Raw genomic sequence first — 57,671 nt, 5'->3', positions numbered from 1 at the left:
AACAGGGATTAAAAGAAAAAAAGCTACCCATTATGGATAGCTTTTCAAGTCATTTTGATTGTATGAGCAAGCTCCAACAATTCTTTGGCATGTTTTTTCGTTAAATCGGTAATCTCCACTCCAGATATCATCCTGCCGATTTCCTTGATTTTCGATTCATCATCCAATGAAGTGACCGTTGTCTTTGTTCTGCCGCCGGTAATTTTTTTTCGAATATAAAGATGTGTATCCGCCATCGCAGCAACTTGAGGCAAATGGGAAATACATAAAACTTGAGAATGGACGGCGACTTGATGAATTTTTTCAGCGATTGCCTGTGCCACCCTGCCGCTTACGCCGGTATCCACTTCGTCAAAAATGATCGATGTGACTCCTTGATGCTTGGAAAAAATCGTCTTCATCGCAAGCATCATCCTTGACAGTTCCCCACCTGATGCCACTTTGGATAGCGGCTTCAGCGGTTCTCCCGGATTGGTGGAAATGTAAAATTCCAATGAGTCCTGTCCTTCTTTTTTAAAGCGATTGGCATGTGGAGTTGCCTCACTGAACCTAACTTCAAAAACAGTTTTGTCCATATACAATTGTTTCAACTCTTTATGGATGCTATTTTGCAGTTTTTTGGCCCATTTTCTCCTTAAATCGCTCAGTTCATTCGCCTCAAGCGCCAAATCCTTTTCCAACGAAATTAATTTTTGCTGAAGCTGCTGTACATGATTATCACGGTTTGTAATGGTATCAATCTCTTCTTCAATTTTGGAACTGTACTCGAGTATTTCTTCAATCGTACTGCCATATTTCCTTTTTAATTGATTGATTTCATTCAATCTGGCTTCGATGTCATTCAGTCTTTCTGGATTGAATTCCAATATATCCAAATGGTTGCGGATGGTCCTTGTTGCATCTTCGAGTGCATAGAAACTGCTCGTAACCGCTTCAAGTACAGGAGAAAGGTCTGATTCCAATTCTGCTGCGGCCTCGATATGCCCCATCACCAAACTGATCCAATCCAAGCCCCGCTGCTCGCCTTGCAGAGCATTGTAGCTTGCTTGCATCGATTCAAACAACTTCTCGAAATTCATTAATTTTCGTTTTTCTTCGAATAACTCTTCATCTTCATTTAATCTTAAATCCGCATTCTGGATTTCATTCAGCTGGAACTGGATGAGATCGAGACGATGCGCCATTTGCTGTTCATTTTCACTTAGCTGCTTGATTCTTTTCGAAGTGTGGTCATACTCTGCAAAGATTTCCTGATAGCTTTGCAATGCAGGATAAATGTTCTTTTCTCCATATTGGTCCAATAAAGCCATATGAAGGGACTCATTCATTAATTCCTGATGCTCATGCTGGCCGTGTATGTCAACGATCGAAGAGCCTATCTCACGAAGCGTTGCAATTGTTACAAGCTTTCCGTTCACCCGGCAAACACTTTTTCCCGCACTGGAGATATCCCGCCTTAAAACGACCATCCCATCTTCAATGTCCATCCCAAATTCATCAGCCCGCTTATAAATTGGATGATTTGGGTCCTCAATGATAAATAAACCCTCAATTTCAGCTTTTCTCTCGCCATGTCGGACAAACTCAGAAGAACCCCTGCCTCCCACAAGCAAATGGAGTGCATCAATGATGATCGATTTTCCAGCTCCCGTTTCACCAGTAAGCACCGTCAATCCTTTTTCAAGAGAAACGGAAAGTTCATCGATAATTGCAAAATTTTTAATTGAAAGTTCCTGTAGCAATAAGAATTCGCCTCACTTTACAGCATATCTAATAATCTTTGCGAGATAATTTCTGTATCTTTTTCCGTTTTACAAATAATTAAACACGTATCATCCCCGCAAATGGTCCCGAGGATCTCCTCCCAATCCAGATTATCCAATAATGCACCAATGGCATTGGCATTGCCCGGAAGTGTCTTCATCACAAGCAAATGACCTGCCGAATCGATGGTAATGAATGCATCTGTCAAAGTTCTTTTCAGCTTTTGCAGCGGATTGAACCTCTGGTCTGCCGGCAAGCTGTATTTATAGCGCCCATCCATTAAAGGGACCTTTACCAGGTGAAGTTCTTTAATATCCCTTGAGACAGTGGCCTGGGTCACGTTAAATCCTAAATTCTTTAGATGATCCACCAAATCGTCCTGTGTCTCAATTTCATAGTGTGCAATGATTTCGCGTATTTTTATATGTCTCTGTCCTTTATTCATCATCGGTATATGCCGACCCCCAACTAACTTGTATATTTATGCTCGGATATACATACATGTTAGCTTATTTTTTTGAAAAGTACAATTTTCCACTGAAAAAGCCTGCACAATCTTGAATGGTCCCCAATGAAGGAACACATTCAAGACGCACAAGCTCATCCATCTTTTATTTATCCTTGCTTTGTAATTCCCTATGGGCCTCTTCGACCACTTCATCAAACTTATCTGGAAGGTTCTCAAGGACACCTTCAGTCGAATCGCCCCAATATAAGTGTGCTAAAAACTCAATGTTCCCATCGCCGCCTGTTATAGGCGAATAGGACAGATTTTTGATTTTGTAGCCTTCATTTTGAGCGAATGTAATGATCTTTTCAATCACTTGCTCATGGATTTTGGGATCCCTGACGATCCCTTTCTTTCCAACCTGTTCGCGTCCAGCTTCAAATTGAGGCTTGATCAAAGCGATGATGTCGCTATTTTGCACTAATAACGTTTTCAAGACAGGAAGGATCAATTTCAAGGATATAAAAGAAACATCGATGGTAGCAAAGTCGGGCATCCCTTTTTCCAGGTCTGCCGGTGTCACATATCTAAAATTGGTCCTCTCCATCACCACGACCCGTTCATCCTGTCTTAATTTCCAGGCAAGCTGGTTATAGCCCACATCAAGTGCATATGACATTTTAGCACCGTTTTGAAGTGCGCAGTCAGTAAATCCTCCTGTTGAAGATCCGATGTCAAGCATGATTTTCCCTTCAACATTCACTTGGAATTCCTTTAAAGCCTTCTCAAGTTTTAATCCACCCCTGCTGACATAAGGCATTGTACTCCCTTTAATGTTTATCGGGATATCTTCATTCACCTTTTCTCCCGGTTTATCCAACCGCAGTTCATTGCTGTAGACGATGCCCGCCATAACAGCCCGCTTTGCTTTTTCCCTTGTTTCAAAAAGCCCTCTATCTACTAATAGTACATCTATTCGTTGTTTTTTTACTTTCATCCTTAAGCCCTTTTTTGTTTTTTTGGTGTCATTGTTTGTATCTTCAAGGCTACCTGCTCAGAAGTAAGCCCGATCTCTTCCAAGAGTTTGCCAACGCTGCCGTGTTCAATAAAGCAATCAGGTATGCCCATTCTGTCAATCGCTGCATGATGATAACCATGATCATGGGCAAATTCCAGGACAGCACTTCCAAATCCCCCTTGAAGGACGGCTTCCTCAATCGTCAATATCGGCATTTCCTGAGACAATAGTTCAGTCAGCATTTTCTCATCGAGTGGTTTGATGAATCTTGCATTGATGACTTTAACCGAAATTCCGCTGCTTTCCAATTGATCGGCAGCCTCCATCGCCATAGGGATCGTCGTTCCAAACGTTAGGATCGCCGCATCCGTTCCTTTTCTCAATACTTCCCATGAACCGATCGGTATCTCTTTGAGAGACGAATCCATTGGCACGCCATAGCCATTTCCGCGTGGAAAGCGCATCGCGATTGGTCCAGCATCATATTTTATAGCGGTATTGACCATATGCTGTCCTTCATTTTCATCCTTTGGCATCATTAATACCATATTCGGCAAATGTCTTAAAAAGGCAATATCAAAAACGCCTTGATGCGTCTCTCCATCTGCCCCGACCAATCCTGCCCGGTCGATTCCGATGAACACGTTCAAATTTTGACGGCAAATATCATGGACCACTTGATCATAGGCACGTTGAAGAAAGGTGGAATAAATGGCAAGGAATGGCTTCATATCCTGAGTGGCCAATCCAGCCGCAACCGTTGCGGCGTGCTGCTCGGCTATCCCGACATCATACATCCTATCAGGAAATTCCTGAGCAAATCCTTCCAGCTTTGATCCGACCGGCATCGCAGGTGTGATCGCAACAATGCGTTCGTCGGTCCTCGCCAGCTTGCGGACCGTTTCACTTACCAATTTGCTCCAGGCAGGAGGAGCATTGACGGGCTTAATAAGGTCACCGGTATCGATTTTATAAGGCCCTGTACCATGCCAAGTGCCGACTGTATCCGACTCAGCAGGGTCAAATCCCTTCCCCTTCTTTGTTAGGACATGAAGGAGGACGGGACCTTCTGTCTTCTTCGCATATTGTATGTTCTCAAATAAATCTTCAAAATTATGCCCATCCACTGGTCCCAAGTAAGTGAACCCAAGGTCTTCAAAGAACATTCCCGAAACAAGGAAATATTTTAGGCTATCCTTGATCCGCTCCGCTGTAGTGGCAAGCTTTCCGCCGACTGCCGGGATTTTCTTCAGCAAGTACTCCAACTCATCCTTTGCCCAATGGTACTTACCTGCTGTACGAAGTTTCCCGAGCACTTTGTGCAATGCCCCTACATTCGGGGCAATCGACATTTCATTATCATTCAAGACGACGATCATATTTTTCTTCTCATCACCGATATGATTCAGTGCTTCGAGCGCCATTCCACCTGTAAGGGCCCCATCGCCGATAATTGGTAGAATATATGATTTTTCCTTTTTCAAATCCCTCGCGATTGCCATGCCCATGGCAGCAGAGAGAGATGTGGAACTATGCCCGGTCTCCCATACATCATGCTCACTCTCATTTCGTTTCGGGAACCCGCAAAGACCTTTGTATTGACGCAAGGTGTCAAATTCACCGGCGCGTCCAGTCAATATTTTATGGACATAGGACTGGTGTCCCACGTCCCAGATCATCTTGTCCTTTGGGCTGTCAAAACACTTATGTAGGGCAAGTGTAAGCTCCACCACCCCAAGGTTCGGGCCGATATGGCCGCCGGTAACGGATAGCTTTTCAATCAAGAACTGGCGAATTTCCTTGCTTAGTCCTTCCAGCTGGCTATTGGTCATGTTCTTTAAAAACCCAGGGTCTTTTATTTCTAACAGATCCATCACGGATCACTCACTTTCGTCTGTTAATAGTTGATTTCTTTTTCGACTTTTTATCTTTTATTATAGCGATATGAAATTTTTCCTCAAGAAATTGTAAAACTTTCCCGACCTGAAAAATAATATCACGAGAATAGCGAATCGCAAAGGATTTTCCAAAGGCTTTCCCGCCAACGGTCAGCGCGGCGATGAAACTTGTTAATGTAACATTGATCATATAATCGATATAAGAGCTTTGGCCAAGCTTCAGATTCACCGTGAGCTGGATGATGACAATTGTAGTGGCTGTACCACTTATAATACCCGAAACATCGCCTATTACATCATTACAAAAGCTTGCAAATCGGTCGGCATTGCGTACGATGTTGATGGAATGCTTCGCTCCATACACTTTTTTTGAGGCCATCGCATGAAAAGGGACTTCATCTGCTGCCGTTGCGGCGATCCCGATCATATCAAAGAAAATACCGATAAAGACAATGATCAAAACGACAATCAATCCAGTACCCCAGGCAACCCCATGAAGGATGCCGTTTGATGCTATTGAAAAAATAGCCGCTAACACAAAAGTGATAACGGCAATGCTGATACTCCATTTTATTGAGTTTATCATTATATCTCTCATATATTTATCAATCACCGATTTCTTGTGTCAATATGATTAAAAATGGATGGTCATATGCAGGGTTAAGATTGCGGCTTAGGTCCAGTAGGTTTTCCCAGATGCATACCGGATGTTGCCAAGCCGGCGGTTTCCCTTTAAAGGCATCTTAACTGTGTCACCAGCAGTTAGACTGGATTACCACTTAGTCCGCACTATAATCCCCTAAATATGTTCAGATAGAAACAGCCTAGGAGATTTCCTCAACAACCTTTAACCATTCCTTAGCCTCTTTTGCAAAGCCGATTTCATATGGGCGAAAAAGTACATATCAATGGCCAACTGATGTGTGCTTTGTTACCATAATCCCCTCAAACTTCACTCAAGGCAGGCTACGCTGCTAGTGATACCCTTTGACCACATCACAGGTTCATACTCCGCACTATTGCACATGCATATTGCCAGCGCTAGATACGAAGCCTCCGCAGCTTAAGGGTCATCGCCCACATGCCATTGTGGATCGCCCTTAAGCTTTACTCCCAGCTTTGACCCAAGGCTGGGCTCCCCAAGCCAAAACCAGGAACTTCATCGATGTGCCCTTTAGTGGATTTTTAGGCCCACCTTCAAGAATGGTAGGTCGACTAGAATACTGCACCATCCATCTATCATTATACTTATTATACCATAGGTTATTTCATACGCTCAAACGATAATCTGTGATTGCGTCTATTCCGACGCTGCACATCCACTGAAGCAACAATCTTTGAGAAACAACCTTTATAGAAGGATCGATCATTAATGATCCCTTTGCGCGACCAAATCGGTGATTTCCTCCAATAATCCGATATCCAATCGTGTTTGAGCCAGCATTTTCTTTGCTTCTGCCACGTGTTCTTTCAGCTTTTCCTTAGCTCCATCCATGGTCAGCAATGCAGGGTAGGTGCTCTTATGATTCGTTGTATCGCTCCCAATCGGTTTGCCGATTTTAGATACGTCTCCTTCTATGTCCAAAATGTCATCCTGTATTTGAAAAGCCAGTCCAAGATGCAGCGCAAACGCTTCAAATAATTGGAGCTCCTTGCTGCTTGCGCCTGCTATGATGGCACCAGCCACCACACTGAACATGAGCAGTTTACCCGTTTTATTTAAATGGATATACTCCAATTCCTCGAGTGTCAATGACCGATTTTCACCTTGAAGGTCTGCCGCCTGACCTCCAACCATCCCTTCTGCACCCGAACATTTGCTCAGCAGTTCTACCAGCCGGATTTTTATTTCCGGTGTATTTTCCTCATCGGCTGCAAGGATCTGAAAACTATATGTAAGCAATGCATCCCCGGCAAGAATGGCAAATGCTTCGCCGAATACTTTATGATTCGTCGGCTTCCCCCTGCGAAGGTCATCATTGTCCATGCTTGGAAGATCATCATGAATGAGGGAATATGTATGGATCATCTCCAATGCGCAGGCTGCCGCTAACCCCTTTCCGAGCTTCTCCCCATAGGCAGAGAGGGTCGCAAGCAGCAGGATGGGCCTTAGCCTTTTTCCACCCGCCTGCAGCGAATAGGTCATTGCCTCTTTCATGATTTCCGGAGCCGCCAATCCCGAGATTTTTTTGTTCATTTCTTTCTCGACCACATCTCTGTGGGCCGACATGAATTCTTTCAATGATTGCTGGAACAAAATTATTCCTCCTCTTGAAGAGAGAAATCTTTTTCTTCATCACCCGTCAAAATTTTTGTCAATTGATCTTCGACATTTTTTAATTTATCATGACACATCTTTGAAAGCTCCATGCCTTTTTGATAAATGGAGATCGCTTCCTCAAGAGGCACATCTCCTTCTTCGAGTTTTTGCACGATAGTTTCCAACTGTTCCATCGCTTGTTCAAAAGTAAGTTCAGTTTCTTTCATGTTCACTTTCCTCCTCTATATTTTCAATCGAGCAAACCAATCTTCCATCCTTCAGGTGCAGCCTGATATGGTCTCCTTCACTGACCTGTGCAGTGGATTTGATCACTTCCTGCTTTTCATTATAGGCAACGCTGTAGCCTCTCTCCATGATATTCAATGGATTCATCGCCTTCAGTGTGGAAATGCTTTGATTCAATGCTTGGACTTTCTCTTTATATATATCTTGGATGTACTTTTGCAGCCATCTATTCAAATGCTTGTATTTTTCTTTATGTTGGTCAAGTTTGCCGGATGGATGGCTCCGCTGCAGCCTCGATTCCATGTTTTTTAATTGGTCCTGAAATGAAGCAAAGAGAATGTTCTTTTCCCTGATGAGTCTTTCTGTGAGCCGATCGACTTCCTCCATCTTTTGTTCGTAAAGCTTCATAGGATTGCGGAAGGCATAGCTGCGCTGAAGATTGTCCAATTCCTTTTTCCGCGCATCCACTTGCTGCCTCATCACTCTGGCAAGCCTCATTTGCAGATTCATGACGCGTTCAATGATTTCCTCTATGTGCGGGACAGCCAATTCCGCTGCCCCGGTAGGAGTGGGAGCTCTCATATCCGCTACAAAATCAGCGATTGTAAAATCTGTTTCGTGTCCGACAGCAGAGATGACGGGAAGGGCTGATTGGTAGATCGCCCTTGCCACAGCTTCTTCATTAAATGACCAGAGCTCTTCGATTGAACCCCCGCCCCTGCCGACAATCAATACGTCCAGTCCTTCCATTTGATTGGCTTTTTCGATGGCCTCCACAATGGATGCAGCAGACTGCTGTCCTTGCACGAGTGCAGGGATGACCAGTACTTTGCCAATCGGATACCTTCGCTGAATGGTGGTAATGATATCCCGCACAGCTGCCCCAGTAGGAGAAGTTATGACGCCAATCGCTTTCGGATACATCGGAAGCTTTCTTTTCCTGGCAGCATCAAAAAGGCCTTCCTTCTCGAGCTTTGCTTTCAGCTGTTCGTAAGCCAAAAAAAGCTCCCCGATTCCATCGGGCTGCATTTCTTTGACATATAGCTGATACTGTCCACTCGACTCAAAAACAGAAACATCCCCTCTGACCAGGACATTCATGCCATTTTCAGGGGAAAACTTCATTGATCGATTTGCGGAGGAAAACATGACGGATAATATGCGAGCATTTTCATCCTTCAATGTAAAGTACATATGCCCGCTGGAATGTTGTTTAAAATTCGATATTTCCCCTTTCACATATACATCTTTCAAATAGGGATCGGCATCGAATTTTCGTTTTATGTATTTGGTTAATGCTCTTATCGTTAAATATCGATTCTCGGTCATCTATTACACCCTTCATAAAGAAATTTTGCCCGAAAAAGAAAGGATCTGTCCATAAAGAAAGTGCCGGGCGACTCCTAAACCATATTTAGTAGAATGCCATCGGCTCGCACTTCTACTATATAGAGCTTTATAGGAGAAGCCAGGCACCAGCGGAACAGCCCTAAACGCTTCTATCATGCTACCGCTTCGATGTCGTTAGACGCTTAAGCTGCAGTAATTCTTTATGAATGGACCCCGTTCTCTTATAAAGAATCCTTTATTTTGGAGAGTACTCCATTGATGAATTTACTTGACTGATCATCACCGAATGTTTTCGCTATTTCAATCGCTTCGTTGATGGCAACATTCTTTGGAAGGTCCTCCATATAGTACATTTCAAATACACCGAGTCTAAGGATATTCCGATCCACTTTCGCAAGCCGCCCAAGTTTCCATTTTTCTAAATGTTTTTGGATCGTTTGATCAATCTCGCTTTTATGTTCAATGGTCCCTGCCACCAATTTCTGAAGGTATTCGTCATTCGGTTTATCTTCCAATACATTGGAAATGGCTTCGTCCGCCTGGATATCATTCGCATCCATTTGGAACAATGCTTGAAGCGCCTTTTCACGCGCAGTACGTCTTTTCATTATTTCAATACTCCTTTTAGAATAATCTCGAGTTCATAACAAGATAATAGCATAAACATAGGAACCAACGCACGGATATTTCAATAAAAGAACTATTCTCACTTTTTGAAAAGTCTTTATTTGTAAGGACACTTTATAAAGGCAGCTGTTTTTTCTAGAGGATTTGCATGAGGAAAAGTGGGAATACCTGGATGGTCTTTCAACGCCTGTACGTCGGCTGTAACTCCTCATCGTCAACATAAAAGAAGGAGGCCATCTGCAATGGAAAGCGTAATGCCATCCTGATTCCCTTTAGCTTCCGTTTCGTTCCTGACGGGCACCAGATTTCGGTTCTGATTCCCTTTAGCTTCCGTTTCGGTTCTGACGGGCACCAGATCTCGATTCTGATTCCCTTTAGCTTCCGTTTCGTTCCTGACGGGCACCAGATTTCGGTTCTGATTCCCTTTAGCTTCGGTTTTGGTTCTGGCGGGCATCAGATTTCGATTCTGATTCCCGTTAGCTTCGGTTTCCGTTCTGACGGGCACCAGATCTCGATTCTGGTTCCCTTCAGCTTCCGTTTCGTTCCTGACGGGCACCAGATTTCGGTTCTGATTCCCTTTAGCTTCCGTTTCGTTCCTGACGGGCATCAGATTTCGGTTCTGATTCCCTTTAGCTTCCGTTTCGGTTCTGACGGGCACCAGATCTCGATTCTGGTTCCCTTCAGCTTCCGTTTCGTTCCTGACGGGCACCAGATTTCGGTTCTGATTCCCTTTAGCTTCCGTTTCGTTCCTGACGGGCATCAGATTTCGGTTCTGATTCCCTTTAGCTTCCGTTTCGGTTCTGACGGGCACCAGATCTCGATTCTGGTTCCCTTCAGCTTCCGTTTCGTTCCTGACGGGCACCAGATTTCGGTTCTGATTCCCTTTAGCTTCGGTTTTGGTTCTGGCGGGCATCAGATTTCGACTCTGATTCCCTTTAGCTTCCGTTTCGGTTCTGACGGGCACCAGATTTCGGTTCTGATTCCCTTTAGCTTCGGTTTTGGTTCTGGCGGGCATCAGATTTCGATTCTGATTCCCTTTAGCTTCGGTTTTGGTTCTGGCGGGCATCAGATTTCGGTTCTGGTTCCCTTCAGCTTTCATTTCGTTCCTGACGGGCACCAGATTTCGGTTCTGATTCCCTTTAGCTTCCGTTTCGTTCCTGGCGGGCATCAGATCTCGATTCTGGTTCCCTTCAGCTTCCGTTTCGTTCCTGACGGGCACCAGATTTCGGTTCTGATTCCCTTTAGCTTCCGTTTCGTTCCTGACGGGCATCAGATTTCGGTTCTGATTCCCTTTAGCTTCCGTTTCGGTTCTGACGGGCACCAGATTTCGGTTCTGATTCCCTTTAGCTTCGGTTTTGGTTCTGGCGGGCATCAGATTTCGATTCTGATTCCCTTTAGCTTCGGTTTTGGTTCTGGCGGGCATCAGATTTCGGTTCTGGTTCCCTTCAGCTTTCATTTCGTTCCTGACGGGCACCAGATTTCGGTTCTGATTCCCTTTAGCTTCCGTTTCGTTCCTGGCGGGCATCAGATCTCGATTCTGGTTCCCTTCAGCTTCCGTTTCGGTTCTGACGGGCATCAGATGCTCTCTTTTGCTACCGTTACGAGCCCATCTCTTCCTCAACAGGAGCCATTCACGCTCCATTGCTTTCTTTTTAATCAAACTTGACATATCAAGAGCATTAAACACCCGACAATCAATCAATTTTTCATGTCTTAGGGTACCCGTGTCCCATGCCGACTAATCGCCAATATTCTCCAGCTTCAAACTAAAAATCCCAAAGGCCAATTGGCCTTTGGGATTTTGTTTCACTTATTCTTCTGTTTCGTCATAGATTTCATGTTTTTGGTTTTCGAATTGAATTCCGACTACATGAATATTGACTTCATTCGCTTCCAGTGCAGTCATATTCATTAATGCCTGGCGAATGTTATCCTGTATTTCTTGGGCTACGTTCGGGATGGAGACTCCGAAGTTCATAAGGCAGAAGACATCAACTTTTATGCCTTCTTCCGAGAGCTCCACCTTAACGCCTTTTCCGTGGTTTTTTTTGCCTAAGCGTTCTACGACGCCAGAAGCAAAGTTGCCGCGCATTTGGGCAACTCCTTCCACTTCGGATGCAGCAATGCCTGCAATGACTTCAATGACTTCAGGTGCAATCTCGACTTTACCGAGCCCATCGTTTCCTTGATTCATTTCTAAAACATTATTCATCTGATTTTCTGACATATCCAACACCTCCAGTGAAGATTAAGTATTCATTACATCGTACTTTTCGAGGAACTTTGTATTAAAATCCCCGCCTACAAACGTTTCATGCTCCAATAACTTCAAATGGAAAGGAATCGTGGTATGGATACCTTCGATGACAAATTCGCTGAGAGCACGCCTCATTCTTTGGATGGCTTCTTCCCTAGTAGCTCCATAGGTAATGAGCTTGGCGATCATGGAATCATAATACGGCGGGATTGAATAGCCTGGATATGCTGCCGATTCCACCCTTACACCAAAGCCGCCGGGAGGGAGATACATATCGATCTTGCCCGGTGACGGCATGAAGTTCTTCTCCGGATTTTCTGCATTGATGCGGCATTCGATCGACCAGCCACTGAACGTTACCTCTTCTTGTTTCAATGACAATTTTTCACCGGAAGCCACACGGATCATTTCTTTGATCAAATCAACGCCTGTGACCATTTCTGTGACTGGATGCTCGACCTGGATGCGCGTGTTCATTTCCATGAAGTAAAACTTACGATTTACATGGTCATATATAAATTCTACCGTCCCAGCTCCGGAATAATCAACTGCTTTTGCTGCCTTGACAGCCGCTTCTCCCATCGTAGCACGCATTTCACCATCCAAAGCGGGGGACGGTGTTTCTTCCAAGAGCTTTTGAAGTCTCCGTTGGATGGAGCAATCCCTTTCACCCAAGTGGATGACATTGCCATAGTTGTCTGCCATGACTTGGATTTCTACATGTCTGAAATCCTCAATGTACTTTTCTATATACACACCAGGATTCCCAAATGCAGTCATTGCCTCCTGCTGTGTAATGTTGATTCCTTTAATTAATTCCTGTTCGGTCCTTGCCACGCGGATCCCTTTTCCACCACCGCCGGCAGTAGCTTTGATGATGACGGGATAATCCATTTCATTGGCTAATTTAATCGCATCATCAATATCTTTCACGATTCCCTTTGAACCGGGCACAATCGGGACGCCTGCCTCACGCATCGTTTCCCTTGCCACATCTTTTGTACCCATTTTGGAGATCGCTTCAGGGCTCGGGCCGACAAAAGTGATATTGCAGTCCCTGCAGAGCTCAGCAAAATCTGCATTCTCCGCTAAGAATCCATATCCGGGATGAATCGCTTCACATCCAGTCAGTTTTGCAACGCTGATGATATTTGTGAAATTTAAGTAGCTGTCTTTTGACGTCTTTGGTCCTATACAGTATGCTTCGTCTGCAATTTGGACATGAAGAGCCTCTTTATCTGCTTCGGAGTATACTGCAACGGTTTCTACCCCCATCTCCCGTGCTGCACGGATGATGCGGACCGCTATTTCTCCCCTATTTGCAATTAATAGCTTTTTAATCATAAAGAATCGCTCCTTACTCAGGCTTTACTAAGAATAATGGTTGTCCATATTCTACCAGTTGTCCATCTTTAACTAAAATTTCTACGATTTCTCCATTCACTTCCGCTTCGATTTCATTGAATAATTTCATCGCTTCAACGATACAGACAACCGTATCTTCTCCAACCCTTGATCCAGTTTTCACATAAAGGTCTGCATCAGGTGATGGGGAAGCATAAAATGTTCCCACCATCGGGGAAGTGATTTTATGTAAATTGGCATCATCTTCTGCTGCTGGCTGAACAGTTTCTTGAACGGCTGCAGCTGGAGCCTCAGGCGCCGGTGCGGCAGGTGCAGCAGGTGCCGGTGGTGCAGATGGTGCTGGAGCAGCCGCTTGTTGAACTGGCTGTGCGGCAACGACAGCCTCACCTCTTTTTTTCATTTCTATTTTAGAACCTTCATATTCATATACGAATTCATCAATGCTCGATTGATCGACTAGCTTAATAAGCTCACGAATTTCTTGAACCTTTAACATTTGATACATCTCCTAACTTGAATTATGACTAGCTACTAATATCATACGATAATTTACATGAAAAATTCAACGTTGAATTGGTAAGACCACTTTTTCCTACCTAAACATATCATACATTTTAAAGAGGTCAGATGTCCATTGAAAGCGAATACATCATGGAGAATCGCACTTTCCATTTCAATCGTTATGATAGGATGAATCCAAAGTGATGACTACTATCTTTTAGGATATGCCATTTAAAAAAAGGAGTCATTCCGGCCAGACTCGCTGGCTAATGGAATGACTCCTTTTGTATTATTTTTCAGGTTCGAATGTTACTGAAACCTTCTGCATTTCTCCTATTTCATCGCCGACTTTTTGGATGATTTGATTTGCTGCTTTTTTGGATTGCTCATTTGCTTTAACAGTGATCAACACCTTTTCACCATCAGCGCGAACCAGCGCATCTTTATAGCCCATTGATTGGATCAGACTTTCAAGTACTTTTTCCTTTGTTTCCAATTCAGTAAGCTGCTGCATTTGTTCGTATGCTTTATTTTTCTCCTCTGCTGTTAAGTCAGGTGAAGCGACCATTTCCGTTAATTGCTGGCGCAGCTCACTCCGTTTATCTTGTTCATCTAAACGTAATGCTTCGAAAACTTCATCGCCTGCAGCATCTGTCACAACATCCATGTCTTTCTTATTGGATGCTGATGCACTTTCACTCGTTTTCTTGCCCTTATCAACAGCGGCAAGATCTGCAGTCTTCGTTTCTGGTGATGTGACATAATAAACCGATAATACTACCACTAGACTTAACATTGTCAATAGCCAAACAGTTTGTTTTTTTAGTAACACTTAGGAATCCCCCTTTGATTTTTTTGGCATCACGGCGACCTGATGGCTTGGGACATCCAAGACACGCGTCACCGCTTCAATGATCCATTTTTTGATTTGTATATTATCAGCTCCATTTGCAACTACAAGAACCCCCTTGATTTCTGGTTTTCTCGTTTCCTTCACAATTGGAACCTCTTTGTCGCCGTTTTTGACGATCACCAGCTGGTCGTCTTTTGTTTGTTCTTCTATTTTTCTCTCGCCGCCTTTTGGATCCGTTTCATTTGTAATTTGATTTTGTGCTTTCGAATCCTTTTCAAATACCTTTTGCTCGGATGCCTCTACATTCACGACAACCGTCACGTTGCTGACTCCTACAATTTGATCGAGAGCTTCTTTAAGCTCGTTTTCATATTGTTTTTCATAGTCAGCCATGCTTTTAGGTTTGTCATCCTTGTTTGAGCCAAAGGTCTCCACGCTTCCTCCATTTTCAGGCGCTTGCTTCATGGCGGGTGATGATGCTTGATCATTTCCTGACCTCCAAAGATCGCTTATCAGCATAAAGGCAATCCCACAAATCAAGATGATCAGAAAATATTGAAGCTTGCCTATTTTCTTTCCAGAAGGCTTTGAAGAATCACTTTTGGTAAGCAATAATGATTTCAACCAGTCGATTGGTCCTTTTTCACCGCTCATCGTTTGTTTGGATCCCTCCTTCAAATTGAATTTGAATACTTTTTGCGTCTAGATTCCATCTGTTTGCCAAGAGGTCTATCATTTTTTCTGTCTTTTCATCCTTAACCTGCTGCGTATCGTTTTCGCGGGTGTCAATGGATACTGGCTTCACCGCTTGAACAACACCTGCCTCATGCGGTTTTCCAAGCATAACGGTGATTTTTTCCAAATTTTCAGGAAAACTATCTGTTCCCCCTTGTTTAACCTTTAACTTTATAGACTCAATCCCTATTCCAAATTGGCCGATCATCTCCTCTTCTGCGTCCTTTTTCATTTGGACAGCCATTTGTTCTAAAATATATGCACGTTGTGATGCTTGTATTTCTTTTTTCTTACTTTCTATTAAATTTTCTACCTGAAAATTTCCCACGGACTCCTTTATTGAAATTTGATTGAACACTTGATCGAAGTCACTGGAAATGAACCTAAGCACCGGAGTGAGAATGATGGTGATCAAAAGGAGCCCCGTTACCATTTTTGTATATTTCTTAAAAGATGAATTGGGGAGGAGCATGTCCATTACGACCGTTAAAAGAACGAATAATATAATGTTCGTAATCCATTGCACGAGATAGCTCATGTTTCCTCCCCCTTATCGAATCATCAAGGTTATATTCCCTGCAGCGATCATGACCGTCACACACAGAAAGAACATGAACGAAACAATAGCCAATGCTGCAAATACATAGATGACACTTTTACTGATTGTGTCCAAGCATGCAATGACAGGACCCCCGCCAACCGGCTGCAAAAGCGCTGCTGCAAGCTTATAAACAAATGCAATCACCAGTACTTTGATCGCTGGAAATGCTGCGATCATGAGCAGGATTGCCACCCCGGCGATGCCCACTGTATTTTTAAGAAGGACTGAAGCCGAAATGACTGTGTCCGTAGCATCGGTAAACATCCTCCCAATGACCGGAACAAAATTGCCGGTGACGAATTTTGCCGTTCTGATCGTAATGCCATCGGTTACAGCAGACGTGGCTCCCTGTACTGAAATGACCCCTAAGAAAACGGTCATGAATACCCCCAGCAGCCCGATGCTCCAATTTCGGAGAAGCTGGGCCAATTGAGTCACTTTATGCTGTTCGGAAAGTGTACTGACAATGCTCAGGAGTGCCGCCAGGAAAAGCAGGGGCAAAACGATGTATTCAATCAATAAACCGCTCGTATTCATCAGCAGGATGATGACCGGATGAAAAAAGGCTGCCGATGTCACCCCACCAGATGTTGCAATCAATGCGAGAAGCAGGGGGAACAAGGCAATGATGAAGTGGATCATCGTATTTATTGCATCCTGTGTATAATCAATCGCCACATGAAATGAATTCAAGGCGATGATGATGAGTACCATGAAAACGATGGCATAAGCTACCTTGCTGACATTCCCTTGATCAAATGCATTTTGCAGCGATTGCAGAAACATGCTGAATATGGTCAGCATGATCAGGGAGCCGAGAAGCTTTCCATTTTGTATCAATTCTTGAAATGTGTATTTGGTGATTCCATAAAACCATTGCTTCAGAGAAAATTTTTTGTCTCCTTTAATGAAATCGATCAAGCTGCCTTTTTGGCTTTCTGGAAGATATCCTCCATATTTATCGATGATATTTTGCCAGTATCCTTTTAATTCTGTAATCCCCAGGTCATCCATCTGTTGGCTGACCAATTCATCCTCTATATTTCTTGTTTGTTGATCATCTGCAGCTTGTACAAGATTCGGAACTGTTAAAAACAAAAGAGCAATGATAAAGATAATCTGCATCCACTGCCGCATTCATTTCACCCCATCATAGTAATGCGTCTATCCTTTTGGTATCATGTTTATCACCGTTTCAATCAGAACGGTCAAGATCGGGATAGCCATCGCCAGGATCAAGATCTTTCCCGCCAATTCCACTTTTGCCGCAATGGCCCCTTGTCCGGCATCCTTTGTAATATGAGAAGCAAATTCGGCTATATAGGCAATTCCGATAATTTTTAAAATCGTCTCAACATAAATCATATTGATGTTGGCATTGATGGCGATCTTTTCGATCATACGGATAATGAGGTAGATTTGATCAATTAAAAACAGAAAAATCGCACAGCCAACAAATACTACTAATAAAAATGCAAAATTGGGCTTTTGTTCTTTGACAATCAAGGCCAAAAAAGTGGTCACAAGGGCAATTCCTACAATTTGGATAATTTCAATCGCAAAGCCCTCCCCTACCCTTGAAATAAAAAGACGGACTTGATTTTTTGAAATAAATCATCCACGATCGAAGCTACCATGAACAGAATGTAAATAAATCCAAATAAAGTCACCCACTGTGCATATTCCTTTTTTCCAACTTGATCGAGAATCGTATGTAAAAATGCCACCACGATTCCAACTCCTGCGATTTTGAAAATGACATCCACATCAATCCCCATATTAGTTCCTCCTAAATTTTCCTTTACAGAAGTAAGATGATCAGCAATAACCCGGACATGAGACCAAGACTTTTTGCCATTTTTTCATATTTATGCTGTTTTTCCCTCGCTTCTTGTTCTTCCCTTTCAAGGTGGGTGAGTGCCAATACAATCTGTTTCTGCTGGGTGATTAAATCGTGTTTTCCTAAATTCTCGCCAAACTGCAGCAACACTTCATACTCACCTTGTTTAAAGGCCGTGAGTTTCCATATTTCCTTCAGGCTTTCTTCCCAGGCAGCTCGCACTGTCGTTTCTGTCCCAGTCAACTTCTCCGCAAACGAATCAAAAAACCAAGATAATGGTTTTGGCATTTGCTTGGCAATCTTTCGGGCTGCTTCATGCAAAGGGGTATGTCCATACATGATTTCAGCCTCCAAGGATTGCATGGCTGATTTCAGCCAGCGAAGCTGTCTTGGCCTTTCGCTTAAGTGCTTGGAGGATTCAAAGCCTGCCCACGTCGTTGATAATAAAATGAATATGGCGCCGATGATCTTTATCATGGCTGTTTCACACTTTCTTTACGGTGAAGGGATTTTCCATTTTCGTCTAATATCCTTGTAATGGTCCCCGGACCTTTTCCTCTTGATAACTCAATAAATCTATTGAAGATTTGTGCATCCAAAATGGGTTTCAACGTCGGCCTTTTTTTAATCTCTTCCAGGCTGCTGCCGTGAGTCGTCATGATAAGTGTGATCCCGGCATTCACTGCCTCCATTATGGCAATACTGTCTTCTTCTCTACCGATTTCATCTACGATCAGAACGTCTGGACTCATGGAACGAATAAGCATCATCATCCCTTCAGCTTTTGGACAAGCATCGAGGACATCGATGCGCGGACCAAACTTTAGCTGCGGAATTCCTTGTACACTCCCGGCGATTTCTGAACGTTCATCAACTATTCCAACCTTGAGTGGATGAATTCGTCTATCTTTCAATCCTGTTGAAATGATCCTTGCCACATCCCTCAACAAGGTGGTTTTCCCCGTCTGCGGCGGGCCAATGATCATCGTATGTTTCCAGCTTGAGTCGTACAGAACATTAACAAGTGGTTCTGCAATTCCAATTTTTTGCCGTGCAATCCTGATATTGAATGACGACACTTTTCTTATTGCCTTAACCTGGCCGTGGTCCAGGATCACTTTACCTGCAAGTCCCACCCTGTGACCTCCTTCAATTGTGATGTATCCCCTCTTCAGCTCTTCCTCCAATGTATAAAAGGAATGATGGCCAAGATTATTTAAAAATTGATCAGCATCATGGGCATGTACGATATAGGGCAAGTAATGGGGTTCTCCCCGTGCTGTGATCTCAAGAGGCCTTGTGATCCGCATCCTGATTTCTTCCATATCATCCAGTAGGTTCGAGGGGAGTGCAGTAATTTGTTCAGCGATTGATTTCGGCAAAAAAGCAAGAATGGTTTCCATTCCATAGTCCTCCTTCGTACAAGCCTCTCGTTACTTCAAATGTATTCTTAAATACACTGAATATGACCACAAAAAAAGCTGAAGGGAAAAATCCCTTCAGCTCAGACATCAGGAAAACTATTTATATGACCATTTGAATTTTTTGAAATTACTCAAGGGGAATGCAGTTGATAAATGAGTAAAAAAACTGACAAAAAAACACTCTTCGAGAAACAGCAAAAAGAAGGGTCTATGTAAAATGTTGGAGGATTACCAGGTGTCGTCACCTTTATTCAATATAAATGCCAATTTCCCTACAGCTGTGACAACAATGTTTTTGCTTGAATTCTCTCAAGACTTTAGCCCCGATTTATTTTAGACGCAAAAAAAGCCGAAGGGGAATTTCCCTTCAGCTTCCTTGTTTTACTCTTAAGCACGTGATACGTAAGAACCTTCAGATGTATTGATAATCAATTTGTCGCCTTCATTGACAAAGAATGGAACGTTGACAATCAGACCTGTTTCAACCGTTGCAGGTTTAGATCCGCCAGATGCCGTGTCGCCCTTGATGCCTGGTTCTGTTTCGGTGACTTCCAATTCAACCGTTGTCGGCAGCTCCACACCAAGTGTTTCGCTTTGATACATCATGATTGCAACTTCCATATTTTCCTTTAAGAATTTCAATTCATACTCGATTTGTGCTGCAGGAAGTTCCAGCTGCTCGTATGTTTCTGTATCCATGAATACATGCTGGTCCCCATTTGCATAAAGATATTGCATGCGGCGATTGTCGATTTGAGCTTTCCCTACTTTTTCACCTGCACGGAATGTTTTTTCCTGAACTGCTCCTGTACGCAGGTTTCTCAATTTAGATCGTACAAATGCAGCGCCTTTTCCTGGCTTTACATGTTGGAAATCCATTACGCGCCAAATGCCATTATCCACTTCGATTGTTAATCCGGTTCTAAAATCATTCACTGAAATCATTTTTATTCCTCCTGCTTCAAATTACAAAATAATTAAATCTTTAGTCGAGTGTGTCAGTGTTTCATTTCCATTTTCCGTAATCAATGTATCATCCTCGATGCGAACTCCACCCAGGCCCTGTACATAAATTCCAGGTTCCACGGTTACCACCATCCCTGGCTTCAATACGACATCTGAACGTACGGAAAGCCCAGGACCTTCATGTACCTCCAACCCGATTCCATGTCCAAGGGAGTGGCCAAAATATTCCCCATATCCTTTTTCACTGATATAATCACGAGCAATGGCATCGGCTTGTATGCCGGTCATTCCAGGTTTGATTTCGTTCATAGACTTTAATTGGGATTCGAGAACGATGTCGTATATTTCTTTCAGTTTCTCAGATGGTTCCCCAACTGCCACCGTCCTTGTGATATCCGATACGTATCCTTTATGCAAGGCACCGTAATCCAATGTGACAAAGTCGCCTTTTTCAATCAGTTTGTCGCTGGCTACACCATGAGGCAATGCAGAGCGGTATCCTGAAGCTACAATGATATCAAAGGATGAAGAGGTTGCACCTGCCTTTCTCATGAAGAACTCCAATTCATTCGATACTTCCAGTTCAGAGACACCTGGTTTAATGTAGTCTAATATGTGTTTGAATGCCGCGTCCGCAATGTCAGCAGCTTCCTTTAATATCTTAAGCTCTGAAGCATCCTTAATCAAGCGTAAGTTTTCCATTAATCCTGCAACGGGAATCAGTTCTCCCTTGAAAGATTTTTCATAGTTTTGGTATGTAGCGAATGTCATATATGATGACTCGAAACCAAGCTTTTGAATGCCCAGTTTTTCTGCCTGCGCCACCACTTCATCATGAAGCAATCCTTTATGCTGAACGATCTCATATCCTTGAGCCTGCTTGCCTGCTTGCTCTGTATAGCGGAAATCAGTAATGAATACGGCTTTATCCTGTGAAATAAGGGCAACCCCTGCTGAACCTGTGAAATTAGTCATATATCTGCGATTGTAAGGACTTGTAACGAGTAGACCGTCTATTCCTTTTTTCGAAAAATCTTCGCGAATCTTTTCAATTTTGTTCATCAATACCCTCTCCCTTTGTTTTTATTAATGCGTTCAATGCCAACTCATAGCCAAGATATCCAAGGCCGGCAATCTGACCTGCAGCAACAGGAGCTGTGACAGACTGACTTCTAAACGCTTCCCTGGCATGAATGTTGGAAATATGTACTTCAATGACAGGAATCGTTATGGACGCTATTGCATCCCTGATCGCATAGCTGTAATGTGTAAACGCTCCAGGATTTAAAATCACTCCACTAAACCCTTGATCTTCCGAATCATGAAGCTTATCTATGATTTCTCCTTCATGGTTTGATTGGAAGCATTCCACTATCGCATTTTGATCTCTGCCGCATTTCACCAACTTTTCTTCAAGATTGGCCAACGTTTCATGTCCATATACACCAGGCTCCCTTTTCCCCAAACGATTGAGGTTAGGTCCATTCAAGAGTAAAATCTTAATGATAACCGCTCCTTAAGAAAAAAGAATGTTCTCCATGAACATTCTACCATAAACAAATTATTCAAAACTACATAATTGTCTCTGCTTCATCCATTAGGAATCCTGTGAGCTTTGTTCTTTCTTCTCGTTATAATGACGTAATTCATTCTCTTCATAAGATATCGAATATCCTACAAAAAGTCCGAATAATCCATATAAGCATACGGTTGTAATGATTGTATCAAAATCCAATTGCATAAACGGTTTAATACTTGGGAAAATGGGGTTTAACACTATAAAAACTAGTAAAAACAGGGCGATGCCATAAACGATCCCCGCCCAAAGATTTTTCATCCTCCTCAGCATTCCATAATAAATCAGGGCTGCAACAATGGAAAAAACGCCTATCGCCAAAATGGATATCACAATGCCAAGCCAGCTGTATTTCCATTCCCCGATCGCCCAAGGCTCCAAAATGACATTAGGGTTTATTGCGGTGAAATGAAAAACATACGCCAAATAGCCCAAGCCGCTCCATAAAACTCCGCCGCAAAAGCCTGTAATCACAGTAAGCATCAAAAAGGACATAGGTTTTTCCCTCGTATCCTGCTCTAGTTGCCCTTTATCTTTATCTTTATCTTTTTCTTTATCCTTTTCTTTATCTTTATCTTCCGACATTGTCATCACCTCCATGGTTATTATGTCCCGGACCAGAATGATCCATTTCATTTTTTCAGGCTGTTTTCACAAAGATTTGTAAAACAAAACGTTCTATGCGAATCAACTGGTAGGAGGACCTATTTTTTAGTAAAATAAAGAATATACTTATTATGAGTAATTAAAGAAATACTACTCAAAGTAAATACATTCAAGATTATAGGTTGGTGTCTACTACATGGAGAATAAGGAAAGGCCAGCATATGGGGGCCAAGCAGTAGTTGAAGGAGTCATGTTCGGCGGGAAGAAACATACCGTGACCGCTGTCCGTAGAAAGGATTCCACAATTGAATATTTTCATTTACCGCGAAAAAGTCGGCCATTGTTCCAAAAATTAAAGAAAATTCCCTTTTTGCGGGGAATCGTGGCCATCATTGAAGCCAGTGCAAATGGATCTCAGCATTTGAACTTTTCTACTGAAAGATTCGATATAGATCCTTCAGAGGACGAGAAAATCTCTGAACAAAAAACCTCCAAGCTTTCCATGATATTGGGTGTTGCCACAATCGGGGTCATATCCTTTTTATTTGGTAAATTCGTATTTACACTCGTTCCGATTTTTTTAGCGCAATTGACGCGCCCGATATTTAGCAGCGACTTTTCACAAGTTCTGGTCGAAGGTTTATTTAAACTTTTATTCTTATTGACCTACATTTATTTGGTATCGCTTACCCCAATCATCAAACGGGTATTTCAGTACCATGGGGCAGAGCATAAGGTCATAAACGCATATGAAAATCTTAAGGAACTGACAGTGGAGAATGTGCAGGCACAATCCAGGCTTCATTATCGCTGCGGCAGCAGTTTTATCTTATTTACCGTCATTGTCGGCGTATTTGTTTATATGCTTGTCCCGACTACACCGCTATGGCTTCGGGTTGTTGACAGACTTGCCCTCATCCCTGTCGTCCTCGGCATATCGTTTGAAGTATTGCAGCTAACGAACAAACTTCGGAATGTCCCCGTGCTGAGATTCTTAGGATACCCGGGATTATGGCTGCAGCTGATTACGACGAAAGAACCGGATGATGACCAAGTGGAAGTAGCCATTGCCTCGTTTAAAGAACTGTTAAGAATGGAAAACATAAAGGAAGAGGATATAAATTCCGAAGAAATTGTATAATTTGAATAATATAAGGTTTAAATTTTTTCATTTTTGCTCATCATGCTCATAGGGAGGTGGCTTTCGTGAACGTTCGCTATTGGTTTCTAACCGGAATTATAATGCTGGCCTTAATCGGCCTCTTCTCAAATCCATCGTCTTTCTTAAGGGAAGCTTTATTTGTGATAGTCGTGGCTGGCGTCATTTTTATCCTATATCGCGTCATAACCATGAGAAAGCCGAATGGGAAAGACCAACGAGCATTTATTAGAGCAGCAAAGAAAACAAAGAAAAAGCATAAAAAACGTCAAACGGCCAGCGTTTCTTCCATCCAAAGCCGTAAGAAGCCTATCAGAAAAAAATCCCAGGCCAATTTAACGGTAATAGAAGGCAAAAAAGGAAAAAAGAAAAACCGAGCGTTTTGACTCGATCATTTAATAGCACCATATTTTTAGGAAATCGTCAGCTTTTCTACGCCCTAATTCGATGAGGGCGTTTTTTCTTGGTTCCGTCAAATCAAATTCGGTCGTTAAGATATTTTCAGTCGGGATAAAAATAATGTTTTTCTCATGTTTCCTTGAGATATATCTTGCATCATGGGCATTTTTCATCGTTTCAAACAATGCCCCAAACATTTGCATCCCATTTTTGATTTGATTTGGAGGAGAATCCAATTGACTTGAGCTGAGCTTAATGCCTAAAACAGGCCTTTCCTTCTTTATATTCTCTTTGTCAAACAGCCACATGGGAAAGTTGCTGAGCACCCCCCCATCCACAATAATATTTGTTCCATCTATATTTCTTAGCTTAACGGGCTCAAAAAAATACGGAAGGCTGCAGCTCATCCTGATTGCCTTCGCTACGGGGAAACTCTCTATTGGTATGCCATACTTTTCAAGATCATCCGGCAATATCATCAATCTACCATTCGTCAGGTCTGATGCAACCACTCTTAATGCGCCTGATTCCAAATCGGAAAAAGAATAAATCCCTTTAAGCGCCAATTTTTTTGTAAGCCACTCTTCTAAAGCTTTTCCAGTGTATATCCCGAGACGCCAATATACCATCAGCCATTTTGCAAAAGGGAGCGGAAGAATACTTCTCCGGGAATCGAGAAAATGATTAAAATCTGTGTCATTCAAAAGCTGGATCATTTCATCGGAACTATATCCTGCTGCCGAGAAAGCCGCGATGATCGAGCCAGCCGAAGTGCCTGCCAGCCTCTTGAAGCGAAATCCTCTCTCTTCCAATGCCTGATAAGCTCCTATCAATGCAAACCCTTTAATGCCTCCACCAGAAAACACCCCATCGATCCACATTGTGTCAGCCCCTTTGAAGTTACATTGCATTGTTACATCCTAAGTGGCGTTGATTGAAAATAGAACTAAAACATCGAAAAAAAGGATGATACCGATAATGACAGCGCAGGTGATATTTTTGAAATTGAGTTCTTGATGATTGAGGAAGTGATCCTGTTCCGAAGGGGGATGAAAATACGTCTTATTCACCTCTTTGAGACACCGGACTTCACTTTTGAGTGAAACGCGGTCCGTCTTCACATCCTTTGGTACACGACTTTGCTCTTTTGAGCCGAATTTGCGTCGCATCATTCGCTATGTGAAATGAATTTTATCTTTTTGGTCGAAATCGGTTTACGTGGTGAGCCCCCAAAAGAAAAAGGAGCTCCCCTTTACAAAGGGAATACTCCTTCTTCAACAACGACTGACTTCAGTCGTAATTCCTTTTTCTTTCTCTCTTAAGACTTCTCCTTATAGCCCGCATTTCAATTGGGCAGCGCAGTTGTCGCATGTATTGCAGCCGCCGATTTCTTTTACTTTTCCTTTGCGGCAGACAGGACATGTGTTGCCGACTTCAGAACCGATGGTAACATTGGTGGATCGTAATTCTTGAATAGTATCCACTAAAACGACGGGCTGCTTTTTCACATTTTCAGATTCCACTGGATCGTCATTCTCTTCAAAGCGATTTTCTTCCGCTTTCAATGTCAGGACCTGTGAATCACGGCTGCCATCCACATAGACCGTACCGCCCTTTGCTCCTCCTTTATAGAGGCGCTCATAGACTTTTTCCACTTGTTCCACTGAATACCCTCTTGGTGCATTGACCGTTTTGGATATGGAGCTGTCGATCCAACGCTGAATGACACACTGCACATCCGCATGCGCTTCCGGTGCAAGCTCCATCGCAGTGACGAACCAATTCGGGAGTGAATCACCGTTAGCTTCAGGGTTTTCTTCCAAGTAATCCTTGACGATATCAGCCTTCACTTCAATGAATTTGCCTAAGCGGCCGCTGCGGTAATACGTAAATGAAAAGTATGGCTCCAATCCGGTGGACACGCCCACCATCGTTCCCGTGCTTCCGGTAGGGGCCACTGTCAACAGATGTGAATTGCGTATTCCATGTTCAAGAATGGATTCCCTTATACCCTCTGGCATCTTGCTCATATAGCCGGTATTGATAAAGGCTTCACGGATCCGATTTCCTTCCGCCCTTGAAGCACCTTCTAAAAATGGGAAGCTTCCCTTTTCTTTTGCCAACTCAACCGACGCGCGATAGGCTGTGGTCGCAATCACTTCGAACACATCATCGACAAGCTTGTTTCCTTCCTCTGACCCGTATTCTTTTTCACAGTAGATCAGCAAATCAGCAAGTCCCATCACTCCAAGTCCTACTCGTCTTTCACCAAGGGCCTGCTTTTTATTTTCTTCCAGGAAATAAGGTGTCGCATCAATGACGTTATCCTGCATGCGGACTCCGACTTCCACGGTCTTCTTCAATTTTTCAAAGTCGACGGTCTTTGTTTTAACATCCGCCATTTCTGCTAAGTTGACAGCAGCGAGGTTGCAGACACTGAACGGCGCCAGCGGCTGTTCCCCGCATGGATTTGTCGCCACGACTTTCTGGCCGTATGCCTTGGCATTTGTCATGTCATTTGCATTATCGATGAAAAAGATGCCTGGCTCCGCTGAATAAGTAGCACAAATATTGATTAAGTTCCACAGCTCTGCTGCTTTAATCTTACGGTATGTGCGAACTTTATGCCCTTTTTCTTCCCATTCCCGGACATCCCCTACTTCATGCCATTGGTCATTATAAATTTTCATTTGTTCTGGATCATATGACTCTACATCCGGGAATCTAAGGGAGTATTCTTCATTTTTATCCACTGCTTCCATAAAATCCTTTGTAAGGCAGACCGAAATATTTGCACCAGTCAAGAATTCTGGATTATGGACTGTATAGGTTCCGCCAGTTGCAAGCTTCAGTTCTGCTTCCTTGATGATTTTTTCATCGAATCCCCCGTTTCCAGGAATATGTTTATAATTGATGATTCCTTGGTACATAGAGATTTCCTGTTCTGTCAACGGCGTGAATTTCAGTTTTTCCTGTGCAATTTTTTTAATATGTTCATCTTCTGTATTTTCTATCAAATAACGAAGGATTCTTGGATTCTGCATTTTGGAAATGATGAATTCCACGATATCTGGATGCCAGTCGGTCAGCATGATCATTTGTGCGCCCCTTCGGGAACCGCCTTGCTCCACTAGGTGAGTAAGCTTTGCGATATCATCCAGCCACGAAACGGAACCGGAGGATTTACCGTTAACCCCCTTCGCCAGTGTATTGCGCGGACGCAGTGTCGATCCGTTCGTTCCCACGCCGCCGCCTCTGCTCATGATTTCCATGACTTGTTTGCGGTGTTCAGAGATGCCTTCCCTTGAATCTTGAACAAAAGGCATCACATAGCAATTAAAATATGTGACATCCGTTCCGGCACCTGCTCCATATAATACTCGTCCTGCCGGTACAAAATTCAGATTCACCAATTCATGGTAAAACTTTTCGAACCATTCCTGTTTCTTTTCTTCTGTCCGCTCAACCGAAGCAAGCCCGGTGGCGTTTCGCTTGGCAATTTGTTCATAGAAGATTTCAAGCGGCTTTTCAATTACATCCAACGATTTTTTAACAATGCCGGTTTCCACTTCCGCCGGATCATCCAAAACACTTCGATATTCTTCTTCGACCAATACTTCGGCTGATTTATTTTCCCAATCAATATTTACTATGTAGCCCAATCCACGTGCTGGGAACTTCGGATCTTCTTTTATTGTCAAAACGACATAATCATCATTTGTAAGTGTTACTTTTTCGGTGTCCTTGAAGGAATATCGATCAATCATGACTAATCGAGAAACGCCTTTGTGAGTAATTTTCATTTCTGGGGTAATTGGGTGCACCTGGGGAAAAAGATGGATATCCTTGTTTAATCTTTCAGTATTCAGATTCATTTGCTCATTCGTTGCAACAGACATCTTGCCAACTCCTTTAATCTATATCAGTTATCAATCTGTGAGTGTTCTTAATTGTTCTTCGCAAAATAAATATACCAAATAACATGACTACATTTCAACTCATAACACTATATATTGTGTTATTTTTTTCAAATCACATACTATATATTGTGTATTGGTCAAATCTATTTAAAATTGTCAAACCAAAAATACAGCAGATATGAAAGAATTAACGAGAGATTGGAAGGTTATATCAACTATTCCGATCCATACAACTTTTTTTCAGATTTGCAAAACCAGAAAGGCGGACAAACCCTTGATAAAAAGGAAAAAAGCGCCGAGCTGTGCGCTTTTTCAAAAAAAATTATCTTCTGAAATTCCATTCATCGTTTTCATATCGATCTTGTGCAATTTTCTTTACGTATTGTATTTCTTCATCTGACAGTTCATATGGCTGGAGTTCAATATTCAAGCCCTCTTCAAATCCTTTTTTAAATGCTGCTTTCGCTTCGGAAAGATTGATTCTTTTCGGGCTGATTGCATTTATGGCGACCGCTTTGTTTTTAAACGCCTTCTGCATCCTCTCTTTTACCCTGTCACTCGGATACTTGAAAAGACTGAACAATTTGTCTTCATCCAAATCCAATAAAATCGATCCATGCTGAAGGATGACCCCTTTTTGCCTTGTTTGGGCACTTCCGGCCACTTTTCTGCCTTCAACGACAAGTTCATACCAGCTAGGGGCATCAAAGCATACAGCCGACCTCGGGTTCTTCAGGCTGCTTCTTTCCTCATCCGTCCTTGGAACCGCAAAATATGCCTCTAATCCAAGTCCGTGAAAACCTTTCAGGATCCCTTCGGATATGACCCGGTACGCCTCCGTGACTGTTTTAGGCATTTCGGGATGTTCCTCGGAAACGATCACACTGTAGGTAAGTTCCTCATCATGAAGTACACCTCTGCCGCCAGTCGGTCTCCGGACAAAACCAAGCCCATGCTCCTTCACTGCATCCATATTGATTTCTTTTTCCACCTTTTGAAAATACCCTATGGAAAGGGTGGCTGGATCCCATCCATAAAAACGGATGGTAGGAGGGATTTTTCCTTCGCTGTGCCAATCAAGTAAAGCTTCATCCAAAGCCATATTAAAAGAAGGGGAGCAATTCCCTGAATCGATGAAACGCCAAATTTCTTTTGTCATGTTGTCAAAACCTTCTTTTTCATTAATAGTTTTTATAATCCGATATTAGTCTATCAAATCTCTAAAAAAAACAAAAGGCACTTGCTTTTTTGTTTTGATTCTCAGTGTAAAGATGCCTATAATAGTAAATAGCTTCATTTGTTAGAAAGGGGAAGTAACTTTGTATATTTTGCTAGCCGTCATTGCCGGAATAATTGCTTATTCTCTTTTTAATTTCTTCTATCAAAAGAGAATCATCAAGAATTTGACCGAAGATGAATTCCGCCAAGGGTATCGCAAGGCACAATTAATCGATGTGCGCGAACCGAACGAATTCGATCAAGGGCATATTTTGGGCGCGAGGAATATTCCGCTGTCCCAATTAAAAATGAGAATGAAAGAAATACGCACCGACCAGCCAGTCTACCTTTATTGCCAAAGCGGATTGAGGAGTGGCAGAGCCGGCCAGACACTTTATCGAAAAGGCTATCGAAACCTTCACCATCTTCAAGGTGGATTTAAAAAATGGACAGGTAAAACGAAGGCCAAATAATAATTTAATCAAAAAGGGCTGTCCAACAAGTGCCATGCACTCGGGGGACTGCCTTTTTTTATGGATCCTAAAGCTAAGACCATTTTAAAATGAGGTGGAATTGTATGTTTCTAAACAAACTGGAATTTAATAGGGGAAATTGCAGCAATGAAGCAGCCTATCCATTTGATTTACCGGTCATTCAAACGCTTGAACCAATGTATTTCCATACCCCGATAACCATTTTCGTCGGTGAGAACGGCTCCGGAAAATCAACCCTGCTTCAAGGAATGGCAGCGGAGGCGGATTTGCCTAATATCGGAAGGACTGATTGGGGTTTGGATCCTTTTCTTAAGTCATCCATCCAGCTGAGCAGCCTATTGAAGCTGACTTGGAAGGTAAAGACAAAGAAAGGATTTTTTTTAAGAGCCGAAGATTTCATCGGATTTACAATACGCCTTAAACAAATGAAAGAAGAAGCTCAGAACGAATTAAGCAGGATTGAACATGAATATAGGGATCGTTCTTCCTATGCCAAGAGCTTAGCTGCATTGCCCCATAACAGGACATTGCATGAATTGAAGCAGCGATACGAGGATGGACTTGAATTTCGTTCACACGGAGAGAGCTTTTTGGATTTTTTCGAAGCTAATATAAAGCCGAACGGGCTTTATATGCTCGATGAGCCGGAAACGCCTTTATCCCCCATGAGACAATTAGCATTTATGAGCATGATCATAGATTCCATTAATAACGGCTCACAATACATCATCATTACCCATTCTCCATTATTAATGGCATTGCCCCACTCAACGATTTATTCTTTTAATGACCACCATATCTCTCAAATACAATATGATGAGATTGAGCATGTAAACCTCATGAGGCAATTTTTGGATGCCCCGGAAAGGTTTCTTAAACACTTATAAACCCTTAAACAACCAACTTTTCAATGACAGGAAATGATAAAAGGATTGAACCATCCTCAATAGGAGCGGGTTCAATCCTTTTTATAAATCATGCTTTTAGGTAGCGCAGTACAGGTTTCCGTGCAGCAAGGGTCTCATCCATCCGTTTTACAACGGTTGTATGAGGAGCCTCCTGAACGACTTCAGGAGTTTCTTCGGTTTCTTTCGCAATTTGAATCATGGCATCGATGAAAGCATCCAAGGTTTCTTTGGACTCTGTTTCTGTTGGTTCTATCATCATACCTTCCTCGACGTTCAGCGGGAAATAGATGGTTGGTGGATGATATCCAAAGTCCAGCAATCTCTTGGCAATGTCAAGGGTCCTGACACCAAGTTTCTTTTGACGCTTTCCGCTCAATACAAATTCGTGCTTGCAATGACGGTCATATGGCAGATCAAAGAATGGTGCAAGTCTTCTCATCATGTAATTGGCATTCAAAACAGCATTTTCGGTTACTGCTTTCAATCCATCCGGCCCCATCGTCCGGATATACGTATATGCTCTGACATTGATGCCGAAATTACCGTAATAAGGCTTTACGCGGCCGATTGATTGCGGACGATCATAATCAAATACGAATTTGTCTTCAACCTTCTTTAAAATCGGCTTTGGAAGGTATGGAATCAAGTCTGACTTGACTCCGACGGGCCCAGACCCCGGACCTCCTCCTCCGTGTGGTCCGGTAAACGTTTTATGGAGATTTAGATGCACGACATCAAATCCCATATCTCCTGGACGTGCTTTGGAAAGAACAGCATTTAAATTGGCGCCATCATAATAAAGTTTTCCGCCTGCTCCGTGGACGATTTCAGCCATTTCCAAAATATTCTCTTCAAATAATCCGAGGGTATTTGGGTTGGTCAGCATTAACGCAGCCGTATCAGTACCTACCACCCTTTTCAAATCTTCAAGATCTACCAGCCCGTTTTCATCCGACTTTACTGTTACCGTTTCAAACCCAGCAACAGTAGCTGATGCTGGATTGGTGCCATGTGCCGAATCAGGGACGATCACTTTTGTCCGATGCTTTTCCCCGTTGGCTTCATGATACGCGCGGATCATCATCAAACCTGTCCATTCACCATGGGCACCTGCAGCTGGCTGAAGAGTCACTTCATCCATTCCTGTAATTTCGATCAAATGCTCCTGAAGATCATACATTAATTCCATTGCACCTTGAACCGTACTTTCATCCTGTAATGGATGGATGTGTGCGAATCCACTGTATCTCGCAACACTCTCGTTAATTTTCGGATTATATTTCATCGTACATGATCCAAGGGGATAAAAACCTGAATCCACCCCATGATTCCTTTTGGAAAGTGCAGTATAATGACGCATGATATCCAGTTCCGACACTTCAGGAAGTTCAGGCTCTTCTGTACGGATATATTCCTGCGGAAGCAAGTCATCCAACGGCAATTCCGGTATATCCATTTCCGGTAAACTATATCCTACTCGACCTGGTTTCGACAACTCAAAAATGAGTGACTGATGGCTATTATTCATGACAATCCCCCAATTCCTTTACGAAAGTTTCAATTTCTTCCTTCGTACGAAGTTCGGTAACGGCAATAAGCATATGATTTTCCAATGCCGGGAAATCCCTTCCCAAATCATAGCCTCCAATAATGTTTTTAGTAAGAAGCACCTGATTGATTTCCTTAATGGGCTTTCCTATATTCACGACGAATTCATTGAAGCTATATCCATTGAATGGAATGTCATAGCCTTTTTCTTTAAGAAGTTTTTTCAAATAATTTGCTTTTTGAATGTTCTGTAAAGCAATTTCTTTAACACCTTTTTTTCCAAGGGCAGTCATGGAAACGGATGCTGCCAATGCGTTCAATGCCTGATTGGAACAAATGTTGGATGTCGCCTTATCCCTTCGGATATGCTGCTCCCTTGCCTGGAGTGTAAGAACGAAGCCTCTTTTGCCGTCTTCATCAACCGTTTGGCCGACAAGCCTTCCTGGTACTTTACGCATTAATTTGCTCGTGACAGCAAAGTATCCGCAGTGAGGTCCGCCGAATGCTGATGGAATTCCAAATGGCTGAGCGTCCCCTACAACAATATCCGCCCCGAACGATCCCGGAGGTGTCAAAGCCCCCAATGCGAGAGGGTTGCTGGACACGACAAATAATGACTTTTGAGCATGCACGATCGGTTCAATATCCTTCAAAGGTTCTATTTGCCCAAAGAAGTTCGGATATTGGACAATTACAGCCGCTACATCCTCATCCATTTGATTTTTCAATTCTTCAAGGTTGGTCGCGCCATTTTGAGAAGGAATTTCAACAACGTCAATGTATTGTCCTTTGGCATACATTTTGACAACTTCCTTTGATTCGGGATGCACCGTCTCGGATATCAGAACCTTTTTTCTTCTTGTCTGACCCGCACTGAGCATGGCAGCTTCAGCAAGCGCGGTCCCTCCGTCATACATGGATGAGTTGGCAACATCCATGCCCGTCAATTCACAAATCATTGTTTGAAATTCGAAAATCGCCTGTAATTCCCCCTGGGAAATCTCTGGCTGATATGGAGTGTACGCTGTGTAAAATTCTGAGCGTGAAATCACATGGTCAACGATCGTAGGGATATAGTGGTCATATACCCCCGCACCCAAGAATGAACTGTTCGCTTTCAAATCTGCATTTTTACTTGCCATTTGAGTTAATTCTTTTAATAATGCAGTTTCAGGTTTTGCCGCTTTAATTTTATACTCACCATTGAATCTTACTTTTTCAGGGATATCCTGGAACAACTCTTCAACACTTTCTACCCCGATGGCATCCAGCATTTCTTTTTGATCTTGTTCTGTCATAGGTAAATAACGATGCTTCATGACGCAACTCCTTTCAAACAATCATTTTTTTGGTCTTTTATAAAATGGCGTTCCTACAACATGTGCTTTCAATCTTTTTCCGCGGATTTCAACTTCCAATTCCGTTCCAAGTTCGGTGAATTCTTTATTGATCAAGGCCAATCCTATATTTTTCTTCAACGTTGGAGATTGGGTTCCAGTGGTAACCTCCCCGATGAGCTCTGCACCATGATAAATTGGGTACCCGTGGCGAGGGATCCCTCTATCGATCATTTCAATCCCGACCAACTTGCGTGGAGCCCCGTTTTCCTTCTGTTCTTTTAAGACTTTTTTCCCGATAAACTCTATATCCTTGTCAACACGGACAGCAAAACCGATCCCTGCTTCAATCGGAGTGATTTCAGGGGAAAGCTCCTGGCCATATAATGCTAGATTCGCCTCAAAGCGAAGAGTGTCCCTTGCCCCTAAACCACATGGAACGACCCCTTCTTCTTTTCCGGTTTCAAGGATGCTCTTCCAAAGTTTCACGGCATCCTCCGCTGCACAGTAAATTTCAAACCCATCTTCACCGGTGTAGCCAGTACGTGAAACGAGTGCATGAACACCATTCAAGTTCACTTCGGTTTGGAATTTAAAGAATTTTATTTCATCCAATTGATGATTGTCCGCCAATTGCTGCAATACCTTTTCAGCCATCGGACCTTGAAGGGCAAGCTGTGCTGTTTCCTCTGAAAGATTGCGGATCGTGACATCACCTTCCAAATGCTTTTCAAGCCAATCATAATCTTTATCGATATTGGAAGCATTGATGACTAACAAGTAGTGGGCATCCTCGATTTTATAGACTAGAAGGTCATCGACAGTGCCGCCGTTTTCATAGCACATCGCCGTATATTGTGCGCCGCCATCCTTCAATTTCGATACATCATTGGTCATGATCTTTTGTAGATAAGTAAGGCTATCCTGTCCTTTCACCTCGACCTCGCCCATGTGGGAAACGTCAAAAAGTCCTGCTTTCGTCCGTACGGCTTCATGCTCTTCTTTAATGCTGGAAAACTGAACCGGCAAATCCCATCCGCCAAAGTCAATCGTTTTGGCACCATACTCTTTGTAAACTTCAAATAAAGGTGTTCTTTTTAAATCCGACATCCTTATTCCCCTTCCTCCATTTAATCCAAGTTTCAGACTCAATAAAAAAGGACAGAAAAACCCCTTTTCACTGAGATTTCTCTGTCCTTTCACCTGAAAGTTTAACCATGCTGGTTTGCCTCTTTGGTGGTTTCATATATAAGAAAATTCGGCTGAATATCATCATTATGTTTTATGTACTCTTGCTTCACTCTATAAAGAATGTCCCAAGATTGAAAGAAGTAACAATACATCTGAATTCTATTTTCATAGATAGCAATTATTGCTAAATAAATGATAATGATTACAGCTACTGCTTTTCTTACTGAAACACTCTCCAGAGTTGCGTCCAACAAGAGTCTTTTTGCCTGAGAGATTCACAATTTGGCTGCTTGCTCCTTCGGCGCTGAATATCAGTCTCTCCCCTTGTTGTCATTCGCCTATATTATATTGAAAATTGGTCATAATAAAACAATGATGATACATTTTGGAAATTGATTGCTTAGTTTAAAATTTCTTAACATTCAAAGCTATTTACATCCTATCATTAACTCACTATTTTCGGCAATCAATTTTTAGTAGTAGCTCTATTCTGAAAATTTACGAAAAATGCATGATGAATATCAAGACTTTGGGAAAACGCCCAAGAAATAAGGGAGTTGTATCAATGACGATTAATATTGAATTTGATCAATCATGGTCAGAAGGTTTTATTGAAAGATTCAATCAGGATGGTCCCTGGGGCAATTGGGATTTGTATAAGCTGGCCGTCGAAGTCGGAAAGCAATTGATCGTGCCTGATTTTGAAGGGCTGCAGGCACCGAAACATTTAACGAACTTCACACCTCTTCCACATCAGCTTGAGGTAGCGAAGCAAGTGGTGGAAAGTATGAATGGCAAAGCGATTCTCGCCGATGAAGTCGGCCTGGGAAAAACGATTGAAGCAGGGTTGATTTTAAAAGAATATATGATTCGGGGACTTGCAAAAAAGATCCTCATACTCGTGCCTGCATCACTCGTTTCACAATGGGCATTTGAATTGAATACAAAATTTCATATACCAGCAGTTGCCCAAAAAAAAGATTATGTCTGGGACCAATGTGATTGTGTCGTTTCTTCAATGGATACAGCAAAAAGAAGTCCTCACAGAGAAAAGATTTATGAACAAAACTATGATCTTGTCATTATTGATGAAGCACATAAACTCAAAAATCATAAAACAAAAAATTATGAATTTGTCCAAAATCTTAAAAAGAAATTTTGTTTACTATTAACGGCAACCCCCATCCAAAATCGAATTGATGAAGTGTTTCATTTAGTTTCTCTTCTAAAACCAGGCCATTTAGGCAATGAATCTATTTTTGCCGAGAAGTACAAAAAGGGCGATCGATCCATTCAGGAAGACGCACATCTAAGAGAACTGGTAAACAAAGTAATGATCCGCAACCGCCGCGCAGACACTGGCATTGAATGGACGAAAAGACATGTCACAACCGTACCGATTGAATTCAGCCCTTCTGAAAGAGAACTCTATGATGCCATTCAAATTCTGAGGCAGCACCATGAATATATCAATACAAGTCCATTCTCCATCATGACACTGCAGCGGGAAGCTTGCAGCAGCCGGGAAGCCGTCTTCTTCACTCTGAAGAATATGATTAATAAAATGGAAAACCCGACTCAACAATTCGAGGACAAGATAAGGCATCTATTTCAAAAGGTCGATCAAGTACAAAAGAATTCAAAAGCTGAAAAAGTATTGGAATTGATCCAAGGTATAAATGATAAAGTGATCATTTTCACTGAATACAGGGCTACTCAACTTTATCTTCAATGGTACTTGAAGCAGCATGGAATAAGTTCCGTTCCTTTTCGGGGAGGATTCAAGCGGGGAAAGAAAGATTGGATGAGAGAACTTTTCCAAAAACATGCACAAGTATTGATTGCAACAGAAGCCGGTGGAGAAGGGATCAACCTGCAGTTTTGCCACTATATGATCAACTTTGATCTTCCATGGAACCCGATGCGCTTGGAGCAGCGGATCGGAAGGGTGCACCGACTCGGCCAAGAAGAAGACGTTCACATTTACAACTTCGCAACAAAAGATACAGTAGAGGAACATATTCTGAAAATATTGTATGAAAAAATAAACCTTTTCGAGCGGGTCATCGGTGAACTCGATGATATTCTCACCAGACTTGAATTCGGAAAAATCGAAGATCATTTAATGGATATTTTCGCAAAATCAAAAACTGAAGGGGAAATGAACATCAAAATGGATAATTTATCGGCGATGATCCAATTCGCTGAAACCTATCGAAATGAGGGTGACCAAAATGAAGCAGCAAGAAATACATCAATTTCTTAAACATTACTTTGAAGCCAATGGCTGTGAAATGATTGATCAAAGCCAAGGGCACATGACTGTACAGCTGACGATCGAAATGGATAAAGAGTTAATGAACCGCCCTTTTTATTGGCATTATCTTGAGAAAACAGGCGGAGTCCCCAATCCGATGAAACTGACGTTTATCACAGACCATGAAAAGTCACCACCTGATATTCAAGGTGAATCGATTCATTTCGGATCACCCCGCCTGCATCAAATTTTCAAGTCCACCAAAAAAATTGCCAGCTATATCCGGCTTTATGAACAGCAGCAATCATTTCAGCTCAGACAAATCCCACTGCACCCGTGGCTGGCATTAAATCTTAAAATTTCGTTTATAAGCGATCGCAAAAAGGATATGTTCCGTTCTTTCGGATTGAATCTCATTCATGGACAACTGGTGGAAGATTTTCACGATCGCGTGGTCCAACGGCCGGTTACACCCAAAATTCCCGATTTTTGTTTCACGCTTTCTCCCATCATTCGGCCATCGAGCGGAATAAATAGAATTGAAGCCTATATCCAGCATGAATTATCCCAGATGGATGAAGAGTGGGCGGATGAAGCCAAAAGCAGGTGGGAGGAAGATTTGGCGCTTTTGGAGCATTTCTACGGTGATTCCCTGGAAAAACCGGAAGCCTACTATATTGAAAAGGAAGCTCTGAAAGAACAGTATGAACCAAGGATCAAAGTAGAAATCATCAATGGCGGAATCTTTTATCTCTCAAACGAAGCCGGGTGAAGCAAAAAATCCGGATGGAAAACCATCCGGATTTTTCGCTCTAAACTTGATCATCTTCTTTTTTTAAAAATCATCATAAACGCATATGGAATGACTCCGAACCAGTGATAAAGCAGCGGAGGCCTTTCATCCTTCCGCTTGCTCCGGAGTTCCCTTCGTTCTGATTTCGGCTGATCGAAATGTTTCACAAAGGTTTGTGTAATATACTTTACATAGTCATTCGTCGACATAAGGGCACCACCTTGGATCATTATGGTCATTATGCCCCTGCCATCAAGAATTTAAACGGTCTTGGATGGTTTGAACGATTTCCTCTACACCCATGCCATCCGTATCAATAATCAATGTGGCTGCCTCTTCGTATAATCTTTCCCTTTGCCGGAACATGGAAATGAATTCTTCCTGCGATTTATCCTGAATCAATGGCCTTGTTTCATCATACTTTAATCGCATATAGAGTGTTTCCGGCCTGCACCTTAAATAAATGACCTCTCCTGTCTTTTTCATCAATTCCCTATTTTCCTCTTTCAAAATAACTCCTCCACCCGTCGTCACAATCCCGTTTTGGACGGAGAACTTTCTTAAGGCAGCAGTTTCAAGCTCTCGAAAATAATCCTGTCCATCTTCATGGAAAATTTCCTTTATGCTTTTTTCCTGCTCCATTTCTATTGCGTGATCCAGGTCGACAAGCGCCAAACCATTCAGTTCCGCCATTTCCTTTCCCACTGTCGTTTTGCCAGCTCCCATATAACCAATGAAGTATAACAAAAAGTTCCCTCCTACTCATCTTTCCAATCCACAATTTCTTTGGTCCCTACATTATAAACGAATTTCATCCCCCATTTCCTCCCTTCTTTTCCCTCGGCTGTTACATGAATGATTTTCATATCCTGCACATCTTCAACGGTATACCGGATATTTATAGATGAGAATAAGAGACTGCCTTCAATCGGTTGATCCCCATGGTCCTGGATCATGGATTCTACATGTTTCCCGGCAAGCACCATTGCACTTTCCATCTTGTAATATTCAACAAGTTCGTGCTGGTACTTTCTTTCCGTCAACGTTATATCCACGCCCATGGATAAGATGAACAATGATGTGAAAGTTAAAATCAAGGCAAAAGGAAAGATGAAACCATTTTTATTCGAGACCGGACGCCACAACCGTTGGATTCCCCTGAAAAACAATAAAGGATGCCTCCCGCTTTTTCTGATTTTGGAACTGTACTTTCATCAACAATTCGTTTTGATTCAAAGTGAATTCAATGTTTTTAATATTTTGAAGCACTACTTCATGACCTTGATAATTGATCCTCCGCCTGATGACATCACTGTACTTTTCGTACTGTACAGTTCCCTTGGCTGTTGTAAGGGATAATGTCCCCGATGATAATGAAATGTCAGCCGATTCCTTTATTTCATTGCGCAATTGTACAAGAAAAAGCTCCCATTCAAAAATGGTTGATGGATCGTATTGATTTATTTTTTGATAACTACTGACGATAAGAGGCACAAAAGCAACCATGAAAGAGAAGATCAGCAAAATAAAGAGAGCTTCTAAAAGAGTAAATCCATTATTGCGGCTCAACTTCTTCAAGACAGTATTGTTTCCTTTTATTTTCAGTATTTTTATAATCGACACAGGCCATCCATACTCCTTTCTCCGTCTCATTCAATATGACATGATATGGATGTCCATCCTCTGTGACGGTCTTTTCAATTGAAGAATTTTGCAGCAGAACCTTTTCTAAGCTTTCATACAAGAGGCGATGTGAATTGAACTCTAGCTCGGAATTCTTGAGCAAATGCAGAAGATGGAATAACACGGGGAATGCGGAGGCAGTCAAAAATAGGATTAGACTAAATGAAAGCAGTGCTTCCATGACTGTAAATCCTCTTTGATTATCGTACAATGAACCGCCCCCTTCCAATATAAACCGTTAAACGGTAATATTTATTTTGTGCTTGAAAATTAACGGTTCCAAAGCGATTTGTATTTCCTTGTGGATCGATCATGAAGCTGGTTAAGTTGGAATCCTTCATATCCACAAATTTCGGCAATTTCCTTTCAAAAAGATATAAGTTCCTATTGACGCTTATAGCTGTATATTGGTCGTTATTCGGAAAGAAAGAGATTACCACTGCTTCTTTTCTGCTTTGTGCATATACTTCTGAATAAAACAGATCAGCTTTTAACTGTGAAAAAAACAAATTTTTTCCTACTTCATCATTCATTTTTTTCATATTGGCAGAGCCAACCAACATGATGATCATTAAAATGGTCATCACTATCAAACTCTCAACAAGGGTAAAACCATCCTCATTCCTGATCATGGTGATGTACTGGTGGAGGTTACGGTCCCGTCTGCATCGATGGTGATTGCATCCCCGTTCGGACATTGAGTTTCGCCGTCCCTCAAATAGCCTTCAGTATTGAGGTCTGCTACCGAAGCAGGCAACGTGCCTTTTTCCATTTGATAAGCCTCCACTTGTCCCTGGACCATATGGACAAAAGCCTTGCAGCCTTTCTGGTTAATCGATGCGGTATGTTTTGTTACATTTGGAATCGTAATAAAAAGCAGAACGGATATCACCAGCAATACAATCATCATTTCAATTAACGTAAAACCTTTTTCATTCATGTTTTTCTCCTATTCTTAAATAGTTTCCATTGCTTCAAACATGGGCAGCAAGATTGATAAATAGATCGATACGATAAAACAGCCAATAATTAAAAAGGTCAAGGGTTGAATCAATTTTAATCCTTTCTCGATCTTCTCTCGTTCAGAGGATAGACAATATTTGCTGTAAAAAAGTAATTCCTGTTCGAGCATTCCATTTTTTTCTCCATGTTTGGCGACCATCGCCATATCTTCATCAAAAATGGACATTTCCGATAAAGCATCAGAAAAACTTTTCCCTAACATGAGCTGCTGATTGATCAATTGTGAAATCTCTTTCAGTAATCTATGATGATTTTGAGATTTCATGATGTCCAAGCCCTCATTGATGGAAAAACCGCTTGATAGAATAAATCCCCACTCCCTGGAAAAAAAGAAACTGGTCACCAGCTTATAGTGGGTGCCGAAATATGGAAGTCTACTGAAGAAGTTGGCTTTCGCTATCGGCTTCCAGTTTCTGATGATAAGATGGAAAATCACGGCGATCAATAATGAGGCTAAAATGATCACCACAAAAAATCTAGGCGCATTTTGGATGGACGCGAGGTACATGGACATTCCCTTTGAAGGTTCATACCCCATTGAGGTGTATAAAGTATGGAATCTTGGAAATAAAATGGTTTTCATCAATAAAATGATAACCATCAATGTGAGGAATAAAAAGAAAGGATATTGCAGGAGATTTAGCAGCTTTTGACGATCTTTTTCACGTTGATTCAAATAGCGCCCTGATTCCTTTAATGCAATGATCAGCGTCCCATTTTTTTCAGCAAAATAGATTTGAGTGCACACATTGAAATCGAATCCCTCCCGAAAAAAGGCATCATTCAATGGAACTCCATCATATAGATGCTGGATGACATTTTGCAATCTTCCCTCAAGAGCTGTGTGCAATTTCCCTAAAAAACTCAAAGCTTCATTCAATGTGAATCCATGCTCCAGCAATTCGCTCATCTGGATCAATACATCCCCCTGTTTTTTAGGTGTGATCCGCTTTTTGTTCTTGGTGGATCCAGCGATTGTATTCCTCATTGGAAATGTAGCCAAGAGCGATCCCCTTCCTTAATATATTTTTTAATGTCGGGTAATTGTACGCCTCTTTTTCCCCACGGGATTCTTTCAAAACGGAAAGGAGCGCTTTTCCATATAACAATTCATAGACGCTTGCTCGCTGCTTATTAAATTTGTGGGAGCATGAATCTTCTCGCTCCTCCTTGCATTGCGGACATTGAAGATGGATTAACCTTTGGGCTGAAACGGCTATCAGCGTTTGTTCAATTTCATGCCAGTTGACACCAAATTCCAGTAGTCGATATATGGCGCCTTTTGCGTCTCTCGTATGGAGAGTGGTTAAGACTAGGTGTCCCGTAAGAGCTGCCCTAATGGAGATTTTTGCCGTTTCGGCATCACGGATTTCACCTACCATGATGATGTCCGGGTCATGCCTCAAGATGGCTTTGAGACCTGTTGAATAGGTCACCCCTGCTTTTTCATTCACTTGCACCTGCAATAATTTATCATCCTGTTTTTCAATGGGGTCCTCGAGTGTAATGACATTACGATTCAGGTTTTCCGAGCAATATTGAACAAGCGAGTATAATGTCGTAGTTTTTCCACTCCCGGTAGGTCCGGTGAAAATTATTAATCCATGGGAGTGTTTTAGAAACGCCTGAAGGGTCAGAAGGGTTTTTGGAAATAAGGTCATTTTTTCGATAGGAACGTGTTGATTGGGGTAATGAATCCGAATGACGATGCTTTCTTTTGAATACGCGGTAGGCAAGGAGGAAATTCTTAAAGAGGCGTGCAATCCCGGAAAGGAGATTTGATAAGAACCGCTTTGAGGCTTTCTTTTTTCACTGATATCCATCTGGGCCATGAATTTCAAATGAGAAATAAGCCTCTCACCCATTTCGATGGGCAGTGTTTGGAAGGGGATCAATTTTCCGTTTGTCCGAAATTGAATAAAATAATCTTCCTTTCTGGGGGCCAAATGGACATCCGTTGCTTTTTGCTCGAGTGCTGCCCGGAGTAATCCTTTGGATATGCTTTCAACTTTTTTTGCTACAATCACATCCACCACCTTTTGATTAGATTAAATTTAATATTCGATCTCACTCGTCAATTTCCTTCAATAAATTACAAAAAGTTATATTTTTTGTGAATAGCAATTATAAACGCGGGGTAAATTATTTTTGTAGCAATGATGGGCTATAGCCAAGCGGTAAGGCATCGCACTTTGACTGCGACATGCGTTGGTTCGAATCCAGCTAGCCCAGTATAAAAGCTCACAGCCTCTAGCCGCCATAGCTGCACAAAGAAAAGCGGCGGCGCCTCGACCGGAGGCGCAGAAAAAAAGGGACAGCCTAAAATAAAATGTACCCTATAGAGTAGACACTTAAAAAAGTGCTCTCTATAGGGTATTTTTTGTATAATCAATATCACATCAGAAATTGGGAGACGGAGAATTTATGACTAAGAAACTTTTTACAGAGAAAGAGATCTCTATATTATCTAAAAACCCCTACGTTACTTCAATTAGCTCAAAAGGCATTACATATTCAGAGGAATTTAAACACCACTTTATTTCAGAATCTAGAAGTGGAAAGTTTTCAACACAAATATACGAGGAAGCAGGATTTGACATTGATATTTTAGGGAAGCGGAGAATTAAGTCAGCTGCGTATCGGTGGAAAAAAGCATATGCGGAAGAAGGGGGATTAGGCCTCAAGGATACTAGAAAAGGAAAATCTGGCAGAACACGTGATAAGGAGTTATCTTTAGAAGAAAAATATGCTCGGTTGGAAGCTAAGATGAACTTACTGGAGGCTGAACATGAACTCTTAAAAAAGATCCGAATGCTAGAAAGGGGGCTGAAATGAACGTACCGGCTGGCCAAAAGTTCGTTCTTATTCGATATGTGATAGAGAAATACAACTTGAAACATATGGTTAAATTCCTTTGTGTGATAGCTGGTGTTTCACGTAGTGGTTATTATCGTTATTTCTCCCCAGAGGCTGAAGCACATCGAAAACGACAAGAAACCAAAGATGAAGCAGCCAAAGAGTTAATCTTAAAAGCCTTTGTGTTTAAAGGTCGGAAGAAAGGGGCACGTCAAATCAAGATGACATTGGCGGGGCAATTTCAGTGTATCTTCAACCTAAAGAAAATCCGAAGGATTATGAAGAAATATGACATTGTTTGCCCTGCGCGAAAGGCAAATCCTTATAAGAGACTGATGAAGGCAACTCAGGAACACCGCGTTGTTCCTAACTTGCTAAACCGTAACTTCAACCGCCTGGAAAAGTACTTCTCACTGATATTACTTACCTCCAATATCATGGTGGACAAAGAGTTGTCAGTAATCAAGGATGGGTCTACAGGCGAAGTGCTAGCGCATCATGTCTCTAGTCGGATCACGATGGATTTAGCCTCCGAAACATTGAACAAGCTAAAGAAAAATCGACGGTTTAAAAAGGCTGAAAATGCCCTCATCCACTCTGATCAAGGCACACATTATACCCACCCTGACTTTCAGAAACACGTGAAGAAACTGGGACTACTCCAGTCTATGTCTCGAAGGGGAAACTGTTGGGACAATGCCCCAATCGAGTCCTTCTTTGGTCACTTTAAAGATGAAGTAAACATTAAAGCATGTAAAACAATTGAGGAAATTCACAAAGAGGTAAACAGATATATTCATCATTACAACCATACTCGATATCAATGGAATAGAAAAAAGATGACCCCTGTACAATACAGAAATCATCTTCTTCAGGTAGCCTAGCCCTTTTTTAAAGATGTCCTTTACAAGGGGTACACTTTAAAAGCGGCTGTCCCTTTCGGTTTGCACCAATCATCGATTAATATTGATTGGAGCGGAAGGTGCGAGACTCCGGACGTCCACCGCCCGCCCCGCGGAAAGCGAAGTCTTGCAAGGAAATCAAAAACGGTGTAATAACAGATCCCTAATTTTTCTTGAAATTGTTCGCCTTTTATGTGTGATTTAGTTATGTCCCCACCTCATTATTATGGTTCAACTTGTCAGCTGCAATGCTTTTTTCTTATTGGTCATGCTTCGTAATCCCTCAGGATGATAGCCCACTAAAATTTTGCTACCGTCAAATAGAATCGGCCTTCTCAAAAGCTTTGGATTGTCGAGGATCAATTGGAGGATTTCAGATAGATGAAGATCATTGATATCAACGGATAAATCTTTATAAGACTGACTCCTAGTGGCAAGGATTTCATCCAGACCTTCGGTGGTATGAGACAGGATTCCCATTAACTCATCCAAGGTTGGAGGGTCCCTGAATATATGACGCTCGGAAAATTCAATCGAATTTGCCTTCAGCCACTTCTTTGCCTTCCTGCATGACGTACAGCTCGGGTACGTATAAAAGATTAGCTCCTCCATTCCATATCTTCCCCTTCCTTTATTTCATTCCAGTATTTGATTGCTAAAACAATTGTACAATATATGTATAAGTATTGTACAGTTATATGCACAACGATACACAGATAGGGGACAATTCGGTCCGGAACTACCGAATTTCACAAAAAAATTCATCATTTGATGTTGATTGAGGCAGGTTGGGGCCCTGCAGCGTGGAATGAGATTTTAAAAAAGTTGTCCATTTCCTTTCCATTCTTTTCATGTATAATAAAAATAACCATCAATTGAAAACGTTTTATTTCAATCGCCTAAAAAATAGCCAATTATTTGTTTAATTATCTGGCAAATGTCATAAACTAAGGACGATGAAATATTTACAATTTATTCATGTTTCATTTATAATATTTAATTGATGGACCGAGGGTAAAAAGGAGGGATACATAAATGGATCGCATGTACAGAGTATTGGGCTTCTGGACAGGAATTTTCACAGTCTTTTTCTACCTAGGAGGTATGGATAAAACAGCTTTGATCTTCCTAGGCCAAACAGGATTCTTTATTTTATTGAGCTATTTGAAATTATCTGAACGTATGTATATTTATGTTTTTGGAGCGTATTTAACCGTTTTCTTTGCAGGATTCACATACTGGACGACCTTTATGATGACTCCAGGCGGAGGACATTGATAAGCTGTACCTTCCAAAAAACAAAAGACCATTCGGCAACTGAGTGATTGACTACTCTTGCAGATGGTCTTTTTACTTTCTAATGATTCTTTCCTGTACTAATACTTTAAAGCGGCTGGAGACTCCTCCCCCGTCCATGAGCTGCATGATGCCCCTGTTCCATTTTCTTTCATAAGAAAATGGATCCATGTCCGTGCAATTCAATAATTCTTTGTAAATCCCCAAATTCTCAAGGAATGTTCGTTGATCTTCAAGCAGTATTGAGTGAAAACCATTTTTTTCGCCTAATTGCTTCAGAACATCGAAGTGAATATGTGACGTCAAATCCATTTCACCGGGGGATGCAAGATAATTTTCTTGGATCCGATGGTCTTTGTATCCTCTCAGGCTCCCTTTTTTTAAATAAGGCTGTTTCCATTCACTCTCCAAGTACCCATAATCAATGGTAATGACCGTCCCATTCTGTATGGAATGAACCAATTGCCGGTAGCTTTCGATCATTTTTAATGGAATTTCGATCCTTTGGCCATTTCCCAAATTAAGATCATATTCTTCGAGAAAGGAAATGATCTTTTTATTTGTTAATGGGATGCTTGTCTCAATCAGCTGATGTTCCTTCACAGAAATCATTATTTCAAAAAGGGACCCATGCTTTTTCTCGATTACATGAACCGGGAGTGCATCCAGCCACTCATTTGAAAAAACGATGCCAGAAAAAGAATTGATTTTTTTTAGATCGTCCAGCAGCACCATGGAATGAAAGTTCACGTTTTTTTCGATAAGGGTGCGATGAAACGGACTTTTTTCAATCAAGTAATACGTCAGTTTATTGTAAACTTCAGGAGAAAGCTCCTTAAGCTGGGTAAGGAATTGATGAGCAAATGTCCCATCCCCGCTCCCGATTTCACAGAATCGATAGTCCAGATCTTTTTTATTCCATTGGGACAGGGCATATTGCACGAGCATCTTTGCAAAAACGGGTGAAATTTTGGAGCTTGTTATATAATCCCCCTTATCCCCGATTTTCTTTTGCATCCTCATGTAATAGCCCCGTTGTGGATGGTATAAGGAAAGATCCATATACTCAGATACCGTCAACATTCCGTTTTTCTTGATTTTCTTCATTAAAAAACCCTTCATTGTATGCCTCCAAAGACATGGAATAACAAAAGACTGACCTCTTTACACTAAAATCCAATCATAAGATGGGACTAATTAAGATGTCAGTCAATCTATTATATAGTTATGAACATGCCATTGTATTTATACAAAGTTTTAAAACCCTGTCAAAAATGGATTGCCATCCATTTCATCCTGAATATTGGTCTCCACCCCATGTCCTGAAAGCACAATTGTGTCTTCCGGCAGCGTTAATAGCTTATTATGGATCGTCTTCATCAGCTGATCTTGGTTTCCTCCAGGAAGATCGGTTCTCCCGATCCCTTGGAAGAATAACGTATCACCTGCGATCACGAAACCATCCTTTTCCACATAATACGAAACGCTTCCAGGAGAATGGCCAGGGGTTTCCAGGACATTCAATTGAAATGGTCCTATTTGCAGCATCCCTTCCTCTGCAAGGAATTGATCAGCAGGTTTGATCCTAATCGGTTCGATCAGGTTGAAAAACTGAGATCCATTAAGGGCAGGATCCAGGAGCCATTTTGCTTCCTTTTCATGAATATATAACGGAATTTCATATTTATCACGAATTTTATCAACAGCACCGATATGATCAAAATGAGCATGTGTCAGCAATATAGCGAGCGGTTTCAGATCGCGCTTTTTAATCCAATTTATAAGATGTTCAGCTTCATCACCTGGATCTATGATCAAACAATGTGAATCATCGTCAGTCAATATGTAGCAATTTGTTTGAATCGGTCCCAGTGGAATTCTATTCCATTTCATATTAAAGCACCTCCATTTCGATTTTATCATGAAAAAGGTTGGAATGAAAAAACATAAGAGACTTGAAAATGCAGCATACTACTGAAGAGAGAAAAACATTCCAAAACAGTACCTCGACAAATTGGAAAAAAAACTATAAAATATGAATGAATGCTATAATCTTACATATAAAAATTCTCAACCAAGGAAAGGAGTCATCATAAATGGGTCTTGTTATCATTTTTGCCCTTGTTGCTCTGCTTGCTGTTTTCGCAAGTGTAAACGCTTTTAAAACCAAAAACCTATTAGGAATCATATTTGGATTAGGTGCTTTGGGGATATTTGGCTGGTTCTCTTTCATGACAGTCGTCCATCACGGCTTCCCTGCAATTACCCATTAAAAAAGAGCTTTAGTTGCAGCCATGGACTGTAGGCAAATTCAAAAAATTTGAGTTTGTCTACAGTTTTTTTATCTTTGAAAATTTCCCCATAAAATAGTTTGGAGCGGAATGTTTTAGATTGCTGAGGACTTCACCCCCCGCCCCTTGGAAAGTGAGCACCCTTCCGCGAAAATCAACCTTCTAGATCCTTGACTAATAGCAATAAACTTTACGATTATAAAAAAAACGCCAAAAGGGATTGAGAAATCATTTTCAATCCCTTTTGGCGTTAACCTTAGAGCTGCTAAAATAGCCCTTTTTTATTGGCTGGTTTCTTAAAGCTTGTTGTTAAAATCCTAATCCCGATTTTTACGTTTCGTTGAATGAAAATTTCCCAGCTGAAAAGAGCCTTTTTATTTCAATTTAGATTGGACACTTTCCAACTTGTCTTCCATTTTCCGCTTTTTGTCCCTACGGTCATCTATTCTGATATTCGTTGCAACACGCTGGATTCCATTTGAAAATGGAGCTTCATGGATTTTTTGAATGACTTCAAACAAAACCGGCAGTTCCCCTTCAATGATTGTGTTCATAGGTGTTAATTGAAAGCGTATTTTCCCCTCATCCTGATACGATGCTAAAATTGTCTGGAGATCTGCCACATATTGACTGATGCTTGGAGTTTCTGTTCCGATTGGTATCACTGTTACGTCGACAATTGCCATTTTTAGCTGCGCCTCCTACTGTTGAACAAGATTCGTTATTTTATTTGTTTTAATATCAATCAGCTTTTCCAACTGAAATCCATATAAACACTTGGTGCCATCTGGTGAACATTTTAATGGTTCATTGTCCAAATGGTCAACCACTATGGTCTGTTTACCTTGATCAAATGAATATTTCATGAGTTGGAAACCTTCTGTGTATTCATCAATGACACCACTTTTATACGGGACGAATGTGAGCAGCTCATTTGTTTGATCGTTCAGGTCATAGTAAGGTACGAGCCAATCAGAATACTGGCTTATTTGCGGAGCTGTAAAGCTCGATAATTTTTTCATATCTCCATCGTAAAATTGATAGATGGCACGGTCGCTGTCTGTAGATGATTCAGTGATGGTCATTAAGATCTTTCCGAATACATCAAAATGAATGGCAGCAGGAGTAACCTGCTTCCATTCTGTCATTTTTCGGATATCAAGTGACATGATCGGTGCTTCAAGACTCTGACCATTTCTATCCCAATCCTGTGCAAGCAGCGAACTTTTCGATTGCCATTTTAAAAATGGCTGCGGGGCATCTATTGGCTCCAATCTTCTTCCATTCCAATTCAGGAGAAATACCTTAAATCCCCAATTTTGATCAAAGGCTGTAATGAGGATGCTGCTTTCATCCCAACGGTTCCATTCGACATTTAATTGAAAGCTGTCAATATCCTGTGAGTAGAGGATTTTTGGCTCTTGGATGGAAATAACATGAACCGTTGCTCGATAAGTATAAGGGGATGTGATGGCCAGGATCATTTTGCCATTCGGACTCAAGATGACATCTGTAACGGGATCTTCAGTGGAGTATAGTTCTTTTTGCTGTCCAGAATAGAGGTTATAAGAAGCAATGATTGCCTTGGAATCCTCCTCATACAGAAAGATAATCGACTGCTCATCCTGCCATCCGACAATTTTGTCGAATCCTTCTGTTGGAATAGGAGTGATCTTCTTTGCATTGATTTCGTTATGAGGTTGAGGTAGTTCAGTGGGGGTAGCCTCTTCTACCTTTCCCTTCTCCACTTGACTCTGTGTAACATCCTGGCACCCGGAAAGAATAAAAAATAAGACACAAAAAAGTAGTGAGAATTTAAGATATTCCACACATTTCAAGCTGAATCTTATCACCCCACCACTTCCCTTCCCACATTCCTTATCAATTAGTACGATTTTCACCATAAAATGTTTCATAATTTTAATATATTTTTCATGAAATTGTAATCGTTTAAAATACCCAAAATTGTTTAATAAAGTAAACTCGCTATAAATATACCCCTGGAGGCGGAATATATTTCATCAAATTGTGAGAGCGGCAGAGGGTTGATTCCCTTTCCTAATTCAATGGTAAATCCAGGATTACGGAATTTCTTAATGAACCAATCTTTATATCCTGCATAGCTATCTATAAATTGAACTGACGAATAACCGCTCATTTTCTCAATTGCTTCTGCCAATGATTTAGACTTCTGTGGTTCCAAGCCTCCGAATCCCCAATAAAATTCCTGTCCTTGGGTATGGAAAGCCAATAGTACATCAAACTTTTCCTTTTGGGCCAATTTAGCCATCACGATTGTTTCGGGCTCGGATAATGGCTTAATTCCTCCATAATCCCTTGGTCCAGGCGATGTGAGATTCTTTCTCTGCTTTTCATCCTGCCATCTTGCCGGAAATTGTTTATTTAGGTCCACCCCTCGGATATTTGCTTTCCATCCAGTGAAATCATCCCTTCCTCCATTCAATTGAATGAGTTTATCTTTGATATGGCTTGGCGGGCCATTCAGAACGAGATCAACTCCATCCGGATTTACCATGGGAACAATGGATATACTCCTTGTTTCGAATATTTTCAACATATTTGTGTGCATTATTTCTTTTCCATTGGTGACGGAGAGTGCCAACTCGTTAATAAACTTCATGATGACTGGGGTTGTTATCCATTCATTTGCATGAAATGAGCCGTTCCAATGAACTTTTTCTTTTCCCCTTCCGATTTTCAATTCAATGATCGGCTGATTTAACACGCTCCTACCGATCACTCTTTTCTTGATAAATGGATAAACAGTTAACAATCTCAATAGGTCTTTATTGAAGGTATCAAAATTATATGGAACCTTTTCCGTTATGATGATGTTCTTTATTCTACTTGGAATGAGTATGACCTTATCAGGCTGAATGCTTTGGAAGCTGATCCCCTGATTTAGCATCAGAATGGCATCTTCCCGCACCTCGCACCTTCTTGAAATTTCCCATAGGGAATCTCCTTGTCGCAGGCGGTATTGCTCACTTTCATATCCTGGAATATCTACCTGCTTGCCTGGAGTCAATACATCGGAATCGAGACGTCCATTTGCTTCCTGTATCAATGGCACAGGAATATAAAACGCTTGGCTGAGCGATGTAAGCGTGTCTCCTTCCCTCGCTTTTATTTTCATGAATCTCCCTCCTAAGCATTTATTTCAATTAAGGTTATGTAGGGATGCGGGAAAAATGATAAAAGGGAGAATATTATTCATTCTCCCTTGAGTGCGGCATTTTTTTGGTCATAAAATCTTAAAAGGTCGCCGTATATGATTTTATCGGAGTAATCTAGCTCTTGTTTTGCCTTTTTGTTATATGGCTGGCAATTTTCTTTTTGGACGGGTTGTTCGGTTATTTTGCTGTAGCAAACGTTTTTGGTGTAAATATACTCCTTTGAAACGAAGCTTCCATTCCTTAGGACGGCAAAATCCCCATGATTATTGGAGAATAAATCCGTACCAAATTGAATATCTCCTTTAGTCGATATGCCAAGCAAATGCAAAACCGTCGGCCTTATATCAACCTGTCCACCGACTTCACTGATCACTTTTCCTCTGCCTTTGTCTGTAACCCCAGGGATATGAATGAAAAGCGGGACTTTTTGAAGCTCAGTGTTGGCAAGCGGCGTGATCTCTTTTCCTAAATATTGCTTCATCGCCTCATTATGATTTTCAGAGATCCCATAATGATCCCCATATAAAACAATGATGGAATTTCGATAAAGTCCTTGTTCTTTTAGCCCTTCAATAAATTGCTTAATGGCTTCATCGGTATATCTTACAGTTGTAAAATATCGATTGAACGTACCATCACCAGATGTAAATTCATCAATGAGCTTGTCCTGCTCATCTAATTTAAATGGGTGATGATTCGTCAATGTTATCAATTTGGTGTAAAAAGGGGTTGGCATTTGTTTCATTAGGCCGACGGATTGGTTAAAAAAGGGGATATCCTTTAATCCCCATCCGATGACATCCTCATCACGAATCGAATAATCTGTCATGGAATAAAAACGATTGTAGGAAAGGGATTTATACATGATATCCCGATTCCAGAAGCTTTTATTATTTGCATGCATTCCTGCAGTGTAGTAGCCGTTTTCATTCAGTCTTTCTGCCATGGAATGATATACATTTCCTGAATGGGTGAAAAATACCGCTCCCCTTCCTAATGGAAACAATGAGTTTTCCACTAAGAATTCTGCATCAGATGTTTTGCCCTGTCCCGTTTGATGATAAAAATGATCAAAATAAAAACTGTCATGAATGAATTTATTTAAATATGGAGTTGCTTCTTTTCCATTCACTTTATGATTGATCACAAAACTCTGCAAGGACTCCAACGAAACAATGATCACATTCTTGCCTTTCGCTATCCCAAAATATTTTTCATTCGGCTCCTGGTAATTGGCACGGACATAGTTGTTGATTCCCACCAACTCGCTTCCATCGGCCATTGCCCTCTGAGCCGAGGATTTCGATTGAAGAAAGATATCGTACAAATGGTAGTTGAATGTTCCGATGTTCTTCACTAACATCTCCCTGTCAAAGGTTCTTGTCAGCAATTGCGGTCTCTCCACCTCAGCAAGTCCAAGGTTTAATAAAATGAGGGAAATGGAAAACAACACGAATCCACGCCGGCTTATTATCGAAAAAAAATCTAATTGAAGAAAACCCGGTTTCCGTCTCATAAGAATGGTCAATACGAACGTATCCGCGAAAAACAAAATATCTCCCCAATGAATGATTTCTCCCGCACTATTTCCCAAATCTCCGAAATTATTGGTTTGAAACAAAACCGGCAGCGTAAGAAAATCATCAAAAAAACGATAAAATGCTACATTCGCGTATAAAACAAATGACAGAATGAAGCTCGCAGTTAAAACATAGCGATTGCGAATTTTCTCCGATTTAATAAAAAAGGCGACACCGAATATGAGAAGCAAAAAACTCAATGGATTTATGAGTAAAATAAATTCTTGTAGTCCGTTCTCAATTTTTATATGAAAGCTCGTTTTGTAAACGATATATGACTTGAGCCAAAGGAACCCGGCAGCTAATAGAACAATGGAAATGTCCGTTTTTTTCAAAAATTTCATTTCTGGCCTCCTTATTTAAATTAAAAGTCCAGGAAAGGATCTTATTTTTAGTTTGGACCATATCCATCAAATTAAGATTGAAAATAAATGTCAAAAAAGGATCTTTCACCTCATTTATAGACGTTTCGATTTGGACAAGGTTTCATATCATTCGCAGAAACAATTTATATGGAACCCTGTTAAACATCTCATTTGATTCCCGTGCAAAGTCTTCACTTCCCGCGGGCGGGGCGGGAGCCTCCTCGGTTGTCGTTGCACTCAATCAACAGCTGGCATAAGCTAATTGCCCCCAAGCATTAACAAAGCCAAAATAAAAAAACTGGCGATCATCGCCAGTTTTTCAAAGATTTATTTTACTGTACTTTTGACAAGCCAAGCGGCACCAATCACTCCGGCATCATTGCCCAATGTTGCAATCGCCAATGATGTTGATTCTGCAACAGTCGGAAATGCAAATTTCTTAAAATATTCCTTTACAGGCTCCAGTAGGATATCCCCGGCTTTGGACACACCGCCGCCGATGACGATATTTTCGGGATTGAGACCGTTTCCTAAATTTGATAAAGCGAATCCCAAATAGTATGCCAATTGATTGACGACCTTCTTGGCTAGCCCATCATTGCTCCTGGCCGCATCAAATACATCTTTTGCCGTGACCTTTTCCCCGCTTTTGAACATTTCACGAAGGGTTGATGGGGTATCAGATACCTCCACTGCTTCCTTCGCAAGCCTTACAACCGCAGTTGCTGAGGCGACAGTCTCCAAACACCCGCGCTTCCCGCAGTTGCATTGCGCTCCATTTTCAGGGACCACTGTAATATGGCCGATCTCACCGCCAGCTCCTTTGACGCCATGAATGATTTGGCCATTTGCAATGATTCCTCCGCCTACACCGGTACCGAGTGTTACACAAATCGTATCTTTTGAGCCATTTCCAGCACCTTTCCACATTTCTCCGAGTGCTGCACAATTTGCATCGTTGTCAATGACCGCAGGTAAATTCGTTTCCACTTCAAGCAGGTCTTTCAATGGATAATTGCTTTCCCAGCCTAAATTAACCGCTTCGTAAATAATGCCCTTGGACATATCGACTGGACCAGGGGCCCCCATTCCAACTCCGGCAAGTTTTTCTTTCGGCTGGTCGAGTTCTTCTAATTTTTCATCAATGGACTTGGCAATATTGATGATGATGCTTTTCCCCTTATTACTTGTATCCGTTGGTATCTCCCACTTATGCAATATTTCTCCATATGTATTCAAAAAAGCAAGCTTAGTCGTCGTACCTCCAAGATCTACACCTACAAGCCATTTTTCCATCATTCATTATTCACCACGATTTTTTAGATTTTGTTTTTCTTTTTGAATATGTTGTTTTATAACCAATATTGCCGATTGAAAATCTTTTGGATCAATGACCTTTGCTTGAAACAAATCAATAAATTCCATTTCCATCAATTCCAAGTCAGCCAATCTATCTCCAGTATAAATTATTGTCCCATAGCGCTTTAAAAATTGTTGGACATCGTAAACCGTTTTCATTTTTATTTCCCAGCCTTTTAACCCATTTCATTTATTAAGTATAAAATATTTTCGGATAAAACAAAAGTATTAACCAATCGAACACAAGGAAAAGGCTGCCTTCTCCTATGTGCATGGCACCTAGGAACTGGACAGCCTCTATGGATAGACAGGTTTTATCGATCTGGATCTTTTGGATGTAAAAAACGCGGTCTCCTATTTTTGAGCGGGATCGGCGATCGGACCATCACGTCGCGGAATGCTCTGTAATTAAAGGGAATGAACGGCCACATATAAGGTATGTCAAACGATTTTAATCGTGTCAATGCAATGACCCAGAGAGTGGTCCCGACAATCAGGCCGTATGGTCCAAATAATGCTGTTGCGACCAGCAAATAAATCCGGACCAACCGGTTGGCGAGGCTTAACTCATAACTGGGGGTGGCAAAAGTTCCAATTGCAGCGACCGCCAAGTATAAAATGACCTCATTGATGAACAACCCAACCTGGACAGCAACCTGTCCTATCATCAATGCAGCCACGAGCCCTAATGCCGTAGCCAGAGAGGAAGGGGTATGAATGGCTGCCATCCTTAAAATATCTATTCCGATTTCAATGAGAATCAGTTGCAGGAAAAGTGGAACATCCCCCATGTCATCCGGACTGACATAAAAAAAAGAAATCGGCAATAAATCCGGATGTATGGAGAACAAATACCATAAAGGAAGTAAGAAAATCGATGCCCAGACAGCAATGAAACGAACCATTCGCAAGTAAGCGCCAACCAATGGCTTGTTTCGGTATTCTTCTATATGCTGCAGGTGATGCCAAAAGGTTGTGGGTGTGATCAAAACACTGGGGGAGCCATCGACGATGATGCAGACATGTCCTTCATAAAGATGGGCTGCAGCAGTATCCGGCCTCTCTGTATACCGTACCATTGGATACGGATTCCAGTGCCTGCCCGACACAAACTCCTCAATGGTTTTTTCACCCATCGGCAGTCCATCAGTATCAATCATTGATAATGATTTTTTGATCTTATTCACTAACTTGGGATCAGCAATATCTTCCAGGTAGCACACAACCACATCCGTCTTCGACCGTCTGCCAATTTGCAGATATTCCATTCTCAGCGTTCGATCCCGGATCCTTCGCCGGGTCAACGCAGTATTGAATACAAGTGTCTCTACATATCCGTCCCTCGACCCCCTGACCACCCTTTCCAAATCCGGTTCCTGCGGCCCTCTTACGGGGTAGGTTCTGGCATCTATCAATATCGCTTTATCGATTCCATCAACAAGTAATGCGGTTGGTCCTGCAAGAACCGTATCAATGACGATATTTAAATCATCCTTCTCTTCGACTTCTACATAGGGAATATATTTTTTCAGAAGTTTATTTAACGCATCATCTTCAAGCTGGTCTTCATCGAGACCTGCCAAAAGCTTCATTAGATAATGAAGAATATCATCCTTAACGAATCCATCCACCAAGAACATGACCATTTTTCGTCCTGCATAAGCAAGATCAAGCTGAATCACATCAAAGCTTTTATCAACGGCCATCATTGTTTTCATGTAATCTATATTTTTTTCTATATTAGAAGAAACAGGCTGTTTCTCTCTGGTTTCCATCCTTGCTGGCCCCTCTCATGTCGAGTCTAATTTCCATCATGGTCAAGGATGGACCAAAAAATACCTTCTATTTTAATTGCCGAATTCATATACATGTCCTAAAAACGTTGGGGAGTCAAACTCATGAAAAATACAAAATTAAGGGTCCTATCCACTTCAATATTAATGGTTGTCATCACCCTATCCCTATTCCATCTGCCAAACAAAGCCGCAAAGGAAAGCATCATTTTCTTTCCAATCGACAAAAAAGCAATGTTTCTTTCAGCTTCCACTTCAATCAGTTTGAACGAAGGAAAAACTCCAACCTATTCAGTTGATTGGCGATTAAAATCCGTCCTAAACGAAAAAGCCTATTTACGCCAGGATATTGGATTGCTTTATGAAAACGGGAGATTAAAACAAAAGACGAATAATTGGAAACAAAACGTAACTTTGCTGGAAAGTGAAAAAAGGATATTTGGGAAAGATAGCGCGCTTTTTGAAGGGGTTTCCTTTCATTACGCCGAACTTCATGATCAAGTCGGAAACAGCATCACGAGTGCTCAAATCATGGCCAGCGATGGGCTGTATGTAATCGATTCAAAGTTCAGTCCGCTATATTCATTTAAAGTTCCTTCCACAAATACAGAAATGGAATGGAAAAAAGTAATGGATCAGTTGATCAATAGGCGACTTCAATATACAAAAGATAAAGCGGTTAAAGCCTTCCATATTCCTGAAAGCCAATTTGATGACATTGCCTTGACGGATCTTCCAAAGTACAATAATCAGCCATTGCCAGGTTTCACACAAGATCAAACAAACATCATCATCGGGAATCTATGGGAAGGACTATATAAGAATTACTTTCTTGGGATCAAATTAAAAAACGGTACGGTCGAGGATCCCCTTGACAGTACCGTACCAATCATTTTACTAAATAAAAACAAGGAAAACTTATATATTATCTTCTTGACAAAAACAAATCAGCCAATCCTTCTGATGCAGAAAATCAACTTTGATTAGATCCTTGATTGTATCTCTTTCAAAAGCGTTTGATATTTCTTATCGTCCTTATACTTCAAAGCTTCCTGAACCTCAGTTTCAGCTTTTTGGAAATTGCCTTCATCATAATAAATAAGGGCTAAATTATAATGTGCTTCATGAAAGCGTGGATTGAGACGGATTGCTTTCATGAGGTGCTGCTTTGCATTTTCATTTTGGCCATGCTGAAGCTCCACATAGGATAAAAAGAAATATGTGACAGCATTTCCTTCATGCTGATCAATATAAGAATTCAATAACTTTTCTGCCTTGCCATATTGTTTATCCTTAATATATTGCTGTGCAAGACTATTTGTAACATCCGGATCAGCACTTGCTTCGCTGTATCGAAAACCATAAATCAAAAAGCCTGCGCTCAGAAGGATGGTCAAAACCAAAAATAATAGCTGCCTCCTCCAATTTTTCTTTTTCGGCAAATGTACAACCCCGGTAGCTAAAAAGCCTCCAGCCAGTCCTCCAAGATGCCCGGCATTATCAATTCCTGATGCGGTGAATCCGAATACGAGATTAATACCGATGACCACCAGGACATTCACTCCCATTGTCCGGAAGAATAAATTCGGGTATACCGACCCGAAATACAGCAATGCACCGAAGCAGCCAAAAATCGCTCCGCTGGCCCCTGCAGAAAGATTATCCGTAAATACGAAGCTGGCTACCGAACCAGCAAATCCAGCAAAAAGATAAATCCATAAGAATCTCATCCGTCCGTATATTTTCTCCACTGCAATCCCTAAATAA

At 41.6% G+C, this 57,671-nt stretch carries 62 protein-coding genes, 1 tRNA gene and 2 riboswitches (1 of these 65 only partly in view); of the genes, 12 read left to right on the top strand and 51 right to left on the bottom strand.

The window, feature by feature from the left end; genetic code table 11:
- Positions 1-44 precede the first annotated feature (44 nt).
- The 25 genes from recN to D9X91_RS02440 all read right to left on the bottom strand — a co-directional run bounded on the left by recN (position 45) and on the right by D9X91_RS02440 (position 22,314).
- A complete protein-coding gene (gene recN, locus D9X91_RS02560; RefSeq protein ID WP_121678972.1) occupies positions 45-1,742 on the bottom strand; it encodes a DNA repair protein RecN in 1,698 nt (565 codons plus the stop codon).
- Positions 1,743-1,759: 17 nt separating this feature from the next.
- Positions 1,760-2,209, bottom strand: coding sequence for a transcriptional regulator AhrC/ArgR (gene ahrC, locus D9X91_RS02555; RefSeq protein WP_121679023.1), 450 nt, complete (start codon positions 2,207-2,209; stop codon positions 1,760-1,762).
- Positions 2,210-2,375: 166 nt separating this feature from the next.
- On the bottom strand, positions 2,376-3,209 hold the full coding sequence (locus tag D9X91_RS02550; protein WP_121678971.1) for a TlyA family RNA methyltransferase: 834 nt from the start codon (positions 3,207-3,209) through the stop codon (positions 2,376-2,378).
- Positions 3,210-3,211: 2 nt separating this feature from the next.
- On the bottom strand, positions 3,212-5,104 hold the full coding sequence (dxs, locus tag D9X91_RS02545; RefSeq protein WP_121678970.1) for a 1-deoxy-D-xylulose-5-phosphate synthase: 1,893 nt from the start codon (positions 5,102-5,104) through the stop codon (positions 3,212-3,214).
- A gap of 10 nt (positions 5,105-5,114) precedes the next feature.
- On the bottom strand, positions 5,115-5,714 hold the full coding sequence (locus tag D9X91_RS02540; RefSeq protein ID WP_233569483.1) for a hypothetical protein: 600 nt from the start codon (positions 5,712-5,714) through the stop codon (positions 5,115-5,117).
- Between the two features lie 783 nt (positions 5,715-6,497).
- Positions 6,498-7,358: a polyprenyl synthetase family protein gene (locus D9X91_RS02535; protein ID WP_121679022.1), complete on the bottom strand. Its 861-nt coding sequence runs from the start codon at positions 7,356-7,358 to the stop codon at positions 6,498-6,500.
- 29 nt (positions 7,359-7,387) lie between these two features.
- A complete protein-coding gene (gene xseB / locus D9X91_RS02530; protein ID WP_121678968.1) occupies positions 7,388-7,615 on the bottom strand; it encodes an exodeoxyribonuclease VII small subunit in 228 nt (75 codons plus the stop codon).
- Positions 7,602-8,963, bottom strand: a complete 1,362-nt coding sequence (gene xseA / locus D9X91_RS02525) for an exodeoxyribonuclease VII large subunit (protein WP_121678967.1) — start codon at positions 8,961-8,963, stop codon at positions 7,602-7,604. Before xseA ends, xseB begins: the two co-directional genes overlap by 14 nt.
- A 242-nt stretch (positions 8,964-9,205) precedes the next feature.
- The gene (nusB, locus tag D9X91_RS02520) at positions 9,206-9,592 is read right to left on the bottom strand and encodes a transcription antitermination factor NusB (RefSeq protein WP_121678966.1); all 387 of its coding nucleotides are present in this window, start codon (positions 9,590-9,592) and stop codon (positions 9,206-9,208) included.
- Between the two features lie 233 nt (positions 9,593-9,825).
- Positions 9,826-11,280, bottom strand: coding sequence for a hypothetical protein (locus D9X91_RS02515; RefSeq protein ID WP_148709038.1), 1,455 nt, complete (start codon positions 11,278-11,280; stop codon positions 9,826-9,828).
- 141 nt (positions 11,281-11,421) lie between these two features.
- Positions 11,422-11,838, bottom strand: a complete 417-nt coding sequence (locus D9X91_RS02510; protein WP_121678964.1) for an Asp23/Gls24 family envelope stress response protein — start codon at positions 11,836-11,838, stop codon at positions 11,422-11,424.
- 21 nt (positions 11,839-11,859) lie between these two features.
- The gene (gene accC / locus D9X91_RS02505; RefSeq protein WP_121678963.1) at positions 11,860-13,212 is read right to left on the bottom strand and encodes an acetyl-CoA carboxylase biotin carboxylase subunit; all 1,353 of its coding nucleotides are present in this window, start codon (positions 13,210-13,212) and stop codon (positions 11,860-11,862) included.
- Positions 13,213-13,225: 13 nt separating this feature from the next.
- Entirely contained in the window at positions 13,226-13,729 is a 504-nt protein-coding gene (gene accB, locus D9X91_RS02500) for an acetyl-CoA carboxylase biotin carboxyl carrier protein (protein WP_121678962.1), read from the bottom strand.
- 294 nt (positions 13,730-14,023) lie between these two features.
- Complete coding sequence (locus D9X91_RS02495) at positions 14,024-14,566, bottom strand: SpoIIIAH-like family protein (protein WP_121678961.1); 543 nt, start codon at positions 14,564-14,566, stop codon at positions 14,024-14,026.
- Complete coding sequence (spoIIIAG, locus tag D9X91_RS02490) at positions 14,567-15,241, bottom strand: stage III sporulation protein AG (RefSeq protein ID WP_121678960.1); 675 nt, start codon at positions 15,239-15,241, stop codon at positions 14,567-14,569.
- A complete protein-coding gene (gene spoIIIAF, locus D9X91_RS02485; protein ID WP_121678959.1) occupies positions 15,231-15,860 on the bottom strand; it encodes a stage III sporulation protein AF in 630 nt (209 codons plus the stop codon). Before spoIIIAF ends, spoIIIAG begins: the two co-directional genes overlap by 11 nt.
- 12 nt (positions 15,861-15,872) lie before the next feature.
- Positions 15,873-17,060, bottom strand: a complete 1,188-nt coding sequence (spoIIIAE, locus tag D9X91_RS02480; RefSeq protein ID WP_121678958.1) for a stage III sporulation protein AE — start codon at positions 17,058-17,060, stop codon at positions 15,873-15,875.
- Between the two features lie 27 nt (positions 17,061-17,087).
- Positions 17,088-17,480: a stage III sporulation protein AD gene (gene spoIIIAD / locus D9X91_RS02475; protein WP_199738066.1), complete on the bottom strand. Its 393-nt coding sequence runs from the start codon at positions 17,478-17,480 to the stop codon at positions 17,088-17,090.
- Positions 17,481-17,494: 14 nt separating this feature from the next.
- Entirely contained in the window at positions 17,495-17,701 is a 207-nt protein-coding gene (spoIIIAC, locus tag D9X91_RS02470) for a stage III sporulation protein AC (RefSeq protein ID WP_114746173.1), read from the bottom strand.
- Between the two features lie 23 nt (positions 17,702-17,724).
- Entirely contained in the window at positions 17,725-18,240 is a 516-nt protein-coding gene (gene spoIIIAB / locus D9X91_RS02465) for a stage III sporulation protein SpoIIIAB (protein WP_121678956.1), read from the bottom strand.
- A complete protein-coding gene (gene spoIIIAA / locus D9X91_RS02460) occupies positions 18,237-19,166 on the bottom strand; it encodes a stage III sporulation protein AA (RefSeq protein ID WP_121678955.1) in 930 nt (309 codons plus the stop codon). The genes spoIIIAB and spoIIIAA overlap by 4 nt, the downstream gene beginning before the upstream one ends.
- Positions 19,167-19,574: 408 nt before the next feature.
- Entirely contained in the window at positions 19,575-20,132 is a 558-nt protein-coding gene (efp, locus tag D9X91_RS02455) for an elongation factor P (RefSeq protein WP_121678954.1), read from the bottom strand.
- A gap of 21 nt (positions 20,133-20,153) precedes the next feature.
- On the bottom strand, positions 20,154-21,215 hold the full coding sequence (locus D9X91_RS02450; RefSeq protein WP_121678953.1) for a M24 family metallopeptidase: 1,062 nt from the start codon (positions 21,213-21,215) through the stop codon (positions 20,154-20,156).
- A complete protein-coding gene (aroQ, locus tag D9X91_RS02445) occupies positions 21,202-21,660 on the bottom strand; it encodes a type II 3-dehydroquinate dehydratase (protein ID WP_121678952.1) in 459 nt (152 codons plus the stop codon). Before aroQ ends, D9X91_RS02450 begins: the two co-directional genes overlap by 14 nt.
- 90 nt (positions 21,661-21,750) lie before the next feature.
- Positions 21,751-22,314: a YqhR family membrane protein gene (locus D9X91_RS02440; RefSeq protein ID WP_233569482.1), complete on the bottom strand. Its 564-nt coding sequence runs from the start codon at positions 22,312-22,314 to the stop codon at positions 21,751-21,753.
- A 217-nt stretch (positions 22,315-22,531) separates the two neighbouring features.
- On the opposite strand from D9X91_RS02440, the gene D9X91_RS02435 reads away from it, so the two are divergent.
- Positions 22,532-23,476: a DUF1385 domain-containing protein gene (locus tag D9X91_RS02435; protein ID WP_121678950.1), complete on the top strand. Its 945-nt coding sequence runs from the start codon at positions 22,532-22,534 to the stop codon at positions 23,474-23,476.
- 65 nt (positions 23,477-23,541) lie between these two features.
- Entirely contained in the window at positions 23,542-23,880 is a 339-nt protein-coding gene (locus D9X91_RS02430) for an SA1362 family protein (protein WP_121678949.1), read from the top strand.
- A gap of 9 nt (positions 23,881-23,889) precedes the next feature.
- On the opposite strand, the gene D9X91_RS02425 is transcribed toward D9X91_RS02430, so the two are convergent.
- The 3 genes from D9X91_RS02425 to D9X91_RS02415 all read right to left on the bottom strand — a co-directional run bounded on the left by D9X91_RS02425 (position 23,890) and on the right by D9X91_RS02415 (position 28,972).
- Positions 23,890-24,774 carry a patatin-like phospholipase family protein gene (locus D9X91_RS02425; RefSeq protein ID WP_121678948.1) on the bottom strand — a complete coding sequence of 295 codons (885 nt, stop codon included), beginning with the start codon at positions 24,772-24,774 and terminating at the stop codon, positions 23,890-23,892.
- Between the two features lie 450 nt (positions 24,775-25,224).
- Positions 25,225-27,792 (bottom strand): vitamin B12-dependent ribonucleotide reductase, encoded by a 2,568-nt coding sequence (locus tag D9X91_RS02420; protein WP_121678947.1) that lies wholly within the window; start codon positions 27,790-27,792, stop codon positions 25,225-25,227.
- A gap of 343 nt (positions 27,793-28,135) precedes the next feature.
- On the bottom strand, positions 28,136-28,972 hold the full coding sequence (locus D9X91_RS02415; RefSeq protein ID WP_121678946.1) for a lipoate--protein ligase family protein: 837 nt from the start codon (positions 28,970-28,972) through the stop codon (positions 28,136-28,138).
- Positions 28,973-29,132: 160 nt separating this feature from the next.
- Here D9X91_RS02415 and D9X91_RS02410 point away from each other — a divergent pair, with 160 nt between their 5' ends.
- Together D9X91_RS02410 and D9X91_RS02405 are read left to right on the top strand one after the other, a co-directional pair.
- On the top strand, positions 29,133-29,504 hold the full coding sequence (locus tag D9X91_RS02410; RefSeq protein WP_121678945.1) for a rhodanese-like domain-containing protein: 372 nt from the start codon (positions 29,133-29,135) through the stop codon (positions 29,502-29,504).
- 104 nt (positions 29,505-29,608) lie between these two features.
- Entirely contained in the window at positions 29,609-30,412 is an 804-nt protein-coding gene (locus D9X91_RS02405) for an AAA family ATPase (protein WP_158598217.1), read from the top strand.
- Positions 30,413-30,500: 88 nt separating this feature from the next.
- On the opposite strand, the gene gcvPB is transcribed toward D9X91_RS02405, so the two are convergent.
- From gcvPB to gcvT, 3 genes are read right to left on the bottom strand one after another with little or no spacing between them, the layout of a single operon-like run.
- Positions 30,501-31,961, bottom strand: coding sequence for an aminomethyl-transferring glycine dehydrogenase subunit GcvPB (gene gcvPB / locus D9X91_RS02400; protein ID WP_121678943.1), 1,461 nt, complete (start codon positions 31,959-31,961; stop codon positions 30,501-30,503).
- On the bottom strand, positions 31,954-33,300 hold the full coding sequence (gene gcvPA / locus D9X91_RS02395) for an aminomethyl-transferring glycine dehydrogenase subunit GcvPA (RefSeq protein WP_121678942.1): 1,347 nt from the start codon (positions 33,298-33,300) through the stop codon (positions 31,954-31,956). The genes gcvPB and gcvPA overlap by 8 nt, the downstream gene beginning before the upstream one ends.
- A gap of 21 nt (positions 33,301-33,321) precedes the next feature.
- Positions 33,322-34,428 (bottom strand): glycine cleavage system aminomethyltransferase GcvT, encoded by a 1,107-nt coding sequence (gcvT, locus tag D9X91_RS02390; RefSeq protein WP_121678941.1) that lies wholly within the window; start codon positions 34,426-34,428, stop codon positions 33,322-33,324.
- A gap of 71 nt (positions 34,429-34,499) precedes the next feature.
- Positions 34,500-34,593: riboswitch (glycine riboswitch) on the bottom strand.
- 160 nt (positions 34,594-34,753) lie between these two features.
- Positions 34,754-34,843, bottom strand: a riboswitch (glycine riboswitch).
- A gap of 231 nt (positions 34,844-35,074) precedes the next feature.
- On the opposite strand from gcvT, the gene D9X91_RS02385 reads away from it, so the two are divergent.
- Together D9X91_RS02385 and D9X91_RS02380 are read left to right on the top strand one after the other, a co-directional pair.
- A complete protein-coding gene (locus D9X91_RS02385) occupies positions 35,075-36,775 on the top strand; it encodes a DEAD/DEAH box helicase (RefSeq protein WP_121678940.1) in 1,701 nt (566 codons plus the stop codon).
- Positions 36,744-37,538, top strand: coding sequence for a YqhG family protein (locus D9X91_RS02380; RefSeq protein ID WP_121678939.1), 795 nt, complete (start codon positions 36,744-36,746; stop codon positions 37,536-37,538). The genes D9X91_RS02385 and D9X91_RS02380 overlap by 32 nt, the downstream gene beginning before the upstream one ends.
- A gap of 50 nt (positions 37,539-37,588) precedes the next feature.
- Here the strand turns inward: D9X91_RS02380 and D9X91_RS02375 are convergent, their stop codons facing one another.
- The 9 genes from D9X91_RS02375 to comGA are packed head-to-tail and all read right to left on the bottom strand — an operon-like array spanning position 37,589 to position 42,292.
- Positions 37,589-37,798: a YqzE family protein gene (locus D9X91_RS02375; protein WP_407644167.1), complete on the bottom strand. Its 210-nt coding sequence runs from the start codon at positions 37,796-37,798 to the stop codon at positions 37,589-37,591.
- A gap of 13 nt (positions 37,799-37,811) precedes the next feature.
- Complete coding sequence (locus D9X91_RS02370; protein ID WP_121678937.1) at positions 37,812-38,306, bottom strand: shikimate kinase; 495 nt, start codon at positions 38,304-38,306, stop codon at positions 37,812-37,814.
- Positions 38,307-38,317: 11 nt separating this feature from the next.
- Positions 38,318-38,704, bottom strand: coding sequence for a competence type IV pilus minor pilin ComGG (comGG, locus tag D9X91_RS02365; RefSeq protein ID WP_121678936.1), 387 nt, complete (start codon positions 38,702-38,704; stop codon positions 38,318-38,320).
- The gene (comGF, locus tag D9X91_RS02360; RefSeq protein ID WP_158598216.1) at positions 38,682-39,137 is read right to left on the bottom strand and encodes a competence type IV pilus minor pilin ComGF; all 456 of its coding nucleotides are present in this window, start codon (positions 39,135-39,137) and stop codon (positions 38,682-38,684) included. The genes comGG and comGF overlap by 23 nt, the downstream gene beginning before the upstream one ends.
- Entirely contained in the window at positions 39,115-39,453 is a 339-nt protein-coding gene (locus D9X91_RS22295; RefSeq protein WP_148709037.1) for a hypothetical protein, read from the bottom strand. The genes comGF and D9X91_RS22295 overlap by 23 nt, the downstream gene beginning before the upstream one ends.
- On the bottom strand, positions 39,443-39,874 hold the full coding sequence (gene comGD, locus D9X91_RS02355) for a competence type IV pilus minor pilin ComGD (protein WP_158598215.1): 432 nt from the start codon (positions 39,872-39,874) through the stop codon (positions 39,443-39,445). Before comGD ends, D9X91_RS22295 begins: the two co-directional genes overlap by 11 nt.
- Entirely contained in the window at positions 39,871-40,182 is a 312-nt protein-coding gene (comGC, locus tag D9X91_RS02350; RefSeq protein ID WP_121678933.1) for a competence type IV pilus major pilin ComGC, read from the bottom strand. Before comGC ends, comGD begins: the two co-directional genes overlap by 4 nt.
- A 15-nt stretch (positions 40,183-40,197) precedes the next feature.
- Positions 40,198-41,268 (bottom strand): competence type IV pilus assembly protein ComGB, encoded by a 1,071-nt coding sequence (gene comGB, locus D9X91_RS02345; protein WP_121678932.1) that lies wholly within the window; start codon positions 41,266-41,268, stop codon positions 40,198-40,200.
- Complete coding sequence (gene comGA, locus D9X91_RS02340; protein ID WP_325050489.1) at positions 41,201-42,292, bottom strand: competence type IV pilus ATPase ComGA; 1,092 nt, start codon at positions 42,290-42,292, stop codon at positions 41,201-41,203. Before comGA ends, comGB begins: the two co-directional genes overlap by 68 nt.
- A gap of 133 nt (positions 42,293-42,425) precedes the next feature.
- Here comGA and D9X91_RS02335 point away from each other — a divergent pair.
- From D9X91_RS02335 to D9X91_RS02330, 3 genes are all read left to right on the top strand, one after another.
- A tRNA-Gln gene (locus D9X91_RS02335) sits at positions 42,426-42,497 on the top strand.
- Between the two features lie 192 nt (positions 42,498-42,689).
- A complete protein-coding gene (locus tag D9X91_RS22800) occupies positions 42,690-43,100 on the top strand; it encodes an HTH domain-containing protein (protein ID WP_233569480.1) in 411 nt (136 codons plus the stop codon).
- Positions 43,097-44,005: an IS3 family transposase gene (locus D9X91_RS02330; protein ID WP_233569479.1), complete on the top strand. Its 909-nt coding sequence runs from the start codon at positions 43,097-43,099 to the stop codon at positions 44,003-44,005. The genes D9X91_RS22800 and D9X91_RS02330 overlap by 4 nt, the downstream gene beginning before the upstream one ends.
- Positions 44,006-44,254: 249 nt before the next feature.
- On the opposite strand, the gene D9X91_RS02325 is transcribed toward D9X91_RS02330, so the two are convergent.
- Positions 44,255-44,635 (bottom strand): Spx/MgsR family RNA polymerase-binding regulatory protein, encoded by a 381-nt coding sequence (locus D9X91_RS02325; RefSeq protein ID WP_121678931.1) that lies wholly within the window; start codon positions 44,633-44,635, stop codon positions 44,255-44,257.
- 423 nt (positions 44,636-45,058) lie between these two features.
- Here D9X91_RS02325 and D9X91_RS02320 point away from each other — a divergent pair, with 423 nt between their 5' ends.
- Positions 45,059-45,301, top strand: a complete 243-nt coding sequence (locus D9X91_RS02320) for a DUF2626 domain-containing protein (protein WP_121678930.1) — start codon at positions 45,059-45,061, stop codon at positions 45,299-45,301.
- A 72-nt stretch (positions 45,302-45,373) separates the two neighbouring features.
- On the opposite strand, the gene D9X91_RS02315 is transcribed toward D9X91_RS02320, so the two are convergent.
- A complete protein-coding gene (locus D9X91_RS02315) occupies positions 45,374-46,441 on the bottom strand; it encodes a class I SAM-dependent methyltransferase (protein ID WP_121678929.1) in 1,068 nt (355 codons plus the stop codon).
- A 135-nt stretch (positions 46,442-46,576) separates the two neighbouring features.
- Complete coding sequence (locus tag D9X91_RS02310) at positions 46,577-47,212, bottom strand: MBL fold metallo-hydrolase (protein WP_121678928.1); 636 nt, start codon at positions 47,210-47,212, stop codon at positions 46,577-46,579.
- Positions 47,213-47,415: 203 nt separating this feature from the next.
- Between D9X91_RS02310 and D9X91_RS02305 the strand changes: the two genes are divergently transcribed.
- A complete protein-coding gene (locus D9X91_RS02305) occupies positions 47,416-47,592 on the top strand; it encodes a DUF2759 domain-containing protein (RefSeq protein WP_121678927.1) in 177 nt (58 codons plus the stop codon).
- A gap of 392 nt (positions 47,593-47,984) precedes the next feature.
- On the opposite strand, the gene D9X91_RS02300 is transcribed toward D9X91_RS02305, so the two are convergent.
- The 7 genes from D9X91_RS02300 to D9X91_RS02270 all read right to left on the bottom strand — a co-directional run bounded on the left by D9X91_RS02300 (position 47,985) and on the right by D9X91_RS02270 (position 55,886).
- Positions 47,985-48,296 (bottom strand): MTH1187 family thiamine-binding protein, encoded by a 312-nt coding sequence (locus tag D9X91_RS02300; protein WP_121678926.1) that lies wholly within the window; start codon positions 48,294-48,296, stop codon positions 47,985-47,987.
- Positions 48,297-48,311: 15 nt separating this feature from the next.
- Positions 48,312-49,358 (bottom strand): YqgU-like beta propeller domain-containing protein, encoded by a 1,047-nt coding sequence (locus tag D9X91_RS02295; protein ID WP_148709036.1) that lies wholly within the window; start codon positions 49,356-49,358, stop codon positions 48,312-48,314.
- Positions 49,359-49,579: 221 nt separating this feature from the next.
- Positions 49,580-50,767 carry a M14 family metallopeptidase gene (locus tag D9X91_RS02290; protein WP_121678924.1) on the bottom strand — a complete coding sequence of 396 codons (1,188 nt, stop codon included), beginning with the start codon at positions 50,765-50,767 and terminating at the stop codon, positions 49,580-49,582.
- 77 nt (positions 50,768-50,844) lie between these two features.
- The gene (locus tag D9X91_RS02285) at positions 50,845-52,731 is read right to left on the bottom strand and encodes an LTA synthase family protein (protein WP_121678923.1); all 1,887 of its coding nucleotides are present in this window, start codon (positions 52,729-52,731) and stop codon (positions 50,845-50,847) included.
- A gap of 348 nt (positions 52,732-53,079) precedes the next feature.
- A complete protein-coding gene (locus D9X91_RS02280; RefSeq protein WP_121678922.1) occupies positions 53,080-54,051 on the bottom strand; it encodes an ROK family glucokinase in 972 nt (323 codons plus the stop codon).
- Between the two features lie 3 nt (positions 54,052-54,054).
- Positions 54,055-54,270: a YqgQ family protein gene (locus D9X91_RS02275; RefSeq protein WP_121678921.1), complete on the bottom strand. Its 216-nt coding sequence runs from the start codon at positions 54,268-54,270 to the stop codon at positions 54,055-54,057.
- Between the two features lie 155 nt (positions 54,271-54,425).
- Entirely contained in the window at positions 54,426-55,886 is a 1,461-nt protein-coding gene (locus D9X91_RS02270) for a spore germination protein (RefSeq protein ID WP_121678920.1), read from the bottom strand.
- A gap of 123 nt (positions 55,887-56,009) precedes the next feature.
- Between D9X91_RS02270 and D9X91_RS02265 the strand changes: the two genes are divergently transcribed.
- On the top strand, positions 56,010-56,891 hold the full coding sequence (locus tag D9X91_RS02265; RefSeq protein WP_121678919.1) for a hypothetical protein: 882 nt from the start codon (positions 56,010-56,012) through the stop codon (positions 56,889-56,891).
- On the opposite strand, the gene D9X91_RS02260 is transcribed toward D9X91_RS02265, so the two are convergent.
- A protein-coding gene (locus D9X91_RS02260) for a rhomboid family protein (protein WP_199738063.1) crosses the window boundary here: on the bottom strand, positions 56,888-57,671 show its 3' portion. Its footprint extends 734 nt past the window's final position; 784 of the gene's 1,518 nt are visible here — the last part of the coding sequence; its start codon lies beyond the right edge, outside the window; its stop codon occupies positions 56,888-56,890. The two genes, D9X91_RS02265 and D9X91_RS02260, sit on opposite strands and share 4 nt — an antisense overlap.

It is taken from the genome of Falsibacillus albus (genome assembly GCF_003668575.1).
GTDB classification, from domain to species: domain Bacteria; phylum Bacillota; class Bacilli; order Bacillales; family DSM-25281; genus Falsibacillus; species Falsibacillus albus.
Note: the sequence above shows the minus strand (reverse complement) of the source record. Positions and strands in the feature narration are given on the sequence as shown.

Coding starts and splice junctions, on each gene's coding strand:
- ahrC (WP_121679023.1), bottom strand. CDS start 2,209: ATGAATAAAGGACAGAGACATATAAAAATACGCGAAATCATTGCACAC.
- D9X91_RS02550 (WP_121678971.1), bottom strand. CDS start 3,209: ATGAAAGTAAAAAAACAACGAATAGATGTACTATTAGTAGATAGAGGG.
- dxs (WP_121678970.1), bottom strand. CDS start 5,104: ATGGATCTGTTAGAAATAAAAGACCCTGGGTTTTTAAAGAACATGACC.
- D9X91_RS02540 (WP_233569483.1), bottom strand. CDS start 5,714: ATGATAAACTCAATAAAATGGAGTATCAGCATTGCCGTTATCACTTTT.
- D9X91_RS02535 (WP_121679022.1), bottom strand. CDS start 7,358: ATGTCGGCCCACAGAGATGTGGTCGAGAAAGAAATGAACAAAAAAATC.
- xseB (WP_121678968.1), bottom strand. CDS start 7,615: ATGAAAGAAACTGAACTTACTTTTGAACAAGCGATGGAACAGTTGGAA.
- xseA (WP_121678967.1), bottom strand. CDS start 8,963: ATGACCGAGAATCGATATTTAACGATAAGAGCATTAACCAAATACATA.
- nusB (WP_121678966.1), bottom strand. CDS start 9,592: ATGAAAAGACGTACTGCGCGTGAAAAGGCGCTTCAAGCATTGTTCCAA.
- D9X91_RS02515 (WP_148709038.1), bottom strand. CDS start 11,280: ATGTCAAGTTTGATTAAAAAGAAAGCAATGGAGCGTGAATGGCTCCTG.
- D9X91_RS02510 (WP_121678964.1), bottom strand. CDS start 11,838: ATGTCAGAAAATCAGATGAATAATGTTTTAGAAATGAATCAAGGAAAC.
- accC (WP_121678963.1), bottom strand. CDS start 13,212: ATGATTAAAAAGCTATTAATTGCAAATAGGGGAGAAATAGCGGTCCGC.
- accB (WP_121678962.1), bottom strand. CDS start 13,729: ATGTTAAAGGTTCAAGAAATTCGTGAGCTTATTAAGCTAGTCGATCAA.
- spoIIIAG (WP_121678960.1), bottom strand. CDS start 15,241: ATGAGCGGTGAAAAAGGACCAATCGACTGGTTGAAATCATTATTGCTT.
- spoIIIAF (WP_121678959.1), bottom strand. CDS start 15,860: ATGAGCTATCTCGTGCAATGGATTACGAACATTATATTATTCGTTCTT.
- spoIIIAE (WP_121678958.1), bottom strand. CDS start 17,060: ATGCGGCAGTGGATGCAGATTATCTTTATCATTGCTCTTTTGTTTTTA.
- spoIIIAC (WP_114746173.1), bottom strand. CDS start 17,701: ATGGGGATTGATGTGGATGTCATTTTCAAAATCGCAGGAGTTGGAATC.
- spoIIIAB (WP_121678956.1), bottom strand. CDS start 18,240: ATGATAAAGATCATCGGCGCCATATTCATTTTATTATCAACGACGTGG.
- spoIIIAA (WP_121678955.1), bottom strand. CDS start 19,166: ATGGAAACCATTCTTGCTTTTTTGCCGAAATCAATCGCTGAACAAATT.
- efp (WP_121678954.1), bottom strand. CDS start 20,132: ATGATTTCAGTGAATGATTTTAGAACCGGATTAACAATCGAAGTGGAT.
- D9X91_RS02450 (WP_121678953.1), bottom strand. CDS start 21,215: ATGAACAAAATTGAAAAGATTCGCGAAGATTTTTCGAAAAAAGGAATA.
- D9X91_RS02440 (WP_233569482.1), bottom strand. CDS start 22,314: ATGTCGGAAGATAAAGATAAAGAAAAGGATAAAGAAAAAGATAAAGAT.
- D9X91_RS02435 (WP_121678950.1), top strand. CDS start 22,532: ATGGAGAATAAGGAAAGGCCAGCATATGGGGGCCAAGCAGTAGTTGAA.
- D9X91_RS02425 (WP_121678948.1), bottom strand. CDS start 24,774: ATGTGGATCGATGGGGTGTTTTCTGGTGGAGGCATTAAAGGGTTTGCA.
- D9X91_RS02420 (WP_121678947.1), bottom strand. CDS start 27,792: ATGTCTGTTGCAACGAATGAGCAAATGAATCTGAATACTGAAAGATTA.
- D9X91_RS02415 (WP_121678946.1), bottom strand. CDS start 28,972: ATGACAAAAGAAATTTGGCGTTTCATCGATTCAGGGAATTGCTCCCCT.
- D9X91_RS02405 (WP_158598217.1), top strand. CDS start 29,609: ATGTTTCTAAACAAACTGGAATTTAATAGGGGAAATTGCAGCAATGAA.
- gcvPB (WP_121678943.1), bottom strand. CDS start 31,961: ATGAATAATAGCCATCAGTCACTCATTTTTGAGTTGTCGAAACCAGGT.
- gcvPA (WP_121678942.1), bottom strand. CDS start 33,300: ATGAAGCATCGTTATTTACCTATGACAGAACAAGATCAAAAAGAAATG.
- gcvT (WP_121678941.1), bottom strand. CDS start 34,428: ATGTCGGATTTAAAAAGAACACCTTTATTTGAAGTTTACAAAGAGTAT.
- D9X91_RS02385 (WP_121678940.1), top strand. CDS start 35,075: ATGACGATTAATATTGAATTTGATCAATCATGGTCAGAAGGTTTTATT.
- D9X91_RS02380 (WP_121678939.1), top strand. CDS start 36,744: ATGAAGCAGCAAGAAATACATCAATTTCTTAAACATTACTTTGAAGCC.
- D9X91_RS02375 (WP_407644167.1), bottom strand. CDS start 37,798: ATGACCATAATGATCCAAGGTGGTGCCCTTATGTCGACGAATGACTAT.
- comGD (WP_158598215.1), bottom strand. CDS start 39,874: ATGATCAGGAATGAGGATGGTTTTACCCTTGTTGAGAGTTTGATAGTG.
- comGC (WP_121678933.1), bottom strand. CDS start 40,182: ATGAATGAAAAAGGTTTTACGTTAATTGAAATGATGATTGTATTGCTG.
- D9X91_RS22800 (WP_233569480.1), top strand. CDS start 42,690: ATGACTAAGAAACTTTTTACAGAGAAAGAGATCTCTATATTATCTAAA.
- D9X91_RS02330 (WP_233569479.1), top strand. CDS start 43,097: ATGAACGTACCGGCTGGCCAAAAGTTCGTTCTTATTCGATATGTGATA.
- D9X91_RS02325 (WP_121678931.1), bottom strand. CDS start 44,635: ATGGAGGAGCTAATCTTTTATACGTACCCGAGCTGTACGTCATGCAGG.
- D9X91_RS02320 (WP_121678930.1), top strand. CDS start 45,059: ATGGATCGCATGTACAGAGTATTGGGCTTCTGGACAGGAATTTTCACA.
- D9X91_RS02315 (WP_121678929.1), bottom strand. CDS start 46,441: ATGAAGGGTTTTTTAATGAAGAAAATCAAGAAAAACGGAATGTTGACG.
- D9X91_RS02310 (WP_121678928.1), bottom strand. CDS start 47,212: ATGAAATGGAATAGAATTCCACTGGGACCGATTCAAACAAATTGCTAC.
- D9X91_RS02305 (WP_121678927.1), top strand. CDS start 47,416: ATGGGTCTTGTTATCATTTTTGCCCTTGTTGCTCTGCTTGCTGTTTTC.
- D9X91_RS02300 (WP_121678926.1), bottom strand. CDS start 48,296: ATGGCAATTGTCGACGTAACAGTGATACCAATCGGAACAGAAACTCCA.
- D9X91_RS02290 (WP_121678924.1), bottom strand. CDS start 50,767: ATGAAAATAAAAGCGAGGGAAGGAGACACGCTTACATCGCTCAGCCAA.
- D9X91_RS02285 (WP_121678923.1), bottom strand. CDS start 52,731: ATGAAATTTTTGAAAAAAACGGACATTTCCATTGTTCTATTAGCTGCC.
- D9X91_RS02280 (WP_121678922.1), bottom strand. CDS start 54,051: ATGATGGAAAAATGGCTTGTAGGTGTAGATCTTGGAGGTACGACGACT.
- D9X91_RS02275 (WP_121678921.1), bottom strand. CDS start 54,270: ATGAAAACGGTTTACGATGTCCAACAATTTTTAAAGCGCTATGGGACA.
- D9X91_RS02270 (WP_121678920.1), bottom strand. CDS start 55,886: ATGGAAACCAGAGAGAAACAGCCTGTTTCTTCTAATATAGAAAAAAAT.
- D9X91_RS02265 (WP_121678919.1), top strand. CDS start 56,010: ATGAAAAATACAAAATTAAGGGTCCTATCCACTTCAATATTAATGGTT.